The following is a 57,671-nucleotide window of genomic DNA, read 5'->3' as shown; positions in this document are numbered from 1 at the left end:
ACACCGTCGTTGCCGGCGGTGCTGAGTCTATGAGCCGTGCGCCTTATCACATCCCAACAGCACGTTTTGGTCAGCGTATGGGCGACGCGGCAATGATCGATCCGATGGTTGCTGCGCTGCACTGCCCGTTCAATCACATCCATATGGGCATCACTGCTGAGAACGTGGCTGAAAAGTACGGCATTTCCCGTGAACAGCAGGATGAGTTGGCGGCCCTGAGTCATAACCGTGCGCAGAATGCGATCGAAAACGGTTACTTCAAAGACCAGATCGTACCGGTCGAGCTGAAAAGCCGTAAGGGCGTGACCCTGTTTGATACTGACGAGCATGTTCGTTACGACTGCAAAGCCTCTGATATGGCGGCACTGAAACCGGTCTTCAAAAAAGACGGCACGGTTACGGCGGGTAATGCTTCCGGACTGAATGATGCAGCGGCTGCACTGGTGATGATGGACCGTGAGGTGGCCGAGACACAGGGGGTAGAGGCGCTGGCTAAACTAGTGGACTACGCCGTGGTGGGAGTCGATCCGGAAATCATGGGTATCGGCCCGGTACCGGCGATTCAGCAAATACTGGAACGTAACAATCTCAGCGTGACCGATATCGATCTGTATGAGGTTAATGAAGCGTTTGCGGCACAGGCACTGGCAGTCGCCCAGCAGCTGGATCTGCCAACTGAGCGCGTCAATCCCAACGGCAGTGGTATCTCCCTGGGTCATCCTATCGGTGCAACCGGTGCTGTTATCACCGTAAAAGCATTGCATGAACTGAACCGAATCAATGGCCGCTACGCAATGGTCAGCCTCTGTATCGGCGGTGGTCAGGGTATTGCCGCACTGTTTGAACGTGTTTAACCCATCTGCTTAATCTGAGGGTTAAGCCCCGTCAGGGCCGTCGTTATCTGCGACGCTTCACCGGGCCATGGATGGCGGCTTAATCCTTCGCTCCCCTAAACAGTAAGATTATTGCCTGTTTGTATGCTGCCGGGACCCGTTTGGCTGCTTGTTGTCCAGTCACGCCCCTGCCTGTACAGACGGCATTGTGTGAGGAACAGGACATGTACAACGGTCAGGCGGTAAGCCTTAATACCCTGGAACCCGGTTTGGTCGAGCTGGTGTTTGATCTTCAGGGCGAGTCTGTAAACAAGCTCAATAATCAGACGCTGAAAGAGCTGACAGAAGCTGTCGGGCAACTGGCGGCAGCGACCGATATAAAGGGTTTGCTGATCAGTAGTGCAAAACCGGCGTTTATTGTCGGTGCAGACATTACCGGGTTTCAGGAAAACTTCGCATTAAGCAGCGAAGAGCTGAAAGCGTGGATTAACGAGACACATGCTGTTTTTGCAACACTGGAAAGCCTGCCTTTCCCCACGGTTGCTGCAATCAACGGTATGGCACTGGGTGGTGGTTTTGAGCTGGCGCTGAGTGCTGACTACCGAGTGCTGTCAGCGGACGCACGTGTTGGCCTGCCAGAAGTAAACCTTGGTATCTGTCCGGGCTGGGGGGGCACTGTTCGCCTGAGTCGTCTGATTGGCGCCGAGGCTGCACTGCAATGGATGATGACCGGAAAGGCGCAGAAGGCATCAGTCGCGCTGAAGCAGGGGGCAGCGGATAGCGTAGCGCCGCCCGCCGAGCTACGTGATGTGGCGATGGCTATGTTAAATTCAGCAGTAGCAGGCGATATCGAATTCGCCACTGCCCGTGAACGCAAGCAACAACCCCTGCCGGACTCGCCGGCGACCCGCACTGAATTGGCCGCAACGTGCCAAACGTATGCGAAAAAGCTGGATCCAGACTATCCGGCGCCGGTTGCAATCCTGAATGCGGTCTGTGCCCATGCGACTCTGCCGTTAGCCGAAGCGCTGGCTGTTGAGGTCGATGCGTTTGTTACGCTGGCGCAATCCGATTCAGCCAAGAGTCTGGTTGGCCTGTTTATGAACGACCAGCAGCTTAAGAAAAAGTCCAAAGCCTGGAGTCAGCAGGCTGATAGCGTTAAAAAGAGTGCCGTGCTGGGGGCAGGCATTATGGGGGGCGGTGTGGCATTCCAGTCTGCATCGACCGGTACGCCGATCGTGATGAAGGATATCCGCGAAGAGGCACTGTCTCTGGGCCTGAAGACCGCATCCGGGCTGTTGGATCGCATGATCGATAAGGGCCGGATGGATGCCGCGGCTAAGGCAGTAGTGATGGACGCCATTACGCCGGCGCTGGATTACAGCGAGTTCGGCTGTGTTGACCTGGTGGTTGAAGCAGTGGTTGAAAATCCGGCCGTTAAAGCTGCAGTGCTGGCTGATGTTGAAAGTGCTGTGCCGGAGACTGCGGTACTGGCATCCAATACTTCCACCATCTCAATCGATACCCTGGCAGAAAATCTGGCACGTCCGGAACAGCTCTGTGGCATGCACTTCTTTAATCCGGTACACCTGATGCCTCTGGTCGAGGTGATTCGTGGTAGCAAAACCAGCGATCAGACTGTTGCCCGTACCGTGGCCTATGCCACTGCGATGGGCAAGACCCCCATCGTGGTAAACGACTGCCCGGGCTTTCTGGTCAACCGCATTCTGTTCCCTTACTTCAACGCTTTTAACCGCCTGTTGATAGACGGCGTTGATTTCCAGCGTATCGATCGCGTGATGGAAGCGTTTGGCTGGCCAATGGGGCCGGCCTATCTGGCGGATGTAGTCGGTATCGATACTCTGGTGCATGCCGACCATGTGATGCAACAAGGCTTCCCGCAGAGGATGGGGCATGACACCGATGTGATCGCCGAGGCATTGCTGGCTGCAGACTGTCTGGGCCAGAAAAATGGCAAGGGTTTCTATGAGTACGGTGCTGATGAAAACGGCCGCCGTTTTAAGGAACCCGCGGGCCTCGTGCGTGAACTGATTTCAGAGCGCTCTAAACGGTGCATAGATATCAGCGATCAGGAGATCATCGACCGCATGATGATACCGCTGTGCCTGGAGTCTGTACGTTGCCTGGAAGATGGCATCGTTGAATCAGCCGCTGAAGTGGATATGGGACTGATTCTGGGGTTGGGCTTCCCTCGCTTCCGAGGGGGGGCGCTGCGCTACATCGACACAGTCGGTCTGCGGGCATTTGCCGATAAAGCCGAGGCTAATACTGAGCACGGACCTCTTTATGAATCGACCGATGGCTTCAAGGCTCGCCTGAACGATAACTGCACTTTTTACTGATTCATCCGATCAGCCGGCACCCTGCGGCATAAAATAAAAGCCTGCTGCTAATCTTCGGCGTGGCGGCAGGCTCAGAAAGCGACAGCAATTCGTAAAAAAGCATACAGTTGTTTCTGGCTCCGGCCGGGCCTTGCGAATACAGGTTGGTATGGGTTTCAGGGAAAGCTCGGGTCTGACCGGTCTACCACAATGCCCTGAGCATCTATAACCGCCGGGCCGGCAGTCGGGTCTGGGCGGTTGGACCTGATACGCTGATAGGCGAGGTGAGACGCTTGTTAAACTCGAAGCTAACAGCCAGGCAGATGGGAAAGTAAGTCGGAAGCTAATAAGACAGGGTAGGATATCTAGCTGGTGCCTTGCGCTCAGCTTTATTGTCAGTAACCCGGACGGCCCAGTCCTACGAGCCAGGCGAAAAGAAACAGGGGACTAACCTGAAGAAAAAGCCGCCGCGCCAAGGTCCAGATGGCGAGCAGTTCGCGTTCATTAACCGCTACATGCGTTAGCTGCACGTTTTGAACCTTGGATTGGGCCGCTTTTACCGCTTGCTCTATTTTCATCCCGAAGTAGAGCACCATCATATGACAGACTGAAGCCGCGATCAGGCAGAATAATAGAAACCATCCGGCGGGCGCAGTAAAGTTATCGTAATAGAATTCATACATGTTACGACCTATGTGAATGATTATTGAATATCTTCGAGTCGCACTTACACTAAGTATGACATAGATAAGGCGTGAATCGCCGTCAGGTCGTGCTGCGCGAGCTATGCCATGTTCGGCGCGGTTGGCCTCTCGGCTCACAGAAGACAGATCATCGGTATCCCGAATACCCAGAATCCGATGTTTCAGTTAGCGAAATCTGCCGCCTGGCCGGTCGCTGATCGAGAGCCGGATAAGCACAGTGATTTCATGCCGAACTGAATGATTTGGGAAACCGGTGTTTTCAGCCTGAATATCGAAAACTCAAAGGCCAGAGCTGTTGAAGCCTATTACGCCCAGAGAACTAGTGCAGAAAAAAATGACAGGCCTCAGGTCCTGATCAGCGATTCTTTACTAAGGTCTATATATCGGTTTGGTTTTTTAAGCTAATGTGCTTTTGTTAGAAGGAATTATCAGGGAAAGAGTTATGGAAATCGAAATTCAGGAGCAAGTAGCGGTAAATATCCTGTGGGACAATATTCTTTTTGTTGCCTTGCAGGGGACTCTGGATTCACGGCGTACGCAGGTAATGCTGGAACGGGTGCTCAATAAAATTCACGAAACCGGTGCGTCAGTCATCATACTGGATATATTGGGCGTCAGTGTTGTCGACAGCGCAGTTGCGAATCACCTTATCAAGTTAGGACAAGCTACTAAATTAATGGGTTGTGAGACAGTGATATCGGGCATATCGCCTGAGATTGCTCAGACAATCGTGCAATTGGGCGTTCATCTGGGAGATACCACTACAACATCCACTATCAGAGATGCGTTGAGAGTGGCCCTCAAGAGTACTGGTCAGGAGATCACACCGCTATCCTAAGCGCGAACAGGAGAGATGACGAAACTGAGGTTTCGATAGTCATCCTCAATCTTTGGGGAATACTTGCCAACGCAATTTTATTGGCTATGTATGAGGAACCATTTTAGGTAATTGCATGAAACCTGCGATATACGGGGCACTAAAAGTAGTTCAGAAGTGTTTGATAGTGTCCATTGCTACTGACTGGGATGACGAGCTGGTGCTGGCTCTGCAAAAAGAAGCATTAAGGCAACTGAATAGACAGAATGTCAGTCGTTTGGTGATTGATATAACGGCGGTGGACAGTGTCGATTCGCTTTTCACCCGTTACATCTGCGATACCGCCAGGATGGCATCGATGCTGGATGTCGATGTGATCGTTGCCGGCATGAACCCGGGTGTGGCGGCATCTATCGTTGGGCTCAATCTTGATTTCGAGGGCGTAACCTGTGTCGGAAGGATTGATGATGCGCTGTTAGGGGTAGCCGAAAGTGGTGCGTATTAAGCGGGCACCATTCGGAGATCAGTTTTCCTGAATATAGAAGTGATTAACCATGAGCGCAGTGTCTGCAAGCCAGGTAATAAAGGTTCAGGAAGAGACGGCGGTTGAAGTGACGAAAAGTTCGGATAATGCGGTAGCTGCAAATGTGGCACGGGTTCTTTCGAAGGTGATCGGTTTAGCAAAGACGGCAACCCAGATGTTGATGACAGCGATCTATGAGCTTGGGACCAACATTATAAGCTATGCCGGTAAAGGGATCATCCGACTCCAGATCGTTGAAAAAAACAGTTGTCGGGGAATCCGTGTCATTGCCGAGGATGGAGGGCCTGGAATAGAGGATGTCCAACAGGCAATGGTGGATGGCTTTTCTACACAGCAGCAATTTCGCAGCCTGGGACTGGGGTTGGGAGGGGTTTCCAGATTGATGGATGAAATGTCAATTTGTAGCCAGCCTGGCCGGGGGACTCGAATTTCCGCTTGCAAGTGGATGAATTGAAACGATAAAGGGTGACGGTTAGCTGGGCTACATAGCTGGGCTACATAGTTGCGCTACATAGTTGCGCTACATAGTTGCGCCCGATGATTCGAAACCTGGGGCGCAACACTTACCTGGTTGTTGCAATATGGACTAATCTGTTTTTCAGATTCGCGAGTCAGAATGCTTTATGTAAGCAAGCATCAGGTAATCGTTAATTGATTTAGACATCAGCAAAGGGATTGAGAAGGGGCGGTACGGTAGGTGATATCAGATACATGAGTTGTCTTTCTGAGCTTATATCACTGCCAATACGGTCGCCTCAGGGGGAGCAAACATGTTTAAGCTTCGGAATGGACAGAGCCTGTGATTTCTATTGAGAAGAGGGTATCTGATCTCGGTAATCTGTCTGTCACGGACAGAGGGGCTGTACTGAAATGTCGCAACAACCTACGAGCGCTCGTTGAATACCTGCAATTTAGTCCCGTTGAGGTGAGCAAGCTACTGTCCACTTTCTCCGAGCTTACTTGCGAGCTTTTGAAAGGCGGCCAGGAGATTGTATTTGACGTTAAGTTAGTTGAATACGACTCGGAGAGTGGACTAAGTCTGGAGTTCTGTACTCCGACGGGGGGCTTCTCTTATCCTGAGCAAGCACTTAAAACTGCTTTTAATCGTGTCATTGTCCGTCCGGCGGATAACCTTTTTCATGTTCAATTAGTGAGCTGCTTTCCGAAGCCTGTAAGAGAACTCTCTATCGAGAAAGCTTGCGCAATACTGAACAGGCTCACTGAAAAAGAGTATTTACATGAGCTTACACTTGCCGGCGATGCTGCTAATGCAGCCACCAAAGCCAAGTCTGAATTTCTGGCGGCAATGAGTCATGAGATTCGTACTCCGATGAATGGCGTGATTGGCATGGCTGAGGTGCTGGCAAAAAGTAACCTTGATGAGTCTCAGGTCCAGTCGGTCAGAATAATCCAGGACTCCGCATTTTCTCTGCTGCGGATTATCGATGAAATATTAGACTTTTCGAAGATGGATGCCGGGCGATTGGAGTTGGAGCGAACGCAGATCTCTATCCGCGAACTTCTCGAAGGCACCTGTGCTTCGTTAAGCCTGTATGGCCTGGAAAAATATGTAGATATATCGCTGTTCATTCATCCTCAGGTCCCTGATCAGATTTGGTCAGATCCGACCCGGTTACGTCAGGTTCTCAATAATCTCATCGGAAATGCCATCAAGTTCTGTGACGGCTCGCAACAAAGCCGGGGTCAGGTCGGGGTGCGGCTCGATATTTCTGCAGACTCAGAGTCCCAGCTGACTTTCAGTGTCATTGACAACGGCATCGGGATTGCTCCGGATATCTTAGGTACGCTTTTTACTTCATTTCAGCAAGCCGAGCAGTCTACGACACGGCGTTTTGGCGGCACAGGGTTGGGACTGGCGATCAGTAAGGGGCTGGTCGAGCTGATGCAGGGAGATATTGCTGTAGAAAGTTCGGTCGGTGAAGGATCCACGTTCACCTTTACCTTACCTCTTGAGCGTGTGGTCGCCGGAAACGAGTGCCCGGATGTGGACCTTTCTGGACTGACGTGCATTGTTCTGGAAAGCGATAGCGGCAACATTGATGATCATTGTGCGTATCTTGAATATGCAGGGGCTAGCGTTCGTCGGGTGACAGACCTTGGTTCAGCCCTCGCCCTGGCGGAAAATGAGTCGCCCCGCAGGGCGGTGATTATTAACTCCAGCGAGGAGCAAGCGCTTCAGCTTACGATTGAACAATGGATAAAGCGCCGGCTGAATGACATTGGTTACGTAGTATTGAGCCGTTCAGTGCAACCGAAAATCTGTCAGCAAGCCCCGGCCGTGGTCAGTCTGGGATACTGCGTCCTTCGTTACCGTGACTTACTGCGTGCTGTCGCGGTAGCGGCCGGGCTTACCAGTGCTGACGTCTTCTACCAGGGTATCAGCGAAGAGGGGCAAGGCGAGAATATAGTGCCCCCTACGACTGATGACGCGCTGGCACAGGGGCGGCTAATTCTGGTCGCTGAAGATGACAGAATAAACCAGAGTGTCATTTTGCGACAACTGGGACTGTTAGGATATGCCGCCGAGGTGGCCGGTGACGGTAGGGAAGCATTGAGTAAGTGGCGTAATCGGGATTACGCGTTATTGCTTACCGATCTGCACATGCCGGAGATGGATGGTTACCAACTGGCAGAGGCTGTTCGCAGTGAAGAGAAAAGCTTAAGGCATAAACCTATTGTCGCCCTGACGGCAAACGCACTCCGCGGAGAGAAATGTCGCACCGAAGCGGCGGGTATGGACGACTACCTGACCAAGCCTATCCAACTTCAACAACTCAGTGAGACGTTGGAGAAGTGGCTGGCTCCTGCAGACAAGCCGGAGGAAACGTCAGCATCTGGGATAGATAAACAATCTGCAGCAGAAGCGGTATTTGACGTCGAGGTGTTAAAAAGTCTGGTAGGTGATGAGCCTGCAGTGGTGTTTGATCTCCTCACCGATTATCTCGATTCTGTGCATCTACAACTCGACGAGTTACGAAGTGCCTGTGCCCAGGAAGATGTTCAAACGGCAAGAGGCATAGCCCATAAGCTTAAGTCCACTTCACGCACTATGGGAGCCTTGATGGTTGGGGAGCGCTGTGCCGAGCTGGAAGATACCTGTGAGAATGGGCAGATCGCTTGTATTGCGAAAACGATGCAGATGCTGGAGTCCTCTTTTTCAGCGGCTGAAGCTCAGATCGTCAAATTACTGCATAGCTCGCAGGCCTGAGTAGGGAGAGATCGGCCAGTAGGAGGCTGGCACCCCGGCAACACCCGTGGCGCTCTCAGCTTGAACGGCCGGCCAGATTTGCACTACTGGCGGTTGTTATCAGCTCTGTCGGACTGAGTTTGCTGCGTCCTTCGCTCTCTGAGGGTATAGATCCAGAGCCAGCCAATACCCGTCAGGCCTGCCAGAAGCGAACCACTGAGAATACCTGCTTTTGCCTGCACCAACAGGGCCTGATTATCAGAGAAGGCCAGTGAACCGATAAAGATCGACATGGTAAATCCCATCCCGGCAATCAGGCTCATTCCTACAATATGGCCTGGAGTCACGCCGGTCGGGAACTTTCCGATACCAAACTTTACAGCGAGCAGACAAGAGCCGGTGATGCCGATGCATTTGCCGAATATCAGCGCCAGGACGATACCCAGAGTGATCGGAGTGGTCAGGATGGACGTGGGGTCGGCATCGGGAAATGGAATACCGGCATTAGCAAGCGCAAAAATGGGTAATACAAACAGTCCGACAGGCGTTTCCAGTGTGCGCTCCCAGCGCCGCAACGGGGTTGTGGCATGCAGGGCGGTCCAATGGACTTTCTCCACTAGTCTGTGGCTCTCCGGGTCACCGAGTATAGGGAGTGGAGGATGGCGGGTGTGCTCAAACTGGTGTAATAACTTCTGAATCCGCCGTATAAACTGGTAGGGGCCGTGTTTCGGCCTGGCGGGCACTGTCAGGGCAACCAGAATGCCCGCAACAGTGGTATGAACACCGGAGTAGAGAAAGAACGCCCAGACAACAGTGCCGACGATGAAGTAGGGCCAGGCCTGGCGCACTCCGGTCATATTGAAACCGACCAAAAAGCCCAGCGCGATAGCGGCATAGCCAAGTGCCCACCAATAAACGGTATCGGTATAGAACAGCGCGATCACCAGCACCGCACCCATATCATCAACGATGGCGATCGCAACCAGCAGGGTAATCAATCCCTGAGGGATGCGTTTGCCAAAGATAATCAGTGCCCCCAGCGCAAATGCCGTGTCGGTGGCCATGGGAATCCCCCAGCCCTGGATACTGAGCGGATCATTGTTAATCAACAGATAGATCAGCGCCGGCATTGCCATGCCACCGAGTGCACTGTAGATCACTAACAGGCTGGCGCGCAGGTCGGTAAACTCACCCGCTAAAAATTCGCGCTTTATCTCCAGCCCGAGAACGAAGAAAAACAACGGCATCAGGCCATCGTTAATCCAGTGACTCAGGCTCATCTCAAAGCTGTAGTCACCAAAAGAGAGCCCGGCCGGGGTATGGAAGAAGTGGCTGTAGGCGTCAGCCAGCGTAGAGTTGGCCATCCATAGTGCCAGCACAGTCGACGCAAACAGCAAGATACTCGAAGTGCCCTGATCATGGAGGAAGGTTGCAAAGGGCTTACGAATGCTCTCTATAGCCTGTTCAAGCGGGGTATCGTAGTCATCAGGGCTGATCGGTGTATCGTCATCTTGTGATGGTTGCACGAGAACCTCCGGTGCATTTTCCTGGCGCAGCGCGGCTTTAACTTCTTCTAAGTGTATGCCTTCTCTGTCAATTGAGCGGCGATTTGTCGTTAACCATCAGTAGAAAGCACCTTGTAAAAAGAAACATCTGTGTAAAGTAATTTGTGTACGAAATAAAAATAGTACATAATGCGCAACAAATTTATTACCAATCCAGCGAAATGATGGCAAGTTTGTTTCTTTAAATGCACTAAAAATACAAAATCCTCAATTTATTCGATACACCTGACCGCTATCTGTACAGGCCCGGTGATGGGAGAGTTGTTACGTGTTCAAAGAAAAAATATCGGGTTGGTAATTCCCACTGTGCGGTTTTCATATTTTCTGTCAGTAATATGTAAGGCTCAGCCTGGCTCGAAGCCCGGACTGCAGGTACTGGCGCAGATATGACTCAGGGGATTCAGATGAAAATATCGAAAATAAGTGAACAGAGTTGGATATGAATATAGAAGGTATGGCGTCGCTGAAAAACTGGGGACAGCCACCTGGTTCCATGGCCGGGGATCTGCGTAAGCAGGCCGTGGTTGATTGTGGTTGGGGGAGACTTATTTTCGGCCAGACATTTCACTCCAGCAGTCGTGTTGCGGAGGAGTTGTGCAACGAAACGCCGGGGCGACGTGATGTATCGCTCTATATTCGTGATCCGCAGGTCGTTGTCGCTAAGGCGCCGCAAGAGCTGTTTATTGACCCTTCTCTCACATTCCGGATTGACTTGGCGGCTGCGGAATTGCCAGCTTCAGAAAACAGAAGCGTCAGGATTCGGCCTATGCAGAGCAGGCAAGACGAGCGGGCTGTCAACCGCATCTATCAGTCGCACAGTATGGTGCCGCTGTCCGATGGCTTCTATCATCGCCTGGGACGTCGGAATGAGATTCAGGTTCTGCTGGCAGTCGATCCCCGGACTGACAAAGTAGTTGGTTGTGTTACAGGGGTTGATCACCGACTGGCATTCTCAGATCCCGATAACGGTGCCAGCCTCTGGGCTTTGGCGTCCGATGATCAGAGTTCGCTGAGCGGTATTGAAGAAGCGCTGGTGGGGGCGATGACCGAGCGTTTCCAACAGGCAGGCAGGGCATTTATGGATCTGTCGATCATGCATGATAACGAACAGGCGATTGCGCTCTATTCCAGGCTGGGTTTTTACCAGGTACCGGTGTACGGCATCAAAACCCGAAATGCTGTTAATACCCAGCTCTACATCGGAGCACCGCCAGAAGAAGAGCTTAACAACGGTGCCCGGATCATCGTTGACGAAGCAGCTCGCCGGGGTATTTCAGTAGATGTAGTGGATGCGGCAGGCGGATACTTCGATCTCAGCCTGGGAAGTCGAACAATCAGTTGCCGTGAGTCGTTGACGGACCTGACCAGCGCAGTGGCGTTAAGCCGTTGCGATGATAAATCCATCACGCTTAAATTCCTCAGGCACGCGGGCCTTAACGTACCAGAGCAGGCGTTGCTAAAGCATCCTGAAGATGCTCAGGAATTTCTCCATCGTCACCGCCGCATAGTGATTAAACCGGTGCGTGGTGAAAACGGACAGGGTGTGTTTGTTGATCTGAAGGAGCCGGCAGAAGTTGAAGAGGCGTTTATTGCCGCTGCGGCTGGTGGCGAGAAGGTAATTGGCGAACGCTTTGTGCGCGGTCAGGATCTACGAATTCTGGTGATCAATAATGAAGTTGTCGCTGCGGCCCTACGCAGTCCCGCCAGTGTCATGGGCGATGGTATGCAGAAGATATCCAGCCTGATCAGTAAGCAGAGTCGCAGGCGGAAAACCGCCACTCAGGGTGAAAGCAATATCCCACTGGATGCTGAGACAGAACGTTGCGTGGCGGCGGCCGGGTTTTCTCTGGATGATATTCTTCCCTATGGTCAGGAAATTCAGGCTCGCAAGACCGCCAATCTGCATACCGGTGGAACCCTGCGCGATATCACATCCCAACTTCATCCGACGCTGATCGATGCAGCCCTCAGGGGCGCTGCAGCGCTGGATATGCCGCTTGTCGGCCTGGATTTTATTGTGAATGCCGTCGATCAGCCGGAGTACGTTATTCTTGAAGCTAACGAACGCCCCGGCCTGGCAAACCATGAACCCCAGCCAACAGCCGAAAAGATGATCGACATGCTGTTTCCGCACACCGCCAGTAGTTGCAGCTGAGATTCGCCTGGCAGAAACCGGACTCTGATTTAGCGGACCGGGTATCATCGCCAGTCTGGCGACGTAACGGGAAGACCGGTCTGATGTTGTCGGCATGGCGGTTGATTCCGCTATCCGGCTGGCTATATTTTGGGCATTAAGCTGAGTACTTTCAGTACCCTGGTGTTAATTAGCCTGGTGCTGACCCCGTTTCAGTACAGTGAGTGGCCTCTGGAACAGAGGTCGATATTTTGCCCATTCCGGAATTACAGATTGGATGGTGTATATGGATAGCTCAGCCCTCGAATTAATGGAACGGGTCGTTGCGGATTTAGAAGGTGACCGGATGCAGCCGGTTGCGATCGCCATCGCATCATCCAGCGCTTCGGAGCTGGCCCGCTTGTTGGAAGCCTTATCGGTAAAAAACCGTCGACAGCTTTGGCAACAGATTCCCGTTGATGAAAAAGGGGAAGTGTTGCTGGCCCTGCACGGTGAGATCCGGCAGGGGCTGATCGCCTGTACCGAAGAGGACGATCTTATCCGATCGCTGGCAAAGGTGCAGATGGACGAGTTGGCCGATCTGGACGACGAGTTGCCAATGCCGGTTGTGATCGCCATGGTGCAGGCCATGGATGATCAGCGTCGCCAGCGTTACCAGAGCATCAAGGACTATCCGGATGATACCGCGGGAGGCTTGATGGATGCCGATGCAACCGCCGTCCGGGCCGATGTTACGCTGAAAGCCGTGTTTCGTTTCATGCGCCGGATTCGGTTACGTGATGGTAATCTGCCGGAACACTTGGATAGCCTGATGGTGGTGGATCGCTCAAACGTACTACAAGGCGTACTGCCACTTAGCGAACTGGTTTCCCGTGACCTTGAAGCCAGTGTAGCGGATGTGATGCTGAGCGCCGACCAGGCCTTCACCCCGCTGACCCCGGCGGCAGATGTAGCCCGGGTATTTGAAGACCAGGATATGCTCTCAGCACCGGTTATCGACGATAATCGTCATCTGCTCGGTCGTATTACGGTGGACGACGTGATCGACGTGTTACGCAGCGAAGCCGATAAAGAGGTCTTCGGGCGTGCCGGTCTGGACCAGCATCCCGATATGTTTGCACCAGTCATGCGTAGTTCGGTTAAGCGTGCCGTCTGGTTAGGAATAAACCTGCTTACAGCATTTCTTGCCGCCTGGGTAATCGGGTTGTTTGAAAAATCTATCGAGCAAGTGGTCGCACTGGCGGTACTGATGCCCGTGGTGGCCAGTATGGGAGGCGTTGCAGGAAGCCAGACACTGACATTGGTTACGCGAGGTCTGGCGCTGAATCAGGTGGGTCGCAGCAACCTCTGGCGGCTGATGGGGCAGGAACTGTCGATAGGCGCCATTAACGGCCTGTTCTGGGCCCTGGTGGTCGCCTCAGTCGCGTCGCTATGGTTCAGCGACTGGTATCTCGGGACGGTATTTGGTCTGGCCTTAGTTATTGTATTACTGGCCGGGGCTCTGGCCGGGACCGTTATCCCGCTTACGCTTAAAAAGCTTGGCATCGATCCGGCACTGGCCGGAGGCGTTGTGCTGACGACCATCACAGACGTGATTGGATTCTTTACCTTCCTGGGACTGGCCACCTGGATAGTTCTGTAAGCTGACTTACCGTGATTTCATATATGGAGAGGCCCGCTCGTGGCCTTTCCGTTTCAATTCGGGCTGGCCGCCTGTCATCTCTGAGTTTTAATTAACTTACTATCAAAAACTGTAGTCCGGGACATTAACTGACTTTAGTGTTGCGGGTAATAGTATTGCTTTCGAATCTGCAGAAAAATTTTAAGCCTTTCTAAATCTGTTGGTTAGCTGATATTTGCCACACTACGCCTTCTGTTCTGCACCTACTAACAGGGCTGCCAGAGAGATGCTTATTATTTAATGAGCGTTCTTTTGATCTGGGTCAAAAAAATATGAAAAATTCGGGAACTATTACTAGACTGATTTTCTGAGTACGCCGGGAAGTCTGGACATTCCGTTTGGGAATAAACTGCGGCAGATATGTTGATCCGGTAGATCAGATAGGAATAGGGATTTTCTAATGCACATCCATTCTTTTGGCAGCAAGATAGGCGCGGGTTATCTGCTTATCACCGTTATATTTTCACTGGCGTTTCTGTTTACGGTGTTGAAGGTTGAAGAGATTCGCGAACGTGCCGAGCTGACAACGCAACAAGAAGTACCCACCGCGCTCGAAAGTATCAATATCAAAGTACATCTGTACCGCTCTCTTTCGGCGCTGACCGCCTGGAGCGCCCTCGGCAGTGAACGTCATCTTGAAGAACTACGCAATTCATGGAAGGAACTGGATCGCGCGGTGATCTCTCTCGATACACTTAAGGACAATACAGGTGATCAGTTGCTGGCAAAGGACCTCGATAAACTCAAGGGAGATATCAATCAGCTGATCGGTTACCAGAAAGAGGTACAGCAGATTGCCCGCACCCCCGATAACCATCCCGGACTCAAATTGCTACTCGACAGAGTCATACCGCTAAACCAGAAACTCACCGGACAAATTACTTCAATTATCGAACTTGAAGTCAAAGAACCCGCGAATCTGCAACGCCGTACCTTGCTCAAAAGCATGGCGGATTACCGTGGCGCAACGTCCTCCGCGATTGCCAGCGCCCGGGCCTATCTGCTGTCATCGGATGAAAGCCTGAAACAGGATTTCATCCGGAAATGGAGTCAGGCGTCAAAAAACTATGAGTACCTGCAGGACAATGCCGATCTGCTGACCAAACAGCAAACTAAGAACCTCGAACGGATTCGCAATACCAGTGCGGAACTACAGGCCTTCGGTCAGAAAGTTTTCGATCTGCGTGGATCGATTGAATGGGATATTTCCAAGTCGATACTGAATTCTAAGATAGCTCCGCTTGAAGTCAGCATTAAGCGCCAGGTGGACCGGATTGTCGACCGCGAGCAGCGAGTGATGTCTGAAGGATTCATTGCGTTGAATAAGGAGTTCGAAGCACTTTGGATCATCGTATTGGCTGCCCTGATCGGTGGGGCGGTGCTCAGCACGGTACTGGGCATAATGATTACCCGTATGGTGGTCAGCCCGATCGATCGGGTAGTAAGCATCGCACGCGCTATCAGCGAAGGTGATTTCAACATAGACGCCAGATTTCGCGGGGCGATTGAGATTGAGAAGTTATCTGATGCTCTTCGCGCCATGATCGAAATGCTGCGTAAGGTCGAGCGCTATGCAGATGGGGTTGCCCGAGGTGAGTATTCGACCCAGTTCGAACCCAAAAGCCAGAAAGATCAGTTGGGTAATGCTCTTAAAACCATGTCCACCAATCTTATGCAAGCGACCGCCCGCAATGAGGCTCAAAGCTGGATCAAATCCGGCCAAACCGGCCTGAGCTCCATTCTCAGCAAGCTGGGAAGCGATCAATCGATTTCGCAATCACTGCTCAACTATATCTGTGATTACTTCAATGTGGCGACCGGTGCGGTCTATGTCCTGAATAATAGTCAATATCACTTTGCTGCCGGATACGCCTATACCGAGCGCAGCAGCCGCAAGAGCTTCAAGCCGGGTGAAGGCCTCATCGGCCAGGTCGTGGTTGAACGCAAGATAAAAGTGTTCAGCGATATAGCGGAAGAAGATGACTCCCTGCTTTATACCGACTCCGGGCTTCACGAAGGCTATACACGACATCTTTTGTTGGCACCGGTGATGAGTGGCCAGTCCAAAGCAAACAATGTGGTGGGGGCGATTGCCCTGGGCAGTCATAGGCCCTTCGGCCAGGAACAGATAGAGCTTATCCGGATACTGGCTGAGATGGGGGCTATCTCCCTGGAATCTGAAGCCTCTACAGAGAAACTGGAAAGTCTGCTGGCGGCAACGCAGGCACAGGCCGAAGAACTGCACTGCCAGAAGGAGGAACTGAAACTGGCGAACGAAGAGCTCGAAACCCAGGCCAGAGCCCTGAAACAGTCTGAGGAGGAGTTAAGAACCCAGAGCAGTAACCTACTGGCAGTGAACCGGGACCTGGAAGAGAAATCAGCCCAGCTGCAGCGCCAGAAAGCCAGTGTCGAACTGAAAAACAAAGAGATCGAAATGGCGCGCAGCGAACTGGAATTCAAAGCCAGCGAACTGGAGCTGGCGAGCCGTTATAAATCAGAATTTCTCGCCAATATGTCCCATGAACTGAGAACTCCCCTTAACTCGCTCATGATCCTGTCGCAATCACTCGCATCTAACAGTGACGGAAACCTGAATGAAGAACAGGTCGAAGATCTTGGCATCATCTATAGCGGTGGGAAGACGCTGCTGAGTCTGATTAATGACATTCTGGATCTATCGAAGGTTGAGGCGGGCAAACTTGAAATCTCTGTTGAAACCGTCTGCACTCAGAACTTAGTGGAGCAGATGCGCCGTGAATTTATGACCCTGGCGGCCAGTAAGGGGATAACGTTCACCCTGGAGTGCGCGGCTGAGGTACCTGAATTTGTCCAGGCCGATCAGATGCGAACCTGTCAGATACTCAGAAACCTGCTGGGGAATGCATTCAAGTTCACCAATGCCGGGGAAGTTCGACTCAGCGTATATCTGGAAGAAGAGTCTCAGCCTGGAAATCCTCCTCAGCTTGCCTTTGCCGTCAAGGATACAGGGCCCGGTATTCCAGCCGAGCGTCAACGTGACATCTTCGAGGCATTCAAACAGCTGGACGGATCGACAAACAGGAAATTTGGCGGTACAGGCCTGGGGCTCACAATCTCCCGCGAACTCGCAAAACTGCTTAATGGCGATATTCAGCTGCAGAGTATCGAAGGGCAGGGGGCTGAATTCACCCTGAGAATCCCGACCCTGAATTACATCGACAGCGAACGGGCTGAAGAACCACACCTTCTTGAAACGGCTGCTGAAATGGCAACGCAAGAAAGAACAACGCAGGAAAGCAAGACGCAAGAAAGAACCGAAGTGATCTCCGGCTCGCCGGACAGCCTATCCGGGTGCCAGGGAGGCACTATTTTTGTTGTTGATGACGATGCCGTCTTCAGCCGCTTTGTCGAGCGTCATGCTGTAAATCGCGGCTTCAATGTCCGCATTATGGCGGATGGGCAGACATTGCTTGATGCTATCCGCGAGGAGAAACCTGATGGAATCATTCTCGATATCGGCTTGCCGGATATGGATGGACGCGATCTGCTGGAAACCCTGAAGTCTTCGGCCGATACCGCCTCTATACCAGTGCACCTTATTTCTGCGTGGGATGAGGCTGCTATAGGCGATAAATCTCAGGCAATCGGATATTTCACCAAATCTGATTCGCCAGAAGAGATGAACGACGTGCTGGACCGGCTTGAATCGGGTATCAAATCCGAAATCAGAAAAGTGCTGATCATTGAAGATGAAGAAAGCTGTATTCATGCAATCAAGCGCACGCTGAAGGGACGCCACGTCGAACTGATTTTCGCAGATAGCGGGCGCGAGGCATTGAAGATACTGGAAACAGTCACTATCGATTGTATGGTGCTCGATCTGAAACTACCGGATATGAGCGGTGAGCAGTTGTTACAGAAAGCCGAAGAGATGGTCGGTGTGCTGCCCCCGATTGTCGTGCATACTGCCAGCGAACTGAGCGAACAGGATTATCGCAATCTATTGGCGTACACCAATCGCATGGTTATCAAGGGCGTGGATGCACCCAAGCGGCTCTATGACGAAGTTATGGTTTTCTTAAGCGGAATAGATAAAAAGAGTGCCGGAGAAATTCAGCCGCACACAGTCAGCACTAATAAACTCAGGGAACGAAATGTACTGCTGGTCGATGATGATCTGAGAAATACCTATGCCTTGTCGAAGGTACTTAAGAAAAGTGGGCTTAATGTCTTTATAGCGGATAACGGTGAAATGGCGCTTTCCAAGCTGAGTAAGACCCGCGATATAGACCTGATTCTGATGGATGTAATGATGCCAGTGATGGACGGCTATGAAACTTCCAAGCAAATTAAGCAACTGTATGGTGACCAGTATCCGATTATTGCACTGACAGCTAAAGCGATGCCCGGTGATGAGGATAAATGCCTGGAATCGGGTATGAACGGATATATTACTAAACCCGTGGACGTCAATCATCTCCTTGGTGAAATGGAAGCCTATTGCTGATGTTAACAGATGAAGAGATCGAACTGTCGGTGCTTTTAAAAGCAGTTTATCTGAAATATGGTTATGACTTCAGGGAGTACAGTTATGACTCTTTGCTGAGAAGGGTACGGCTGCGCTGTAAAAGATGGCAGTGTGAAAGTATCTCTTCACTGATACCTTTAGTTATCTATAGCGAAGATAAGTTCAGGCAACTGCTACATGATCTGACGATTCCGGTTACGTCAATGTTCCGTGACCCTGAATACTTTAAGGCGCTCGTTGATAACGTTTTTCCGGTATTGAAAACTTATCCGAAAATAAATATCTGGCATGCAGGCTGTGCTTCAGGTGAAGAGGTCTATTCACTTGTATTTCTTCTCAATGATTATGGGCTCTACGATAGAGCCAGTATTTACGCTACTGATATAAACCAGCAGCAATTGGACCAGGCCCGCCGTGGCAGGCTGGACGTATCTGCCGAAGACGCTAAACAGGCTTATCATCGGGCAGGTGGTATAAGTACACTGGAGCGCTATGTACAGGTGATTGACCGGGGGGTAGAGGTGCTTCAGCCCTTCACTGAAAATATATACTTCTGTAAGCATGACCTGACAACGGATAACCATTTTGGTCAGATGGAGCTGATTATTTGCAGGAATGTCCTTATATACTTTGACCAGGAATTGAAAAAAAACGTAATCAATCTTTTCTCAAATGCTCTGTATGAAGGTGGTTTTCTATTCCTGGGAAAAGATGACGCACTAGTGATGCCTGAGTTTGAAAATAATTTCAGCTCATTTGATGGAAAATTCAGGATATATAAACGATCCTTTTAAGAAGTAAGGTGCTGTAATTAATATCTATGCATATGGAACTTGTTTTAGGATAACTTCACCATGGTTGATCTGAGTAATAATCTGCTTGCGGCGCCGGAGCAGGATCCTCTTAAAGTACTTGTTGTTGATGATAGAGAAGAAAATCATCGTGTTATAAAGCGAATTTTAAAAAATATCAACGCCGAAATTTACTCAGCACTAAGCGGAAAGGAAGCGCTTTCCCTGACACTCAGACATCAGTTTGCTGTGGTATTGCTTGATGTAATGATGCCAGAGATGGATGGGTTTGAAACTGCAGAGATGATTAAGCTGAATGAAGATACGAAAAATCTTCCCATTATTTTCATTACTGCAGCTGACCGGACTGAAGCCTTTGAGTTGCGGGGCTACGAGAGTGGAGCTGTCGACTACCTTTTTAAGCCAATAAAGCCTCATGCACTGGAAAGTAAAGTCCGGATTTTTCTTGAGCTGGAAGAGCAGCGCTATCGTCTGGAGCAATCTACAGAAGATCTGAAGCGTACGGAGAATCGGATAAAGTTGCTGCTGGATTCGATAGGTGAGGGCATCATTGGGCTTGATATTGCCGGAAAGGTTATATTCTGTAATCCCGCTTCCCTGGAAATACTCGGCCTTGAAGAAAGTGATCTACTCGGTAACTGTTTTACGTCTTTTAGCCAGCTACCTGCAGAGACTAACCCGGAAGAGGTCGAATGTTGGGAAAACACACAGGCATTTCTTGAGTGTAGTCAGGGCAATCATTACAAATGTGTCTCCGCTGTATTTTATTCATCTGATGGTGTGCCGATATCAATTGAATATAACGCTACACCTGTACAAAATGAGGGGGATTTCTTTGGCGTAGTGGTCGCTTTTCAGGATGTAACCGAGCGCAAGAAAGCGGAGGAACAACTGCGTCGACTGGCTCAATATGACAGCCTGACCGGATTATATAATCGCCATGTATTTAACCGCATACTTCATCAGGCACTTTCCCGCGCCAACCGCAGCAAGTTACCGCTCGCATTATTATTTATTGATCTGAACAAGTTCAAACAGGTTAACGATAACCTGGGTCACGAGGTGGGTGACTGCCTGCTGCAGGAGGTCGCGCAGCGCTTATCTGCCTGTGTTCGGGACGGTGATATCATTAGTCGCCTGGGCGGAGATGAATTCACCATAATACTGGAAAATTTCATTAATAAGGTAACCAAAAATGCGGCATCGGTAGCTGATAAAATTTTAAACCAGCTTTCGGAGCCGTTTAATATTAAAGACAACGTGATTTACATTGGGGCTTCGATCGGTATAGCGATCTATCCCGACTCAGGATCATCCGCACCTATTCTGCTGCAAGCAGCCGATATGGCGATGTACAAGGCCAAGGCTCGGGGCGGGAACTGTTACCAGTTCTTTACGGATGAAATGCAACGGGAGGCGCTCGAAGCTGTCGCGTTAGACCGTGAACTGCTAAAAGCGGTTGAGTGTGGGCACTTTGAGCTGCAGTTCCAGCCTCAGGTTTCAATTATGACCGGGAGGATTGTCGGCGTTGAAGCACTGCTGAGATGGAAAAACAGTAAAGGCGACTATGTCAGTCCGGAGATTTTTATTCCACGACTGGAAGAGATGGGCGCGATTGAGAAGGTGGGATACTGGGTGATAGAGGAAGCATTTTCACATGCAGCCAGGTGGTCCGACTACGGAATGCAGCATAATTTTACGATTGCCGTGAACCTTTCGATTCGCCAGCTTAGCGATAATGCACTGGTCTCGGTTATATCGCGCCAGTTAAAGCGGCAAAGTTTACAAGGCTGTAAGATTGAGGTTGAAGTCACTGAAAGCATGATGATGAGTGATCCTGCGAAGACGGTAGCAACCCTCTCTGAGCTGGCTGATATGGGGCTGCTGGTGGCAGTAGATGACTTCGGAACCGGCTACTCCTCACTGAGTTATCTCAATAACCTGCCATTGTCGGTACTTAAGATTGATAAATCCTTTGTGCAGGAAATTGGCTGCGGCTCGAATACAGAGGAGATCATTAAAACGATCATCGCACTGGGAAAAGCCCTCAAGCTGAACGTCATTGCAGAAGGTGTCGAAGAGTCCTTCCAGGTTGATTTCCTTCGCGAACATGAATGTGATGTGATTCAGGGCTTCTTTTATTCAAAGCCAATGATCTCTACAGAAGTTGAAAAACTCTTTGATAAGCGATTTTGCCAGGTTAGCGATAATCAGTGGCAGTGGTGTGAGCATATAGTAGAGGCCTGAGTGACTAACCCGGTGGCGATATATTGGCAATAGAGGCCTGGATCACCTAGATGAGGCCTGAATAATATTTCCAGTCTGATTAGCTGCCGGAATAGCGTTTTCAATGCCTGCTGTCCGGCTTTAAATATATACTCAGCATGTCAGCGAACAGAAACCCTCTGCGCGTCGCCCAACCGCATATCAGTCCACGAGCACCACATCGGCTGATAACGTCCTGATTTCAGCATTTTCCTCGCAATGGCTTGTTATATCTTTATTCCCTTTTTTGGCTTATCTCGCTGTCAATACGAAATAGCTGCCTATACTAATTAGCAATTCGGATGCATTTTCGGCAGATCCGACAACGCGAATAACAGAGGATGCGGCAGTATGGCGGGCACAGGATCAGAACAGGAGAGACAGGCTTCGTTACCGGTACTGGGTTGGCGCGAGTGGTGTTCGTTACCGGATATTGGCATCGATCACATCAAAGTTAAGGTTGATACCGGAGCCCGTACTTCAGCATTACATGCCTATTACGTCGAACGTTTTAATCGGGACGGCCAGGACTGGGTGCGTTTCGGACTACATCTCGAAAGCGATCATGTCTGTGAAGCGCAGTTATTGGATCAGCGCCAGGTGACGGACTCCGGGGGACACCGGGAAGTACGCAACGTCATCCTGACACGAATACAGCTAGGAAAGGAGATCTGGCCGATCGAAATCACGTTAACAGATCGTGACAGCATGCGTTTTCGTATGCTGCTTGGACGCACGGCGATAACTGAGCGTTTCCTCGTCGATGCCAGTAAGTCCTATTTGATTGGTAAAAAACCGGCGTTACTGCACACAGAGGTAAAGCGATGAAAATTGGTATTCTTTCAAGGAACGCGAAGCTCTACTCAACCAGGAGGTTGGTCGAAGCAGCTGAGGCAGCAGGCCACGAGGCCCATGTTATCGATCACCTGCGTTGTTATATGAACATCAACTCACGCACCCCCAGCATTCACTTTCGAGGTGAGGCGCTGGAAGGATTTGATGCGGTGATTCCACGGATCGGGGCTTCAGTGACCTTCTACGGTACCGCAGTGCTCAGGCAGTTTGAAATGATGGGGGTCTATCCTCTGAATGAATCTGTTGCCATCTCCCGCTCTCGGGACAAGCTACGCTCGATGCAGCTGCTTGCCCGCAAAGGAATTGATCTGCCAATCACCGGCTTCGCGAACAAGCCGGGCGATATCCCCGATATGCTGGATATGAACGCCGGACCGCCTATGGTACTCAAACTCCTGGAGGGGACTCAGGGAATAGGCGTGGTACTGGCTGAAACCCGCAAAGCAGCTGAAAGTGTTATGCAGGCCTTTATGGGATTGAAGGCTAACATCATGGTGCAGGAGTTCATTAAGGAGTCAGGCGGGGCGGACATCCGTTGCTTTGTGATCGGTGATCGCGTCTGGGCGGCGATGAAGCGTCAGGGCGCCGAAGGCGAGTTCCGGTCTAACCTTCACCGTGGCGGTTCAGCATCACTGGTGCGTATTACTCCCGACGAAAGGGCGATTGCGGTAAAAGCCGCTAAAACCATGGGGCTGAACGTAGCGGGTGTGGATATCCTGCGATCCGATCGTGGACCGCTGGTACTGGAGGTAAATTCCAGTCCCGGGCTGGAAGGGATCGAAAAGGCCACCAAAAAAGATGTCGCAGGCGGCATTATCACTTTTATCGAGAAGAATGCCCGTAACAATCGCACCAAAACGCGCGGTAAGGGATAGCGAGCTGGACCGGGCTGGTCGCACTACTAGCCGGAATTCGATCAGCCCATGATTGTGCCATCAGCTGCAATGGAGGCTTTGGATGCAAACACAGTCTGCGTTCACACCCTGGTGGGGGGATTTCTCGTTAGATATCGGCGATACCATGCACTGGCATTTCGGTGCGCTGGAACTGTCACTGCAACGCCTCAGGAGCGAATGGCAGGTTCGCTCACGGACGATAGCGGGACTTCCGGAAGAGGGCCGGCAGGTATCGATGAACCCGGAGGCCTCGCCGCTTAGTCACTACAGTCGTTTAGAGCGCTGCATCTGCCATAGCAGCAGCCGGCACTTCCGGTTGCTACCGGTGTTGGCAGACCGGGCAGTGGTCACAAGACCTTCGACCCCGGTTCACCTACCACGAGGTGAAAAGGTAACTTTGTATGTAAGTTCTCCTTTGTGGATTCGGGCGGTGGTCTGTGCTACGGCAGAATGGTCGTTGGAAATGCCGGTTATTGTACCGTCCGATACCTGGTTTGGCGCTTCCACCTATGATGGTGAGCTGTGTTACGCAGCCAGAACCGGCGCCCGTCTGTATCTGGACGATATCGCGCCGCGTGCCCATCGTGCATTAACCCAGGTGTCGATTCATAACAAAGGCGACGATACATTGTTACTGGAGCGGCTCAAGCTGCCTGTACCCTTTCTGTCCCTGTATGCCACAGAGAACGGTGTACTCTGGACAGAGAGTCTGAGCATTGTCAGGGAACAGGATATGAGTACGGCGACGCTTCAGATCCAGCGTTCACCACCTGATACTGTTGGTGCGGTGATGTTGATTAGTCCGGCGCGTGTCCATATGGAAAAGGGCATTTTTGTAAGGGCTTTGAATGCGATGTTCGGGTAGACGGAGATAGCCGTTGATGGATACGTTTTGGCCGCAGGTATCAGAGTGGTTATTTGGCGAGCGGGCATTTGCAGTGCTGCGGGCGTTATTGCTGGTACTGGCCGGTTTTGTGCTGGCTAAATTTGTCAGTTCTTCGGCACTAAGGCTGTTTGGCCGTCAGATGAGTCAGCATCATCTGATTCTTCTGAAACGGTTACTGTTCTATACCACGCTGGGGCTGTTTCTGGTCTCCGCACTGCGTGAGCTGGGCTTTAAGCTCAGTGTATTGCTGGGGGCTGCGGGCATTCTGACAGTCGCTGTTGGTTTTGCGTCACAAACTTCGGCATCAAATATTATCAGTGGTCTCTTCCTGTTAGGGGAGCGGCCATTTTCGGTCGGGGATGTGGTGAAAATCGACAATACGATGGGCGAGGTTCTGTCGATCGATCTGTTATCGGTCAAGCTGAAGACCTACGACAATCTGTTCGTGCGTATTCCAAATGAAACCTTAATCAAGTCAGAGGTGACGACCCTGACCCGCTTTCCGATCCGCCGTTTCGATCTTCAGATTGGCGTCGCCTATAAGGAAGATATTCCCCATGTTAATGAAGTGCTGTTGCAGGTGGCAGACAGCAACCCGCTGTGTCTGGAAGAGCCAGCTCCGGCCATTATCATTCAGGGTTTTGGCGAGTCGTCTATCAATATCCAGCTATCGGTATGGGCGGCCAGGAGTAACTTTCTGGCGCTGAAAAACAGCATCTATATTGATACCAAAGCAGCATTCGATCAGGCTGGCATTGAGATTCCCTATCCTCATCGCACGATTTACGCAGGAAGCCAGAGCGATCCGATCGCGGTACGGGTGACGCGAGGCGCGTCGCCGGAACAGGAGGCCGATCTTAGCTAATTAGCTAATGTTTCGGGGCGGGAGCGAAGCCGATTTTTATCCCTGCGGGCAAGTGAATGTCACGGATTGAGGGTGTGAACTGATCGGCAATCAGGACAGGGGAGTCAGCTATCGCCAGCGCTTTTAGTTGCTTTGCGTTTACCCTTTTCCCTATGCCACAAGGTCATGAAATCCCGGGTGATCTTCTGCTCGATCTCCAGTGCCTGATCGCTGGGGCAGAATATAGTGATCGTGGCCCTGTCGCGCCCGATGTCCGATGTCGATATAAAGATCGTCGGGGCCGGGCCTGAGATCGTGACATCCAGGCGTTTTTCAATCAGCGAGTTGTAGCGGTCGGCCACGTCGTAGAAGTCCTGACAGTGTGCTGTCGCACGCTCCAGCAGCTCAGCTTCTATAGAGAACAGATTTACGCTCTGGTCACGGGTGATCGAGAATGTGTGGGTCGCGTATCTCTTCAGGAAGTTGAGATTTTTAATCGTGCTGAATAGCAACGTGTTATTGGGTAAGAACAGCGTTTTTCCGGTATGGCTGTAGGACTCAATATCGACTTCCAGCAACGTCAGTTTGATCCAGTCCGTTTCGGTAACCTCACCGGAATGGTTGCCCACCTGAATCCAGTCACCCACCTGAAAGGGGCGGCTGGAAACAATATAGATAAAGCCAATTATGCACTGGATAAACTCCCGCGTTGCGATAACAAATGCCACCACAAATGCAGCGACCGACAGGGCAAACTCCTGTAGTTCAGATGACCAGTAGATGATCAGACACACTGCCAGCGATAGGTTTATCAGATTCTTGATGATATTGATCAGGTGCCGGGTGTCGTTGCCGCGCGCTTTGCCCCAGCGCTTCAGCAGACGGGTTGTTTTCATCTTAATCAGGTAAGTGAAGGCAATTAGCGATAGCGAGGCGATAAGCTTGTGGTCGCTGATGAATGCTACGAAATCGGTTTCAAACATGTTTAATGTCTGCCTGGCATCAGTACTTTCCGGCGATTCGGCTGGCCTGAACGTTGTTCTGTTTGTCCGGTAAGTATGGCATTCGATTGCAGGGCTGTGGGAACCCGCTGGTATTCCGGTCCTGCCTATGGACGCCGCGCATTTCGTCTGCAGACGGGACGCGGACAGCGGGTTCCGAGGGGGAGTACACAGAGTGTGAGTGCCCAGGAATGGAATTCCGCCAAACATTCGCGCACTTTTCGGGTCTAATCCGGTGCAAGCAGCAATGCTTCCTCAGGCTGAAGTTCGCTTGCCTGGAAAGGATGACTTTTCCTAACCCCAGAAAGGAGGACGCTATGGAACGTCAAGAACTGGCGCTGACTGCGCTGGATGCTGCCTATCAGGAAAAGGTAGAGCAGCTGTATGATACATTGCTTAATGCAATGACAGTGTCGCCGGATAATATAGAAGCCCAGCTTGATGCCTGTGATCGATTTGTCGATGGCCTTAAGGTCGCGACCTCAACGCATAAGCACGCGGTTGAGTTGGTGCAGGCGCACCTCTGATGTTTTGGCCCTGCCTGATGCAGGGCCTCCTTTTCTGATCTGATTTCCCCTGTGCCGGCCATCTGGTTAGAATGCCGCTTTTCTCTCGTCGAGCGGGCATTGCTTAATGAAACAAGTGCTAATAATTGGTTACGTCTGGCCGGAACCGGATTCATCGGCTGCTGGCCGCAGGATGATGGAACTGATCGAGCTGTTTCAGCAGCAGGACTGGCAAGTGGAGTTTGCCAGCCCTGCGGCGCTGAGTGACCATATGCCCGATCTTGCGGCAGCAGGAATCCGAACCCGCAGCATTGCCCTGAACTGTTCCAGTTTTGATCAGTATGTAGCGGAGCTGCAGCCGGATATCGTGATGTTTGATCGCTTTATGATGGAAGAACAGTTTGGCTGGCGGGTGGAGAAACAGTGTCCGGACGCCCTGCGTATCCTGGATACCGAAGACCTGCACTGTTTGCGTAATGCCCGGCATCAGGCGCTGAAACAGGGGCGCGAGGTCAGCCCGCAGGATCTTATGGGCGATATGGCCGTACGGGAAGTGGCTGCAATCCTGCGCTGTGACCTGACGCTGATGATCTCCAGTACTGAGATTGAGCTGCTAACCCGGCAATTCAAGGTCGACCCGGCTCTGCTGCACCATCTTACATTTATGCTGCCGGCGTTAGATGAAGATCAGCGCAACCAGTGGCCGGCATTTTCAGAACGCAAACACTTTGTCACCATTGGCAATTTCCGCCATGCCCCGAACTGGGATTCGGTGCTCTACCTGAAGCAAACTATCTGGCCTTTGATCCGCAAGCGCCTGCCCGAGGCACAGATGCATATCTACGGTGCTTATCCGCCCAAGAAAGCGACTCAGCTGGATAACCCGCGTGAACGTTTTCGGGTGCTGGGCTGGGCTGAAGATGCCGAAGCGGTAATGCGCAATGCGCGTCTCTGCCTGGCGCCACTGCGATTTGGTGCAGGCATTAAAGGTAAGCTGGTGGAGGCGATGCTCTGCGGTACGCCGAGCGTAACCACCTCTGTCGGTGCTGAAGCGATGCATGGCACATTGCCCTGGAACGGCGTAGTGGCAGATGAACCGCAGCAGATCGCCGATGCCGCAGTCGCTCTCTATCAGGATCAGGCGTTGTGGCAGCAAAGTCAGGCCTATGCCGATGCAATCCTGCAGCAATTCTATGACGGTGAATCTCAGGGCAGGGCATTGCTGGCGCGTATCGACCTGCTTCTTAACAATCTGCAGCAACACCGCCTGAATAATTTTACCGGTCAGATGCTGCGTCACCACAGTATGAAAAGTACCCAGTACATGTCCCAGTGGATCGAAGCGAAGAATCGCTAGCCGAGCCGCGACCGCTATTTTCTACTGGTTGTCTGACCGCGACTTTATTCCCCTGGCAGCGGGTCGCATGCAGACAGGCTGTCGTTGTCAGGTTTTCAGGCGGCGATTTTGAGCATTCTTGTTGCCGGGGAAAGGCGATAGCATGGCTTAACGCTTTCGACGAAAGTATGTACCAGAAGCTATTTCTACAGGGCTTTGGGTATGTCCACATACCAGACGCGATGGCACAGGTTAGCTGCATAACTGGGGAGTTTAATGTAGATAACCATGGCATTGCCGGTCTTGGCCGGCATGTTGTCTTCTTGCACTAATCCGTGTTTTCCCCTCTCAGGGTTGCACGATATGCCTCATCCAGGCATTCAATCACGGCTCTTGGACCGATCCCTTTGGGGGTCGGTTTTTTTTTGCTTTTTATTCGGGGCTTGTCGTTGCCAGTGGTATAGACGCCGACTTTACGATGTTGGCGATCTGATGGCCGGGTAGTATGACGCAGTGCCCGTTACTGGCATAACGTGGCCACACCAAACCCCCCGTTCCTGGATTCTGTAAACAGCAGAGTACGTCCAGAGAACTGCAAGCTTTAGCCCGATCTGCCCGGATCGGGCTTTTTTTATTTGAATTCAAAGGGATATAGGTTTAACCCTAAGTTCAACTTCCGTATAGTCGGCGGCCTCGGGCAGGGATGTCCTTTATCGATTGGTAAATAACATTAGAATCCTAAACGTTAATTTCTCAGGTGAATCATCTTTCGCTATATGAAGTTTTTGTCGTTTACGGGTAAGGCTGTCGTATATTCGTTGCTTTTGGCAATGCCTATGTCGCTTGCAGCAAATAGGGATGTCTTGAAGGCCGTACCATGGATCAGGTTGCTGTCGGTTAATTGGTGAGCTGTGGTACAAGCTGTACACAGGTGCCGGTTAAACTGCCGTCGATAATAAAAAAAAGAGACCTAGGAGTAGTTGGATGAATGATATGAACCAACACGTTGCCAGTGATCCGTACGATACGGATTATCAGGCGGGCCAGGACAATATTCAGGTAATGGGCATGAACATTTATGCCCCGGTATTTGCGGTTAGCACAATTGCCATCCTGGTATTTGTTATCGCCACCCTGATGTTTCCTGCTCAGGCGAAAGAAATGCTGGTAGGAGCCCGTGGCTGGTCAATCGAGAATTTTGATTGGCTGTTCATGATCGGTGGCAATATCTTTGTCATCTTCTGTATCTCGCTGATTCTATTGCCTGTCGGTAAGATCCGCCTTGGCGGTGCAAACGCAAAGCCTGAGTATTCCCGGGCTTCCTGGTTTGCCATGTTGTTTGCAGCCGGTATGGGCATCGGCCTGATGTTCTGGAGTGTGGCCGAGCCTGTGGCTTACTACACCAACTGGTACGGTACGCCTCTTGGCGCTGAGCCTAACACCCCTGAAGGTGCGGCTATGGCAATGGGCGCGACCATGTTCCACTGGGGCCTGCACCCATGGGCGATCTACGGTGTTGTTGCACTGGCACTGGCTTTCTTCACCTATAACAAAGGTCTGCCACTGACCATCCGTTCTGCGTTCTACCCGCTATTTGGCGAGCGTGTATGGGGGCCGCTGGGGCATGTAATCGATATCGTTGCTGTACTGGCAACTATCTTCGGTCTGGCGACTTCTCTGGGCTTCGGTGCTCAGCAGGCGACCAGTGGCCTGAGCCACCTGTTCGGCGCTGACAACGGTATCGGCACTCAGATCGCAGTTATCATCGCGGTAACTTGTGTTGCGCTGTTCTCTGTAGCGCGCGGCCTGGATGGCGGTGTTAAGCTGCTGAGTAACATCAACATGCTGATCGCTGCGGCTCTGTGCCTGTTTATCATCGTGTTCGGTGCAACCGGTGCTATCTTCGGTAGCTTCGGTACGCTGGTGGGTAGCTACGTAGAAAATATCATCCCGCTGAGTAACTGGATCGGTCGTGAAGACCAGACCTGGTACAAAGGCTGGACTGTGTTCTACTGGGCCTGGTGGGTATCCTGGTCTCCATTCGTAGGTATGTTCATTGCGCGCGTATCTAAAGGCCGTACCGTACGTGAGTTCATGACAGCTGTACTGGTTATCCCAACCATCGTATCTGCTGTATGGATGGCTGCGTTTGGTGGTTCCGCTCTGGATCAGATCCAGAACGGAGTTGGCGAGCTGACTAACGGTGTGGGCGACGTATCTCTGGCTATGTTCCACATGCTGGCTAACCTGCCAATGGCTGAGATTACCTCTGTCCTGGGTATCGTACTGGTACTGGTATTCTTCATCACCTCTTCTGACTCCGGTTCTCTGGTAATCGACTCTATCACTGCAGGCGGTCGTACTGACTCTCCTGTTGCACAGCGCATCTTCTGGGCTGTGATGGTGGGTCTGATCGCTGGCGTACTGCTGTATGGTGGTGGTGCTGACGCTCTGACTGCACTGCAGGCAGGTGCGATCACAGTAGGTCTGCCATTCACCGTCGTACTGCTGCTGATGTGTGTCAGCCTGATGCGCGGCCTGAAGGGTGAAAGCAAGTAAGCGATAAGCTAACTTGCCGGTAAAAGACGGAGGCTTCGGCCTCCGTTTTTTATTGCCTGCCAGAAATTGCGGTTGGCGGTCCTTGACCGGGAGCGGCATAAGACTGTTCTCTTAGCGACAACAGCATTGCCCCGGTCACGACACGCCGAGTAAAGTGGCGCCAGATTTCAGAGATACCGAGTCCCCTTATCGGGCAGGTATCTGATTAGTGCGGAGTATAAGAATATGATGATTGCTGACCTGATTGATCAGGACGACTTTCGCGACCGTTTGATCGCGCTGGGGATTGAATTGGGGCAGGACGACAGCCCGGAGCAGTGCGCTGAAAAAGCCGCAGCCTGGTTTGCAACCGCAGACAGTGACTCACAGCAGGCGCTGATCGCCCTGGTGAATGAACTGGTCGCTGACAAGGGCGTGGTTCTGCCTGATGTTTACGAAGCAATTAAGTTGCACCTCAGCTCACTCTCATAATCGTGCTGGCTGAATGCCGGGATCAATGCCGGTGTTCAGCCCATCTCTTATCCAGCCTGCATGACGACCGTTCGCAGGCTTGCCCGGTTCCTGTTTTGCACAACGTTGCTGACTGTTTTGTTATAAAAGCGGCTGTTACCTTAGCCGGGGGAATATGCCGTAGCCAGGTTTCCTGACGTCGGGAGCCAAAATGCACACTTCTGCGCCTGTGATAAGCTGTCTAATTAACAGGATTGTCGGTGATCAGGAGTAAGGCAGTCATGGAAACAGCTAATTTCTCGGCCTGGAATCCCGGCATTGAAACCGAGATTCCCGCGGCCTATCTCGGTTATAAAACCATTGCCTGCTCAGCAAACGTTGAGAGCGATATCGCCGATATTGAAGAGCTGAAACAGCTCACGGGTCTCAACTATGAGGAGTTGGTCGCGTTTAAGCCGCAGCGGCTGGTGCTGCACGAACTGATTGTCCGGGTGACTGCCGATCTGGTGGTACTGGAAGGTGAACTTGAGGAAGATCTGGGTAAGAACTTCCGGCGAATGACACTTCAGATCTTACAGCAGTATATCCAGCCGGAGATGGCCGAGATCGAACAGGCCTATGCACAGCTGAGGCAACAGTTACGGCAACAGATCGGCCGGATTCTCGATCAGACCCTGTTTCATACTGAAAGAACTCCCGCGCCTGAAAGGGGGTTTTGGCAGCGCCTGTTTTCATCCCGTCACACAATACCAGCTGTTCCAGCCGAGTCGTCCAGCGAAAAAGTCTTCCGTGTGATCAGCGAGTATCGGGAAAAAGGCATTGCAGCGACAGATCCACTGGAAAGCGCAATCTATCACAGTCTTTACCGGGTGCTGGGCAGTACCAGTAGCCGCAGTGGCTATCTGGGAAATGACAGAGACTTTCTGGTCAGGCTGGTGAGCCAGCACACGCTGAACGGCTATGGCAGCCGTGAAATTGGCCGGTTGATTCAGCCGATGATCGACTGCGCTGCAGAGGCACAAGGCTATGGCCTGATCCGCAACGTCGCCAGCCCGGCTCTGTTCAGCCTGAAAGGCGCATCGGCAGCGGGTAAAAGTTCGTTGCGCCCGATGCTGGACCGCATGATGCAGGAGCGTGGCGTGGCCACAGACTGCTACGCCACCATCAGCCCCGATATCTGGCGCCGCCTGTTACTGGATTACGAAGCCCTGGGCGAGGCCTATAAATATGCCGGGCCTTTTAGTAGTGATGAAGTGGTGATTATTGACGCCAAGCTGGATCGCTACATTCGAGATAAGGCGCAGCGCTACCAGTCGATTCCGCACCTTCTGGTGGACCGCTTTCGTTTTGACAGTTTCTCTACTGAGCGTATCTCGCGCGTGCTGCATGGCACTTACGCCGAGTATGTCGAAACCCTCTTTATGTATTTTGTGGTGACACCGCCGGAGGCCACGGTGGAGCGTGGCTGGGAGCGGGGACTGATTAAGGGGCGCTATAAGGCGGTAGAGGATTTTCTCGGACACAGCGTCGAAGCCTACGAAGGGATGCCGAAGATCCTCTTCAAGTGGCTGGCCCATGAGCGACCGGACTTTCGCTATGAATTCCTCGATAACAGTGTTCCCAAGGGTACGTTCCCGGAAACCATCGCGCGTGGTAATCAGAAACAGATCTCGATCTACAAGCCGATGCTGTTGGTGAATATGGAGCGCTATCGCAAAATCAATATCCGCGCCCGATCGCCGCAGGAGGTGTACCCGGACGCAGAAAAGATGGCGGTGTCGGCTAACCTTGGTTTTATCCGGCGTTGTATCCGGGAAATACCCGAAGTGCATTTCTGCGATCCGATCAGCCATGAATGCTACCTTAGCTTTCGCGATGGGGCGCCTAACGAACAAGAACCTGCTTTATTGCGCAAGCAACTGGCCAATCCTGAGATGGCAGACCTGCTTGGATTGCTCAGTCCGGCGCTGGTGTCGGAGCTATTGTGAGCCAAGAGCGGCATCCCCAGCGCTGTCTAACTGCGCCTTCATAATTTGAATTAGCGCACTTCAGGCTTCTGCGAAAACGCACCATTGCGTCGGTCAGGTCTACAGTTAAAGGGGTCTTCCCTCTGTATCTCTTGGTTTGAGGATACGATCTGTAAGCAAGGGGCCAATGAAATGAAGCGTGAAATCGTCTCGATACTAAAACAGTACGCGTCAGATCGTACCCGTCTGATCGATATGCTCTGGCAGGTTCAGCGACGGCATGGCTATATACCGGACAAGGCGGTCACGGAACTGGCCAGGGGGCTGAATATGTCGCGCGGCGATATCCGTGAGACCAGTTCCTTCTATCACTTCTTCCATGACCAGCCTTGCGGAAAGTACCGCATCTACCTCAGTGATACGGTTATTTCGCGCATCAACGGATATCAGCAGGTGCGTGAGGCCCTCGAACAGGCAGCAGGAACACGCATGGGCACGGTGGACTCCAGCCAGACCTTTGGCCTGTTTGATACGGCCTGTATCGGCCTGAGCGATCAGGGACCTGCGATGCTGGTAGATGATGTGGTCTTTACCCGACTGACGCCGGAAAAGGTGAGTAAGATCATCCGCCGTCTTAAGCAGGGGGAGACACCGCAGCAGATCGTTAACCCCAAACAGCTGCCAAGGGGCGATATCAGCTACGTCGACAATATGGTGGCGAGCAATATCCGCCAGTCCGGCCCGGTATTTTTTCAGAACAACATCGACCTGGAAGCTCTGCTCAGGCGTTGCCTATCGTCTGATCCCGAAGAGGTGATCGCAGCCGTAACCGCTTCGAAGCTGCGCGGGCGCGGCGGAGCCGGATTCTCTACGGGATTGAAGTGGCGCCTTTGCCGTGAGGCAGCGGGCGATACCAAATATGTGATCTGCAACGCCGATGAGGGCGAGCCGGGTACGTTCAAGGACCGGGTACTGCTGACCCGCTCACCGAAAGAGGTTGTGGCTGGGATGATTATCGCCGCCCGGGCGATCGGTGCACGGCAAGGGATTATCTACCTGCGCTGTGAATACAGCTATCTCAAAGCCTACCTCGAAGCGCAGCTGCAACAGTTGCGTGACCAGGGACTGCTGGGCCAGGCCATCGCCGGTCGACGGGGTTTTGACTTTGATATCCGTATTCAGATGGGGGCAGGTGCCTATATCTGCGGCGATGAATCGGCGCTGATCGAATCCTGCGAGGGCAAGCGCGGCACGCCCCGGCTGAAGCCGCCATTTCCGGTACAGCAGGGTTATCTCGGTATGCCGACCGTCGTCAATAACGTTGAGACCTTCGCCTCCGTTACGCGGCTGCTGGATATGGGCGCGGACTGGTATGCAGCACTCGGCACTGAGGACTCCAGCGGTACCCGTCTGCTCAGCGTATCCGGTGATTGTAAGCGCCCGGGTATCTACGAGATCGAGTGGGGTGTCAGCCTCGGTAAAGTGCTGGCCCTGGTAGGAGCGGTCAATCCCTGGGCGGTGCAGGTCAGTGGTCCTTCCGGTGAATGCGTCAATGCCGAACACGAACGCGAGCGAGTATTCGCCTATAGCGATCTATCCTGTAATGGCTCGCTGATGCTGTTTAACCGCAAACGTGACCTGCTGCGGATCGTACGTCACTTTATGCAGTTTTTCGTCGATGAATCCTGTGGTATCTGCACACCCTGTCGCGCCGGCAATATAGAGCTACAGCACAAGATAGAGCGACTGATCGACGGGCGGGCCTGCCAGCAGGATCTGGATGAAGTAGTCAGCTGGGGCAAGCTGATAAGCAATACCAGCCGTTGCGGTCTGGGTGCAACGTCACCCAATCCGATTCTTTCTACGCTGGCGAAATTCCCGGAGGTCTACCGCGACAAGCTGATGGAACAAAAAGGATCGCTGCTGCCCTCATTTGATCTGGACGCAGCACTGTCCGGTTACGGCAAGGCACGGATCGAACTAATCGGGGAGAAGGCGAAATGAGCATCGAGATAACCATCGACGGTCAGGCCGTCGCTTGTGAAGCGGGCACACCCCTGATCGACGTGGCCGCCGATAACGGTGTCTATATTCCCAGTCTCTGTTATGTCCGTGGCAAGCGCTGTCTGGGCACCTGCCGTATCTGTTCAGTCAGGGTTGATGGCAATGTTATGGCAGCCTGCAGCGTGCCGGCCTGTGAGGGGATGCAGGTTGAGGTCAGTGCGCCGCAGATCGCCGATCTGCGCAAGGCGCTGGTGGAAATCCTCTTCGTCGAAGGCAATCACAACTGTCCGAGCTGTGAAAAGAGCGGTCGCTGCGACCTACAGGCGGTGGGCTATGAGATAGGCATGATGGTCTCGCGCTTTCCCTATCGGTTTTCGAAACACCCGCGTGAGGTGAGGGCAAAAAATATTTGGCTGGAACGGGACCGCTGTATCTTCTGCCAGCGCTGCGTTGAATTTGTCCGTGACCGGGAAGGCGGGCAGAAGATCTTCAGCATCAGCCAGCGTGGCGATAGGGCACAGATCGAACTGGATATCGGACTGGCTGACGCAATGCCGCCGGATCAGGTACGTGAGGCGGTCGAACTCTGTCCCGTCGGTTGCATACTTGAGAAGGGGGTTGGCTATGACAACCCGATTGGCCAGCGCAGGTACGAGACCAGAACACTGCGGCAACGGACCCTGGAGGTGAAGCAGAAATGAAGAACTCAGGGCGTAGCGAGATATTTGCCCATGACCTGCCCGCCACCAGACTCGATCCGGCGCTGCAGGCAAAACGGGACCAGAAAATCAAAGTCGCGATGATCGGCCTCTGTGGTTGCTGGGGCTGTACACTCTCCTTTCTCGATATGGACGAGGCGCTACTGGGGCTGCTGGATAAGGTTACCATCCTGCGTTCCTCCATCACCGATATCAAACGCATCAGCGAGCGCTGCCGCATCGGCTTTATCGAGGGCGGTGTTGCCAATGAGGAGAATATCGAGACCCTGCAACATTTCCGCGAAAACTGCGACATCCTGATTTCCGTGGGCGCTTGCGCTATCTGGGGTGGGGTACCCGCCATGCGTAACGATGTTGAACTCTCCGAGTGTCTCGACGAAGCCTATGTTCACTCGCCGACCCGGGTTGAAAATGCCATCCCGGTGGTGCCCTGGAGTGAAGACCTCCCGAAGATCACCACTAAGGTCTATCCCTGCCATGAAGTTGTGAAGATGGACTACTTCATCCCCGGCTGTCCGCCGGATGGCGCAGCGATCCTCAAGGTACTGGATGATCTGGTGAACGGGCGCGAAGTCGATCTGCCGTCTTCGATTAATCGCTACGACTAAAAAGGAGGCCGCGATGAGCAGAAAGCTGGTGATAGATCCCGTTACCCGAATTGAGGGCCACGGAAAAGTGACAGTCCATCTGGATGACGATAACAGGGTGACCGCCGCCAGACTGCATGTCGTCGAATTCCGTGGTTTTGAGCGTTTTGTGCAGGGCCATCCCTATTGGGAGGCACCGATGCTGCTGCAACGAATCTGTGGTATCTGTTTTGTCAGCCATCACCTCTGCGGTGCCAAGGCACTGGATGATATCGTCGGTGTTGGCCTGAGTACCGGTATTGAAATGTTGCCAACGCCGGAAAAAATTCGCCGTTTGGGGCACTATGCCCAGCAGCTTCAATCCCATGTCACGGCTTATTTTTACCTGGTTGTACCCGAGATGCTGTTCGGTATGAATGCTCCGCCGGAGCAGCGCAATCTGCTCGGCCTGGTGGAGCAGAATCCGGCACTGGTTAAGCGGGTGGTGGCACTGCGTAAATGGGGACAGGAACTGATCAAGGCGGTGCTGGGCAAGCGAATGCACGGTATCAGTTCGGTGCCGGGTGGGGTGAACAGCAATCTCAGTATTGAACAGCGCGACCGCTTCCTGAACGGCGAGGCGGGACTACTGTCGATCGATGAGGTGATCGATTACGCCCAGGACGGCCTCCAGCTGTTCTATGACTTTCATAACAAGCACCGTGCCGAGGTGGACCGCTTTGCCGAGGTTCCGGCGCTGAATATGTGTCTGGTGGATGATGAGGGTAACGTCGATTACTACCACGGCAAGATGCGGATTATGGATCGGGATAAGAAAATCGTCCGCGAACTGGACTACCATGACTACCTTGAGCATTTTGCCGAAGCGACCGAGGAGTGGAGCTATATGAAGTTTCCCTACCTGAAGGAGCTGGGACGGGATAAAGGTTCACTGCGGGTCGGCCCGCTGGCCCGCGTGAATATCACTCAGTCTTATTCGACGCCGCTGGCCCAGGCGGCACTTGAACGTTTCCATGCTTATACCCACGGCAAGGCCAACGACAAGACCCTGCATACTAACTGGGCACGGGCGATCGAGATCATCCACGCTGCCGAACTGATCAAACAGTTGCTGAACGATCCGGACCTGCAGCAAGAGTCATTGCTGCTGACACCGGCCGACAACGCCTGGACCGGCGAAGGGATCGGGGTGGTGGAAGCACCACGCGGGACCCTGCTACACCATTACCGCGCCGATAGAGAGGGGCGGATTACCTTTGCCAACCTGGTCGTCTCCACCACCCAGAACAATACAGTGATAAACCGTACCGTCCGTTCCGTGGCCGAGGCTTATGTCGGCGGCAATGCCGAGATCACCGAAGGAATGATGAACGCCATTGAGGTGGGTATCCGCGCCTATGACCCCTGCCTCAGCTGTGCCACCCACGCCCTTGGTGAGATGCCGTTACAGGTGTCACTCTATGACTCTGCGGGGGAGCTGATCGATGAGAAATTCAGATAGTGCAGTTGCCATAACACTGGAGGCGTTTAACCGCCCGGACTGTCTGATCTACGGTATCGGCAATGCAGGCCGTCAGGATGACGGTTTAGGCTGGGCCTTTATCGACTGGCTGGAGCGGGAGCCGATCTGTCCAAAAGCGGAGTTACTGCGCAACTACCAGTTGTTTCTCGAAGATGCCGACCTGATCAGCCAAAAACGCCGAGTGCTTTTTGTCGATGCCAGTAAGTCGTTGACACTGCAAAGCTTCAGCCTGAGCCGGGAGGCCGCGTTGATGGATTTCAGTTTCACCTCCCATGCCCTTTCAATCCCAACGCTTATGGCCACCTGTCAGACCTGCTTTGATTACCTGCCCGAGGTCTGGGTATTGGCGATCCGTGGTTACGAGTGGGAGCTGAAACAGGGGCTGACGGGCAGGGCCGAAATCAACCTCGATCATGCGATTGCCGCGCTAACAGACTGATTGGCCAGCAACAATTTCCCCTGAGCGTCTATATTTCAACAGGGGCCGGAACTAATCCTGCGGTTTTACGGAGCGCTTTCGGCCGATTAAGGATCTAACCCAACAGGCGGGGCCCGGATCGTCCTCGCCGGCGAAATATAACAACAATCAGGGGAAAATCATGCTGATAGGAATTCCCGCGGAAAGTCTTGAGGGCGAAACACGCGTCGCGGCGACACCCGACAGCGTGGCCGGTCTGATCCGGCTCGGTTTCAGCGTTACCGTAGAGAAGGGGGCCGGTATTCACGCCGGACTTAGTGATAACGACTATCGTCATGTTGGCGCGATGGTTTGCGAAGACAGTGCCACGGCATTCGCCGCTGATCTGGTACTGAAGGTCAATGCTCCGAGCTGGGATGAGGCGGGCGACGGTGAGATCGGGCTGTTTAAGCCTGGTGCCACTCTGATCAGCTTTATCTGGCCAGCCCAAAATGAAGCGCTGTTAAAAACTCTGGCGGAGAAAAAGATCAATGTCTTGGCGATGGATTCGATTCCGCGCCTGTCGCGCTCCCAGTCGATGGATGCGCTCAGTTCGATGGCTAATATTGCCGGTTATCGCGCCGTGGTGGAGGCCGCCAACCATTTCGGGCGTTTCTTTACCGGCCAGATAACCGCTGCCGGCAAGGTGCCTGCCGCCAAAGTGTTGGTGATCGGCGCGGGTGTCGCCGGACTGTCTGCGCTCGGTACCGCCGCCAGTCTCGGCGCTATAGTGCGTGCGTTTGATACCCGCCCCGAGGTAAAAGAGCAGATCACCAGTATGGGAGCCGAATTCCTTGAGGTTGAAATCGAGGAAGAGGGCGGCAGCGGTGATGGCTATGCCAAGGTGATGAGTAAGGCCTTTATCGAAGCAGAGATGGCGTTGTTTGCCGAACAGGCACAGGAGGTGGATATCATTATCACCACTGCGCTGATTCCGGGTAAACCCGCCCCCCGGCTGATTACCGCCGAGATGGTGGCTTCGATGAAACGTGGTAGCGTGATCGTCGACCTGGCAGCACCGAATGGCGGTAACTGTGAGCTTTGCGTCAGTGGCGAAGTCAGTGTCACCGACAACGGTGTCACCATTATCGGCTATAACGACCTGCCGGGCCGCTTACCGGCGCAGTCCTCCCAGCTTTACGCGACTAATCTGGTAAACCTGCTGAAGCTGCTGACTCCGCATAAAGATGGCGATATCGAGATCGACTTCGAGGATCAGGTGATCCGTGGCGCCACGGTGGTAAAAGATGGCGAAGTAACCTGGCCGGCTCCGCCAATTCAGGTCAGTGCCCAGCCGGCACAGCAGAAGCCGGCCATAGCGGCGGAACCGGAGTTGCCAGCTCCCAAATCGATCTCGCCGGTAGTTAAGTACAGCCTGCTGGGGGCTGCGGCACTGGTGACCGGCCTGGTGGCCAATTACGCTCCGGCGGAGTTCCTGTCCCACTTTATGATCTTCGTACTGGCCTGCTTTATCGGTTACTACGTGGTCTGGAATGTGACTCACTCACTGCATACCCCTTTGATGAGTGTGACTAACGCCATCTCAGGCATCATTGTGGTGGGAGCACTGTTGCAGATGGGAGAACAGTTCAACCTCGTCTCACTGCTGGCGATTGTGGCGGTGTTTATCGCCACTATTAATATCGTCGGCGGCTTCTCGGTGACGCGCAGGATGCTGAAAATGTTCCAGAAAGAGGGGGATTAAGTTATGTCAGAAGGATTACTTGCAACCGCTTATATCATTGCCTCAGCTCTGTTCATTCTCAGTCTCGCCGGCTTGTCCAAACAGGAAACTTCCCAGCGCGGACTCTGGTGCGGTGTCAGCGGCATGGCCATCGCCCTGATTGCGACCCTGTCAGATCCATCGGTAGAGGGACTGGCCTGGATTATCGCGGCCATGGCCGCAGGCGCGGTGATTGGCCTGCGCCTGGCGGGCCGTGTGGCGATGACTGAAATGCCGGAAATGGTGGCGATACTGCATAGTTTCGTTGGCCTGGCGGCGGTGCTGGTCGGTTATAACAGCTACTTCGATCATGGCGAGATGAGTCAGGTGATGCAGAACATCCACCTTTCAGAGGTGTTTCTCGGCGTCTTTATCGGTGCTGTGACCTTTACCGGTTCGGTGATCGCATTCGGCAAGTTGCGTGGCATCGTCTCATCCAAGGCGCTGATGTTACCGCACCGCCATAAGCTGAACCTGGCGGCGATTCTGGTCTCATTCTGGCTGATGGTTGAGTTTGTCGGTGCCGGTGGCAATACCGTTGCTCTGGTGGTAATGACCCTGATTGCACTGCTGTTCGGCTGGCATCTGGTGGCGTCCATCGGCGGTGCCGACATGCCGGTCGTGGTATCGATGCTCAACTCCTACTCGGGTTGGGCGGCGGTAGCTGCCGGTTTTATGCTCTCCAACGACCTGCTGATAGTGACCGGCGCGCTGGTGGGTTCATCCGGTGCCATCCTCAGTTACATCATGTGTAAAGGTATGAATCGCTCCTTTATCTCGGTGATTGCCGGTGGCTTCGGTAACGACACTACGGCATCGTCGGGTGAGGGCCTGCAGGGTGAGCATACTGCGACGACTCCGGAAGAGGTGGCTGAGCTGCTGCGCGGCTCTTCAAGTGTGGTGATCACACCGGGCTACGGCATGGCGGTGGCGCAGGCACAGTATCCGGTATCGGAGATCTGCCATAAGCTGCGTGAAATGGGCATCAAGGTCCACTTCGGTATTCATCCGGTGGCCGGGCGCCTGCCGGGCCATATGAATGTCTTGCTGGCCGAAGCGCGGGTGCCTTACGACATCGTCCATGACCTGGAAGAGATCAATGAGGAGCTGGACTCCACCGATACGGTGCTGGTGATCGGCGCCAACGATACCGTCAATCCTGCGGCGCGTGAACCGGGTAGCCCTATCGCCGGTATGCCGGTGCTGGAGGTCTGGAACGCCCGCAATGTAGTGGTGTTTAAGCGTGGTATGGCATCGGGGTATGCCGGGGTGGAGAATCCGCTGTTCTTCAATGAGAACACCCGGATGTTGTTTGGTGATGCCAGAGAGAGTGTCGAAAACGTTCTCAGGGCGATCTGAGTAAAAGACGGATAGCTGAAGGCAAAAAAGAGAGCCGCTGCCGTAGCAGGGGCTCTCTTTTTCTGTTCAGGTCAGTCGCTTATTTATTCAGGTTTTTCTGAACAGTTTCGCTGTACCAATCCATGAAGTTCACCACGCCGAACTCGAAAGTCTCGGAGTAAGGGCCTGGCTGGTAAGCCATGGAGTTGATGCCCAGCTGGTTCTGCTCGCCCAGAACACGGTCCTGGTCGTTGGTTGCGTCCCAAACCTGACGCAGGCGGGCAGGATCGTAATCGATGCCTTCAACAGCGTCCTTGTGTACGAACCACTTGGTTGTAACCAGAGACTCCTGCGCGGAGATAGGCAGTACGCGGAACACGATGAAGTGGTCGCTCTGCATGTGGTTCCAGGAGTTAGGCAGATGCAGGATACGCATAGAACCCAGTTCGCGGTTCTTAATGCGACCCATCGTCTTGGCACAACCCTGGGAACCGTCGATGGTCATAACCTCGGCGCCTTCTTTCAGAGGCATACGTACGATACGGTTACGGCCGCCGTCGAACCATTTGTGCTCGTGCGGGATACCTTCAGCTTCCCACTCGGCAGACTGACGTGCGTATTGAGCCAGGAACTCTTCGGAAGCACGTGGATCGTTCGTGTCATCCCACTCCTGCAGCGTGTTCAGCAACTCAGGATGGCTGCCTGCGCAGTGGTAGCACTCCCGGTTGTTCTCAATAACCAACTTCCAGTTAGCTTTCTCGTACATGTTGGATTCCACCGCCAGCTTGGTGTTATCAACATCGTACGGTTCCATGTATTCGTCCAGCGTCGCCAGGAATTCATCGAACTCTTTCGCTTCAGGTTCTTGCTTGCCCAGAGCTACGAAGATAAAGCCACCACCGGTTTTGCAGTGTGCTTTTTTCAGTCCGTGAGCTTTCATGTCGAACTCATCACCCATTTCGGTACCGGCAAACAGCAGGTTACCTTTCAGGTCATAAGTCCACTGGTGGTATGGGCATACCAGATTCGCAACTTTGCCACGATGTTCGAGGCAGATACGTGAACCACGGTGACGGCAGGTGTTGTGGAAGGCGTTAACTTCGCCATCCGGACCACGTACGATCAGTACCGGGTTCTGGCCTACTTCCATAGTGAAGTAATCACCACGGTTAGGAATCTCACTTGTCATGCCGGCAAACAGCCACTCTTTCTGGAAGATCTCTTCCATATCAGCGCGGAACATGTGCGGATCGTTGTACAGCGGACGATCCAGAGAGTAGTTACGTTTGCGTTCTTTCAGCAGGCGATCCATCTCCTCACGAGCGCTTTCGTAGCTGCCATAAGTGATGTTCAGCAGGTCATTCTGGTTCATTTATTGTTATCCTCATCGACGCCGACGTACGGCTATCTTCTCACCTGTACCCTTACATTCTGTAAGGTCATTTAAGTCGACGACGCCCCAGTTCTCTAGCGGAATGCTAAAGCGTGTTTGGGGTTGGTGCGTCTGAGGTGCATCTTGCGCCAACTTCCGAAATCAGGGTTATCCGTTTACGACAAAAACAGGTGTGTTTTTCGACGTCACTCCCCCCTCAATCCCCCTAGTGGTGGTGTTTAGATAACTTTTTGTCGTTTTTGGAGAAACGTTCAGAGGCGACGAGGAACAGAATGGCCCCATACAAGGCGGTGACGTTTCGCCATGAGACGTTCTATGTGCATATATTAATGAGATAACAACAATGACAACAGCCACTGTTAACCCGGTAAACAATGACGGCCTGAATCCAGTTACTACACAAACCTGGACTAATGGCCGACATATGGTTCGTTGTGTAAAAGTAATTCAGGAAACCTGGGACGTTCGTACGTTCTGCTTTATGGCTGAACAGCCTGTTATGTTCTTCTTCAAGCCAGGTCAGTTTGTGACACTGGAACTTGAGATCGAAGGCGTACAGGTTATGCGTTCCTACACCATCTCCAGTTCTCCATCCGTTCCATACAGCTTCTCTGTAACGATCAAGCGTGTACCGGGCGGTCAGGTATCCAACTGGATGCATGACAATATCGAAGAGGGGATGATGATCCCGGTACACGGCCCGGTCGGCGTGTTCAACTGCATGGATTTCCCGTCGGATAAGGTCCTGCTGCTCTCCGGTGGCGTAGGTATCACGCCGGTCATGTCTATGGCGCGCTGGTTCTTCGACACCAACGCCGAAGTGGATATGGTCTTCGCCCACAGTGCCCGTACTCCGAAGGATATTATCTTCCGTGGAGAGCTGGAACATATGTGTTCCCGTATTTCTAACTTCGAGCTGGCCCTGATCTGTGAGAAATACGACATTGGTGAGAGCTGGTCCGGCTACCGTGGCTACCTCAATCACACCATGCTGGAGATGATTGCGCCTGACTTTATGGACCGCGAAGTCTTCTGCTGTGGCCCGACTCCCTATATGCGCGCGGTCAAACGCCTGCTGGAGGAAGCCGGCTTCGATATGACCCGCTACCACGAAGAGTCCTTTGGTGAGACTCCGGCAGAAGATGTTGAAAACGCAGTAGAATCTGCTGAACAGGCGCAGGAAGACCTGGAAGCACTGGATAACTCTGACCTGATCACCGTCGAGTTCACTCAGACCGGTAAGGCCACTAAGATCGCACCGGGAGAAACCGTTCACGCGGCCGCGGCCAAACTTGGCCTGCATATTCCGAAAGCCTGCGGTATGGGCATCTGCGGTACCTGTAAGCTGCCGAAAACCTCCGGTGATGTGGAGATGACCCACAACGGTGGTATTACCGATGAAGATGTAGCAGAAGGCTTCATCCTGACCTGCTGCAGTGTGCCTCAGAGCGATGTAACCATCGATTTCTAATCGAATTCTGTGAAAAAGCCGGCATATCTCAGGATATGCCGGCTTTTTTGTGTCTGGAGCCCAGGCTGGAGGAACATTTCAGATCCATGGGTAGGGGTAATCCTGTATAAAGTGCTCGCCTTTAGTTACGTAAAAAGGTATAAGTTGACGTTAACGTAAAGCTATAACTCGACAACTTATGCAAGGGGATAAGAGATGCAGATTAAAGACAATGTCTTCGTTATCACCGGTGGTGGCCGTGGTCTGGGACGGGCAATGGCAGAAAGTCTGGCCGCACAAGGCGCGAAACTGGCGCTGATAGACCTGAATCAGGATGACCTGGATGTGGCAGCTGGCGCCTGCGCCGAACAGGGCGGCGAAGCCCGTGGTTATATCTGCAATATCACTGAGGAAGCGGCTGTCGAGGCGACATTTGCGCAGATCAAGCAGGATTTTGGCAAAATCAATGGACTGGTGAACAATGCCGGCCTGATGCGCGATGGTATGCTGATCAAGGTCAAAGAGGGCGAGCTGCTGGCGAAAATGTCGCTGGATCAGTTCAACTCTGTGGTCAATGTCAATATGACCGGTACTTTCCTCTGTGGCCGTGAAGCTGCGGCTATTATGGCGCAACAGGGAGAGGGGGGTGTGATTGTGAATGTATCCTCTGTTTCCCGTGCGGGTAATATGGGTCAGACCAACTACTCCGCCACAAAAGCAGCCGTTGCCACTATGGTCGTCAGCTGGGGTAAAGAGCTGGCGCGCCACGGTATCCGTACCGGCGGTATCGCACCGGGTGTGATCGCCACTGAGATGACCGCGCAGATGAAACCGGAAGCGATCGACCGTATGGTTGCAGCGGTACCCCTGAAACGTCTCGGCCAGGTTGAAGAGATGGCGCATACCCTGCGTTATATTATCGAAAATGACTTCTTCACCGGCCGTATCATCGAGATGGACGGCGGCCTGCGCATCTGATGTACAAGGCGGGCTGCGGCAAACCTGTCGCAGCCGGTCAGAGCCATTTTCCAGGCTCCGATATTTCGCTCCGGATAGGTTTAAGCAGCGCTTTTAGCTACAATACAGCTGAGCCTGACTGGACACCAGGTCATGTTGTGTCCCACTTCACCGGAGGGCAATCCGATGTCGCAAGCTAATAAAGCTCACCCTAAGTTTATTGAAGCCATGGAAAAACTGTCTGCTATGTCAGAAGAGGAACGGCTCTCAGAAGAGAACAAGGATCTGTTTGAGCAGGCGATGAATTACGCTCCGTTGGAAATTCAGCCGCAGCTGATCGAAATTCGTCGTAAATACGACGCGCTTCACTAACTGAGCAACACAGTAGCACCACGGTGGCTCGGGACACCGATATGCTTCCACAAAAAACCGCGTCCTTAGGGACGCGGTTTTTTATGCGTCTGGTGCGGTGACCAGGCTTTGATTCTCACCCCGTGCTAGCTGATATCGCTATGTAGCGCGCTGTTGAGTGATGTGAAGACGCGGTAAGCCGGATCAGCGCAGGAAGTTCTTGCTGATATGTCTGAACTGTTCGGTGCCGGAGCGCTGCATCCACTCGAAGGCGACCATTTCACGGGTCACAATATAGATACCGCACTGACGCATGCGTTCCAGCGCCATCGCCTTATCTTCCGGGTTACGTGAAGAGACGGCATCAGCGACAACATAGACCTCGCGTGCCTGCTGTTTCAGCTGCATGGCTGTCTGCATTACACAGACGTGGGCTTCCATCCCGGTAATAATTACCTGATTGGGGCGCAGGGCATTGATCTTCTCGTTGCAGCTGGCTTCAGACATACAGGAGAAAAAGGTCTTTTCCATCACATTCTCAGCAGGGAGTACATCCTGAAGTTCAGGAATGGTATGCCCCAGGCCCTGAGGATACTGCTCGGATGTGAGAACCGGTACTTCCATAATCTTGGCAATCTCCGCCAGCCAGCGGGTGTTTTTAATCATGGTGTCCGGGTCGTGGATAGCCGGAACCAGTTTGTCCTGAATATCAATGACCAGCAGGCAGGATTTGTTTGGATGGATCAGCATCATTTCACTCCGTTTGAATAGTGAACTAAGGATAAACCCTGATACTATGCGAGAACAAGCTATGTATTAGTCGTGTGTTGAGGTTTATTTTCGGGAGGTTATGGAATGAAAGTGTACGCCATTGATGGTGTGGTGCCGGTGGTTGATCCGACGGCTTATGTGCATCCCACAGCGGTACTGATTGGTGATGTGGTGGTCGGGCCTGATTGCTATATCGGGCCTGCCGCCTGCTTGCGTGGCGATTTCGGGCGTCTGGTTATTAAGCGCGGTGCCAATGTGCAGGATACCTGCGTCATGCATGGTTTCCCTAATTCGGAGACGGTGATCGAAGAGGATGGTCATATTGGTCACGGCGCAGTGCTGCACGGTTGTAACGTGGGCAAGAATGCGCTGGTTGGTATGAATGCAGTCATTATGGATGGCGCAAGCATCGGTGAGTCCTCAATTGTCGGGGCTATGTCCTTTGTTAAAGCGGGCATGGAGATTCCGCCGCGTTCTCTGGTGGCAGGCTCACCGGCGAAGGTTATCCGTGAAGTCACAGAAAAAGAGGTCGGCTGGAAATCTGCCGGTACCCGGACTTACCAGGCACTGGCGCAGCGCAGTCAGGCAACGATGGAGTTGGTGGAAGCACTGACCGAAGAGGAGCCGGATCGTCCCCGCATTATGCTGGAAGAAGCCGACCTGGTGCCGCTGTATCAGATGAAAAAGTCGCAGGCGCCAGCAGACTAAAGGGGCGTTCCGTCTGGCTCAGTCACCATTGTAGGCGTCAGGCCAGTATTGCTGAATGACCGGTCCGCGCTCATCATAAGTATGACACCCGTTGATCATAGGCGGTGGCTGGTCTCCTTCCGACCAGCCGTGTAGCCGGTCCCGCTCCTGATGCGTTGCCTGATAGGCCGTCGTCGCCAGCGGGCCAAGCAGTTCCAGCAGATGAGTACAGCCTTTTGTGCCTGAGAACATGGCCCGCACTTTTGCGGTAAATCCCGGTGCAATCTGCACACCGATCAGGTGTTTGTATGCGCTACTGATCTCCGGGCAGATACGGTAGGGCGTCGCATCCATACTGACGTCTGCATTCAGAATATTCAGCTCCAGATCGACCGTAATCCGTATCGACAGATCGTGCAGCGGCTCGTCCGCGGGAAGCAGGCCTGCCTTGTGCTCCCTGAGCGCCAGCGGGGTATCCTTAATATCCACCAGATGGGCTTCGATATCCCATAGCCCGTCTTCACGCTGGAATCCCTGACAGGTAACGTGCCGGCTATGCTGGCGGGTGCGGGCAACCGGAGTAGGTAATGGCATGGGCTGAGCTCTGTCTGTGGAGGATTCAGGCGGCACTTTAAGGCCAGGCTGAGCGATCTTCAAGGGGCGGAAGCTATTCTTTCGTCCCGGGCCGCTTAATCGGTATGAAAGCGGTCATCAAAATAGCCCCGGAGCCGTTTAAGAACGGCCTTTATCTTTTAGTCGAACAGCCCCCCATTAATCGGTAATTGGGACTAAACTCCATCCGGATACGTAGTACACTACGCCGATCGCGTAGTGAAATTTTGTTTAAATTTCAATCACTAACAGTATCTGGGGTGCCTTGCTGTCATTAGTGTTCTGCAGTCAGGATACGACCGCGACAGGTTCGGTTATGTTTAAATTATCGTTGTTTCGAAATACTGGCTGGGCGCTGTGTCTGCTGTTTGCAGCTAATGTTTTTGCCGCGCCCGAAAAGCCTCGGCCAATTAAGATCGGCACATTCCTGTCAGAGAGTGGCGCCTACGCCTGGCACGGTTTACCGGCGATTGAATCAATTCGCCTCTATGTCCAGCGCATCAATCAGCAGGGCGGGATTCATGGCCGTCCCATTGAGTTGATTCACTTTAATACCCGCAGCAGTGTTCGACTGGCGCGCGAGAGCGTACGGCGCCTGATCAATGATCATAACGTCGATATCCTGTTGGGGGGCAGTAACTCAGGGGCAGCCGTCAGTGTCATTCCCCTGGCTGAAAAAGCCCGCATACCCTATATAGCACTGGCTGGTTCCAGTGCTATTGTCGACCCGGTAAAGCGCTGGGTGTTCAAGACGCCTCACACCGATCAGATGGTGGTGGATAAGATATTCAGTGATATGAAACAGCGCGGTATCAGGCGTATCGGGCTGATCTCCAGCAGTGCTGACTTTGGCCGTTCGGGCCGTAAGCAAGCCATAACAATGGCGGCAGGATTCGGTATTGAGATCGCCGTTGATGAACATTACGCGCCACGGGTCCTGAGTGTTTCCGAACAGGTCGGGAAGATCGCGCGGACACCGGACCTGCAGGCGCTGCTGGTCTTTTCCTCGGGAGCCGGTGCCGCGATGGTGACGCGCGAAGTCCGCCAGGCTGGGATAGAGCTTCCCCTTTACGAGTCTCAGGGGGTTGCCTCCGACATCTTCCTTAAACTGGCGGGCGATGCCGCTGAAGGGATCAGGTTTCCAGCCCCGGCACTGCTACTCTCCGGCAAGATGCGTTTTCCCGTTGCCCAGCAGAGGGTGATAGATGACTACACGAAGCATTTCGAGGCGGCTTATGACAAGCCTGTTTCCGTATTTGGTGGTCACGCCTATGACGGCCTGATGCTGGCCCTGAACGCGATTAGGCGCGCAGGAACCACCGAGTCGGAAGCGGTGCGTCAGGCACTGGAAAGTACCCGGGGATTCATTTCTACCTCCGGGCCGGTCAATATGTCTTCACTTGATCACCTGGGAATAGGGTTGTCGATGTTTCCAATGATAGAAATCCGCAACGGCCGCTTCAGCGCGCTGGAAAGGCCTTCGACTGCATGGTTGCATTAACGCGGGCCTGAGTAACAGGCCCGGAGAGTGATCGAGGCACTGAAGCGTCCAGCCTGAAAAGGCTGGCGTGTAATTAAGATCAGTCGGCAATCGCCATCATCGCTTCCTGCGCCCAGGCGAGGCCGGCACGGTAGCTGTTCTCGTACAGCGTTGCATCAAAACTGGCCGGAAGCTTATCCCAGTCGCCGTTCTCGTAGTTTATGGTGTTCTGCAAAACCTGGCCGATGTCGCCTTCAAAACCTAAGATGGCCTGACGGATATCATCAGCTATCGGTACTTCCTGCAACATGGCTGTTTGCTCGATATCCAGTATGGCATGCAAACCCGACATCATTCCGGCCATAAAATAGCCGCCGGGGTTAGGGCGCTTCTGTGCCGTCGCGATCTCTTCACACATACGACCACGAATCAGCAGTGAGCGGCTCAGTTCCTCTGGCTTGTCTTTATTCTGTGTCATGGTAATCAGGCTGGCCCAGCGGCGGATCTGTTCCATCCCTAACAACACGACCGCTTCAGACACTGACTCAACTTTTCGCACCAGCGAATAGGCCGCAGAGTTGATAATACGCAGCAGCTTATAAGTGAGCACCGGATCACGCACGATCAGTTGTTCCAGTTCTTCAGGCTTAGTCGACGGATTCTGCAACGCCTGCATCAGCTGCAGCAATGTCACGCTATTACCGCTGACCTGGCGTCCAGTGACAATCTTAGGCTTACTGAGAAAATGCCCCTGGAACAGCTTGAAGCCAATCCGGTGGCACTGGTCTAGCATCTCGTGGGTTTCGATATGGGTGGCAATCGCGACAACCTTGAATTCAGCCAGCTGTCTGATATCCGCAGCCAGCCGTTCCATATTCTGCTCGGTTACATTGATCTTAACCATATGGGCCAGTTTCAGCAGCGGAGCCCAGCGCGCATCATGGCCGTAGTTATCCAGCGCAACCCGGTAGCCTTCCTGTACCAGCGCCTGTACGGCCTTCGCAGTTTCCAGAGTGGGTTCGAGGTCTGCAGGCAGTTCCAGCACGACTTGCTTCTTTGGTAGCTCAGGAAAGCTCCGTTCAAGCAGGAGTTCGGTCGTCAGGTTGATAAATGCCGGCAGGCGCTTTACTGCGCCGCCATCACTGATACTGGTGTAGGTATTGAGGATGACCTGAACGGTCGCCGCGGAATCGCGAAATATCGCCTGATCCCTGGACTCTTCGCTGCGATACAGCAGCTCATAAGCGATAACCTGTTGGCGGGCATCAAATATTGGCTGACGGGCCAGCAGGACCTGGCTGGAAGATATTGATTCCATGCGTTTTTTACCACTTAACTCCATCGACTTAGAACTAAGTGTATACCCAAAACCGAGCTATCAGAAATATAGCTGATGCAAAATATAAAGAATCGGCCGATCGCAAACGGCTGCCTGATACTGGGCGCATATTTAAGGTATACTGTGCGGTCTCTAAGAATTTGGACTCTCAGGCAATACATGAGCAGCATAAACTGGTTTCCGGGGCATATGCATAAAGCCCGGAAAGAGATCGCCAAGGTGATGGACGAAATCGACGTCATCATCGAAGTACTGGACGCGCGCCTGCCACAATCCAGCGAAAATCCGCTGGTCGAGCAGCTGCGTAAAGGGAAGCCGGTGATCAAGCTCCTGAACAAGAGTGATCTGGCTGATCCTCAGCGTACACAGGAGTGGCTGGATTACTTCAACAGCCAGGAAGGAATTACCGCGATTTCGATCGACATTGAGCAGAAAAAGCTGATCAATCGTATTCCTGACCTCTGTAAGAAGATGGCACCGACACGCGTCAATTCAGACCGTCCGGTGCGGGCGATGATTATGGGTATTCCCAATGTGGGCAAGTCCACCATGATCAACGCCTTGCTGGGTAAACGCATCGCCAAGGTCGGCAATGAGCCCGCAGTGACCAAATCGCAGCAGCGTTTCACCCTGAAGAACGGCATGGCATTGTCGGATACGCCGGGAATTCTCTGGCCGAAAATCGAAGATCCCGATTCAGGCTATCGCCTGGCGGCCAGCGGTGCAATTCGTGATACCGCCATTGAATATGAAGATGTAGCGCTGTTTGCTGCCGAATTCATCGCCCGCGACTACCCTCAGCGGGTGTGTGAACGCTATAAACTGAAACAACTGCCCGACTCACCGGATGCTCTGCTGGATGCCATCGGCAGAAAGCGTGGTGGTCTGAAGCCCGGTGGCATAGTGGATATGCATAAAGCGTCTGAAGTGCTGTTGCATGAGATGCGCTCCGGAAAGCTGGGGCGAATCAGCTTTGAATCGGTCGCAGAGTGGGAAGAAAAACGTCGTCTGGCCGCTGAAGAGCAGGCCAGGCTGGAAGCTGAAGCCGCCGCCGAACAGGCCGCTGCTGAACAGAACAAGCAGGAACGAAAATGAGCCGCACCAAGAAAAAGCGTAGTGACGCTAACGTCATCATCTTTGAAAACGCACCACGTCGCAGCGAAAAACTGGCTGATCCTGACAGTTACGAGAGCCGCAAAAAGCGCGCGCTTGAGAAGAAAAAGAAAAACAAATCTGTCTATGCCAAGACGCTGGAAGAAAACAAAAAGGCTGAAAACAAGGGCGCTCAGGCTAATCGTGGCCCGCTGGCTGACAAGATCCGTAAGCTGAATGCCGCTAAGGCCAAGTCAGAAAACGCGGACGGTTAATCGCTCTCTCAGCAGGGGCCGGATCGCTGAATGCCGGCCCTGCTTACTCCTCTCCGTTTCAATCGTTCGACCGGTTTATCTCCTGCCGATTTGATCTCCTCTAAACCCTCTTCTAGTTTTAGGGTACTAGTCACCCGCAGCATTGCTCCGCCCGGGCGCTTAATCCCGGCGCTTCGTACCTAACCATTGTGCAGGTGATCGGTTAATCTCGACGGAGGCTGATCATGTCCAAATCACCAGTCCATCGCGCGGCGGACGCCCCAATGAAGGTTCACCTGAATAAAGGCGAGACTTATGTTTGGTGCGCCTGTGGCCGGTCTTCAACTCAACCGTTCTGTGATGGTTCCCACCAGGGTACAGGGATTGATCCGCTTGTCTTCGAAGCAGAGAAGGAGGGCGATGTCTGGCTGTGCATGTGCAAGCATAGTGGTACCCCGCCTTTATGTGATGGCACCCACAAAGAGATCTGCGCCATCGATAAGAAGCTTGCTGACGCGGAGTAAACCGCTGCGGTAATTTCACGGTGCTGTGAAGTTCAGGTGAAAGACGATGAGCCGGGAGTATTGGCTAAGGCTACCAGTCCGCGAAGGGCCAGGCACCGATACATATAAGTGCTTTTGATGGAGTGCTCCGGAAGGCCGAAACCCTCGCAGGTAACGGCGCTCCGAAAGAGGAAAGCTAGCGAGTGTTAGGATCGGTATTCTGCGTCCTGTCCCGGTGCTGGAGTAGCGCCAAAGCCGCCCTTAGCGACGATAGCATCTCGACCACCATTCTCGTCCACCAGCTTTTTCTGATCACGCTTGGCGCGGGCATCCACTTCCTCGGGATCACAAATAGTGCGAAGTTCCTGCTCAAACTGCTGCAGAAGCGCCTCGTTTTCTGTAAGCCCTGCTATATCTGTCAGTTCTTCTGGATCGGCGATCACATCAAATAGCTGCGGTTCAAAGCCTACATAGTAGATATATTTATAGCGTCCTTTGCGCAGCATAAATGCCCCGCTGATAGCGCCAGCCGCATGGTATTCAGCAAATACAACTCGCTCCGGATCGTATGGCTCCGAAGCCAGTTTATTCAATGAAGTGCCCGGCCAGCTGTCAGGCGTATCTCCGCCCATCTCTGTACTGATCGTAGTGGCTACGTCGACCAGCGATACTGGCGTCTTACACACTGTCCCAGGCTTAATGTCGGGGCCTTTGGCGATCATTGGAATGCCGGCAGCTTCCTCGAAGAAGGTGGATTTACCCCAGAGTCCGCGAGCGCCCATATTGTCACCGTGATCTGAGGTATAGACTACCTGGGTCTCATCCGCGACGCCGCTCGCTTGCAGCGCATTCAGTATCTTGCCGATATTGTCGTCGAGGAAGGAGACGAGGCCATAGTAGCTTTTCAGTGCCACGATGACTTTTTCGTCATCGAAGAACTCATCGTGTATCCAGCATTTGCGCCACTGATTCAGCCAGCCATGGTCGGGACGCTTCGCAATGTCGTAGGCCTTCGGCATTGGGATATCCAGATCTTTGTACAAGTTATAGAAAGCTTCGGGTGCTATCAGCGGGAAGTGAGGCGCGACCAAGCCAATGTATAGGACAAAGGGGCCTTCATTGGCATTTTCATCCAGCCATTTGCAAGACAGGTCGGTAATATTGCGATCGTACTGGGTGTAAGAGCTCTCACCTGGGCCAATTTGATCGGACATGGATTTACACTTCATTCGGCGTGGTAGGTCATCGCGCACCGACCCCAGAATATCGCCTTGCTGGCCGACTACATGCATCGGCAGAATCTGCTCGTCGAAGCCCACATCATCGGTTTCGTTACGGTAGTGCAGCTTGCCGATTGAAACCGACTTCACCCCTTTGCGTTGAATTAGGTGGCCCCAGCTATCAATAGCACCCTCATAAGGATGGGCATTATCCCAGTACCCGGTCTCGTTGACATAGCGGCCGGTAGCAAAGGCTGCACGTCCGGGTAGGCAGATCGGGGAGTTGGTGTAAGCTGAGGTAAAGCGACATCCCTCTGCGGCCAGGCGGTCCATATTGGGAGTTTTAATGAAAAGGTGGCCGTGGCTACCAATAATCTTGTTGGCGTGTTCGTCAGACATGATGACGATCATGTTCTTGGTTTTCATTGAACGTACCTTGGGCTTTTTGTCTGGCAGGGTGAGCCACTCTATACGGGAAAGCGTCGGAGTGAGGGATCTCAGCAGGGCCAGAAGTTAATAATTTAGAAAGGAAATTGGCAGGCTTCTACCGACATTATCAGGAAGAAGCCTGCAGGTTTAGCCACAGGGTCTTATGCAGAGTCGAGCATTTCCGCTGGAGTTTTCTGACTGCGCAAGCGTGAATAAAGGCGCAGTGAAATAGCGAAGACGGGGATGGCGAAGAAAGCCAATGCCACTGGGCGATCCAAGAAGATTGCAAAGCCTTCATCGCTTAACAGCAGGGACTGACGCAGAGCCTGCTCAGCGCCGGGTGCCAGTACAAATGCGATGACTGCCGCAGCGGTACTCAGGTTCGTGACCCGCATCAGATAGCCAATCACACCGAATATACAGGCCAGTCCCACATCAAACAGGCTTGAGCGCGCTGTATAGGCCGACACACAAGCTACAGCCAGGATAGAAGGGTAGATCATGATGGCAGGGATCTTATCAATCTGGCGACCGATAAAGGCACTCCCAAACCAACCGATCAGGAAGTAAAGCAAGATTCCGATCAGGCCAGCGGCGAACAGGCCGTATACGATATCACCGGAAGTTTCGAAGATCTGCGGACCGACCTGAATACCGTGGATCATAAACACGCCGAGCAGCATCGCAGCGATGGTGCTGCCCGGCACACCTAGTGCGAGAAGTGGGATCATGCTTGGCCCAGACACGGCATTGTTCGCAGCTTCTGGCGCGGCTACACCTTCGATAACACCTGTACCCCATTTGTCGCCGTTTTTCGCTTTGCGGCGACCTTCACCATAGGCGACGAAACAGGCAACGGCGGAACCGACACCGGGTAGCAGGCCGACGATGGAGCCGATGGCAGATCCTTTCCCAATAAATGGCAGACAGCGTTTCGCCTCACTCCAGGACAGCTGGCTATCCTCCGGGTTGTTGGCCTTAACAGTGTCGTGATGACCATCATTGGCGTGATTATGGGTTGCCTGGGTGAATACCTCGGAAATCACGAACAGACCGATCAATAAAGGCACCAGCGAGAGGCCGTTGTACAGCTCAATCATGCCGAAATCGAATCGTGGCTCTGAGGTAATCGGATCGAGGCCGATCATCGCCAGCGAGGCACCAAACAGTGTCGAGATGATGCCTTTCAGTACTGAGCTGGATATGACGCTGCCGATAATCAGGAAGGCACAGACATAGATGGCAAAGTACTCTGGCGGTCCCAGCTGTTTGGTAAAGGTAGCAATGGTGAGCGCGCCACAGATCAGCAGGATCTCACCGGTGAAATCGCCAATCGCCGACGCCAGGGAGGCCGTCTTCAGCGCTTTACCTGCCTGGCCTTTCTGGGTCAGCGGGTGACCGTCCAGGATGGTCGCAGCGGCTGCAGTGGTGCCGGGCGTATTGAATAGAATGGCGGAGATAGAGCCTCCGAAGCGACCTGCCTTACCGATCACGTACAGGAACGCCAGTGCTGACAGCGGATCGATATAATAGGTGATCGGCACCAACATCGCGATTGCTGCCGAGGCCGTCAGGCCGGGTACAGCGCCAACCACAACTCCCAGTACCGAGCCCATGACGATAAACAACATGGTCATCGGCTGAGAAAAAATCGTAATAAAACCGTTAATTAAATCCATAGTCGGTACCGTTACAAACCCTTCAGGTAAACCATCACATCAAAGATCTCTGCCGGCGGTTCAAACACGCCCATCAGGCCGAAAAACAGGTAATAGAACAGCAAAGACATGATCGGAGACAGCAGGGCCAATGCCTTGCCGCGCACGCCAAACAGGTAGCTGGCGATATAGAGCGTAATCAATGTTGCTGTGGTATAGCCGAACAGTTGAAACAACCATACATAGGCAAAGCTCAGCGCAGATAGTGGCAATACCTTGCGGACAAAAACACTGCCAGCAAAGGTTGTCTTATCGTCTGGAGCTGCTCGGCCTCGAGCGCCATTAAACGCCAGAATTGTGCCGAGTAATGCCATAAGGCCACAGATGCTCTGGGGGAAGAATCGTGAGCTTAAGCCGGGTTCTTCCGGATCCACAGGAATCGATAAAGACTCGACAAACAGAAAGATCGCCAGAGCCACGATTACCAGGCCTGTGGCCAGATCGTGGCGCGCAGTCATGCGCGCCCGGCGATCTGAGTAGTTCAGGTCGCGTGTACTCATTGCTTATTTACCTACCAGAGACTTCCAGCCGACCTTAACGTTTCTAACCAGGTCTTCTGTGTCTGCCCAATTAAGGTTGGCAACAGGTAATCCTGCCTTGTCCATCACTGCGGTGTAGTCTTTGTCGCTGACCATTTCAAATACGGCATCAGACAGCTGCTGGATGGTATCGTGTTTTACCCGCTTCGGTGCCATGACGATGATTGGAGAGGATACCTTGGTAAAAGGGACACCCAACTCGTCCGCTGTACTGATATCGGGGACTGCCGGGTGACGGCGATCCGACAGCACTGCAAGCAAGCGAATATCGTCCTCAAAGCCGCGTCCCAGATGAGCGCCAATTACGCCGAAGTCAATCTGGTTGCTAATTAGAGCAGAGCGCACGGCAGAACCACCTTTGAATGGAATGTCCTTAGCTTTGATCTCATTTTTCTTCATCATGCCAACGCCCGCCACATGCCAGACATTGCCGCGACCGGTGTGACCCCAGCGCATTTTATTGCCAGAGCTTTTTATCTTCTCGATCAATTCCGGCAGGGTTTTGATCGGTGAAGAGGCCGGTACAAATACCCCTGCGGTCAGCTCACCGATAGTTGCTACCATTTTAAAGTCATTGGTGGAGACCACCTGTGGTTTGGCAAGGTTGCGTAGCACCATTGAGCCTGCAGACGCCAGATAGAGTGAATAGCCTGTTGGTGGCTGGTCGGCAACAAAGCGCCCGCCGATCAGACCGCCACCGCCTGGTTTGTTTACCACGACAATCGGCTGGCCATCGAGATGATCTGGAGCAACTTTGGCCAACGCGCGTGCATAGGTATCGACACCACCACCGGCTTTGTAGCCGACAATCAGGTTGACTGGACGTTCTGGGTAATCTGCGGCGAGTGCCGATCCGGCGAGGGCAAGGGCCAGACAGGACACGGTTTTCGTAAAGGCTTTGCGCAGCTTCATGGAGTAATCCCCTTTAGTATTATTATTTAATCCGAGAGGTTAAGGGTTAGATCTGGAGCGTGCTACGGTGGAGCCTCTCCAGCTACTGGCTCTAAACTAGCAAATGTGTTGAATGCGCAGGAAATACTATGTTGATATCCGGCGTATAGGATTTTCGTATACCTGAACTTTCTGCTGAATATCCCGAAATGTCTCGCCTACGACGCTCTTTCTGTTTCAAGTCAGGTTCTATAAATTCTGAAAAAACAGCCTTCTGCAGACGTTAGATCAACTACGTCTATTTACCTGCCCGACATAAGAAGGCTGTGTCCATAGATATATTTTGCATCATGCTTTGGCCACTGCGCGTATATAAAAATGCGATAGCGGCTATCGCTAAATCCTATTTTTTAAGCTTAGTTCTATTCGATAGCCTGATAGGGTATCTGCCCCAAACCTACCGGTGCGGTTGCTGTGACAAAAGCTAGCCGTGGCGAGTGCCGTCTGCGGAACGCTGTCGACGAGTCGATCTACCTAATTTCCCATTTCGGATGACATTAAATGAGCTTTAGTTTTTGGGGGCTGGGAGCTGAGTACTTTCTCTTCCCACTTATCAGTCTGTGTGCGGGCATAATTTCGGCATTGGTTGGCTTTGGCGGTGGGATACTTATGGTGATCCTGCTATCCGCGTTTGTGCCGATAAAAGAACTGATTGCTGTCATCGGCATGGTTCAGATGGGATCGCTATTGTCCAGGATGTACATCTATCGTCCCCATGCCGACTACCCGCTTTGTTGGAAGTATCTACTTGGAGCAATTCCAGGTACCGCAGTGGCCGCTCTGGTTTTCGACCAGATCAACGCCGCCACGCTCTCCCTGGTTCTCGGCTGCTTTTTGCTCTATTCCGCCTGGAAGCCAGACGG

47 protein-coding genes (2 of these 47 running past the window's edge) are annotated in these 57,671 nt (G+C 52.8%); 36 read left to right on the top strand and 11 right to left on the bottom strand.

What is annotated here, in order from left to right:
• Positions 1-854 carry the 3' portion of a beta-ketothiolase BktB gene (gene bktB, locus Q354_RS0104375; protein WP_027856550.1) on the top strand. It extends 331 nt beyond the left edge of the window, so the window shows 854 of its 1,185 coding nt (coding positions 332-1,185); the start codon falls outside the window, past its left edge; it ends in the stop codon at positions 852-854.
• Positions 855-1,057: 203 nt separating this feature from the next.
• Positions 1,058-3,196, top strand: a complete 2,139-nt coding sequence (fadB, locus tag Q354_RS0104370) for a fatty acid oxidation complex subunit alpha FadB (RefSeq protein ID WP_027856549.1) — start codon at positions 1,058-1,060, stop codon at positions 3,194-3,196.
• 374 nt (positions 3,197-3,570) lie between these two features.
• Here fadB and Q354_RS0104365 read toward each other — a convergent pair whose 3' ends face one another.
• Complete coding sequence (locus Q354_RS0104365) at positions 3,571-3,858, bottom strand: hypothetical protein (protein WP_027856548.1); 288 nt, start codon at positions 3,856-3,858, stop codon at positions 3,571-3,573.
• 463 nt (positions 3,859-4,321) lie between these two features.
• Between Q354_RS0104365 and Q354_RS24575 the strand changes: the two genes are divergently transcribed.
• The 4 genes from Q354_RS24575 (at position 4,322) to Q354_RS24570 (ending at position 8,469) form a co-directional block, all read left to right on the top strand.
• On the top strand, positions 4,322-4,717 hold the full coding sequence (locus Q354_RS24575; RefSeq protein ID WP_036228463.1) for an STAS domain-containing protein: 396 nt from the start codon (positions 4,322-4,324) through the stop codon (positions 4,715-4,717).
• Positions 4,718-4,832: 115 nt separating this feature from the next.
• Positions 4,833-5,201 carry an STAS domain-containing protein gene (locus Q354_RS0104350; protein WP_027856547.1) on the top strand — a complete coding sequence of 123 codons (369 nt, stop codon included), beginning with the start codon at positions 4,833-4,835 and terminating at the stop codon, positions 5,199-5,201.
• A gap of 49 nt (positions 5,202-5,250) precedes the next feature.
• Entirely contained in the window at positions 5,251-5,694 is a 444-nt protein-coding gene (locus Q354_RS0104345) for an ATP-binding protein (protein WP_036228462.1), read from the top strand.
• A gap of 345 nt (positions 5,695-6,039) precedes the next feature.
• Complete coding sequence (locus Q354_RS24570) at positions 6,040-8,469, top strand: hybrid sensor histidine kinase/response regulator (RefSeq protein WP_051559880.1); 2,430 nt, start codon at positions 6,040-6,042, stop codon at positions 8,467-8,469.
• Positions 8,470-8,552: 83 nt separating this feature from the next.
• Here Q354_RS24570 and nhaA read toward each other — a convergent pair whose 3' ends face one another.
• The gene (nhaA, locus tag Q354_RS24565; RefSeq protein WP_051559879.1) at positions 8,553-9,974 is read right to left on the bottom strand and encodes a Na+/H+ antiporter NhaA; all 1,422 of its coding nucleotides are present in this window, start codon (positions 9,972-9,974) and stop codon (positions 8,553-8,555) included.
• Positions 9,975-10,452: 478 nt separating this feature from the next.
• Between nhaA and ngg the strand changes: the two genes are divergently transcribed.
• From ngg to Q354_RS24550, 9 genes are all read left to right on the top strand, one after another.
• Positions 10,453-12,168 (top strand): N-acetylglutaminylglutamine synthetase, encoded by a 1,716-nt coding sequence (gene ngg, locus Q354_RS0104330; RefSeq protein ID WP_036228460.1) that lies wholly within the window; start codon positions 10,453-10,455, stop codon positions 12,166-12,168.
• A 265-nt stretch (positions 12,169-12,433) separates the two neighbouring features.
• Positions 12,434-13,789, top strand: coding sequence for a magnesium transporter (gene mgtE / locus Q354_RS0104325; RefSeq protein ID WP_027856544.1), 1,356 nt, complete (start codon positions 12,434-12,436; stop codon positions 13,787-13,789).
• Positions 13,790-14,228: 439 nt separating this feature from the next.
• Entirely contained in the window at positions 14,229-18,314 is a 4,086-nt protein-coding gene (locus Q354_RS24560; protein WP_051559878.1) for a response regulator, read from the top strand.
• Positions 18,314-19,129: a CheR family methyltransferase gene (locus Q354_RS0104315; RefSeq protein ID WP_036228458.1), complete on the top strand. Its 816-nt coding sequence runs from the start codon at positions 18,314-18,316 to the stop codon at positions 19,127-19,129. Before Q354_RS24560 ends, Q354_RS0104315 begins: the two co-directional genes overlap by 1 nt.
• A 60-nt stretch (positions 19,130-19,189) precedes the next feature.
• The gene (locus Q354_RS0104310) at positions 19,190-21,394 is read left to right on the top strand and encodes an EAL domain-containing protein (RefSeq protein WP_027856542.1); all 2,205 of its coding nucleotides are present in this window, start codon (positions 19,190-19,192) and stop codon (positions 21,392-21,394) included.
• A gap of 369 nt (positions 21,395-21,763) precedes the next feature.
• Positions 21,764-22,240, top strand: a complete 477-nt coding sequence (locus Q354_RS0104305) for an ATP-dependent zinc protease family protein (protein WP_027856541.1) — start codon at positions 21,764-21,766, stop codon at positions 22,238-22,240.
• Positions 22,237-23,142 (top strand): 30S ribosomal protein S6--L-glutamate ligase, encoded by a 906-nt coding sequence (gene rimK, locus Q354_RS0104300; RefSeq protein WP_027856540.1) that lies wholly within the window; start codon positions 22,237-22,239, stop codon positions 23,140-23,142. The genes Q354_RS0104305 and rimK overlap by 4 nt, the downstream gene beginning before the upstream one ends.
• 82 nt (positions 23,143-23,224) lie before the next feature.
• Positions 23,225-24,028: a hypothetical protein gene (locus Q354_RS28145; protein WP_156948188.1), complete on the top strand. Its 804-nt coding sequence runs from the start codon at positions 23,225-23,227 to the stop codon at positions 24,026-24,028.
• Between the two features lie 16 nt (positions 24,029-24,044).
• A complete protein-coding gene (locus Q354_RS24550) occupies positions 24,045-24,914 on the top strand; it encodes a mechanosensitive ion channel family protein (RefSeq protein WP_051559876.1) in 870 nt (289 codons plus the stop codon).
• Positions 24,915-25,018: 104 nt separating this feature from the next.
• Here Q354_RS24550 and Q354_RS0104285 read toward each other — a convergent pair whose 3' ends face one another.
• The gene (locus Q354_RS0104285; RefSeq protein WP_027856539.1) at positions 25,019-25,876 is read right to left on the bottom strand and encodes a mechanosensitive ion channel family protein; all 858 of its coding nucleotides are present in this window, start codon (positions 25,874-25,876) and stop codon (positions 25,019-25,021) included.
• A gap of 335 nt (positions 25,877-26,211) precedes the next feature.
• On the opposite strand from Q354_RS0104285, the gene Q354_RS0104280 reads away from it, so the two are divergent.
• The 12 genes from Q354_RS0104280 to pntB all read left to right on the top strand — a co-directional run bounded on the left by Q354_RS0104280 (position 26,212) and on the right by pntB (position 41,083).
• On the top strand, positions 26,212-26,421 hold the full coding sequence (locus Q354_RS0104280) for a hypothetical protein (protein WP_027856538.1): 210 nt from the start codon (positions 26,212-26,214) through the stop codon (positions 26,419-26,421).
• 106 nt (positions 26,422-26,527) lie between these two features.
• A complete protein-coding gene (locus Q354_RS0104275) occupies positions 26,528-27,757 on the top strand; it encodes a glycosyltransferase (RefSeq protein ID WP_027856537.1) in 1,230 nt (409 codons plus the stop codon).
• A 963-nt stretch (positions 27,758-28,720) separates the two neighbouring features.
• Positions 28,721-30,295, top strand: a complete 1,575-nt coding sequence (locus tag Q354_RS0104265; RefSeq protein WP_245600986.1) for a BCCT family transporter — start codon at positions 28,721-28,723, stop codon at positions 30,293-30,295.
• A gap of 225 nt (positions 30,296-30,520) precedes the next feature.
• A complete protein-coding gene (locus Q354_RS0104260) occupies positions 30,521-30,766 on the top strand; it encodes a hypothetical protein (RefSeq protein ID WP_027856535.1) in 246 nt (81 codons plus the stop codon).
• A gap of 260 nt (positions 30,767-31,026) precedes the next feature.
• Entirely contained in the window at positions 31,027-32,733 is a 1,707-nt protein-coding gene (locus Q354_RS24545) for a DEAD/DEAH box helicase family protein (RefSeq protein ID WP_211252204.1), read from the top strand.
• 171 nt (positions 32,734-32,904) lie between these two features.
• The gene (locus tag Q354_RS0104250) at positions 32,905-34,716 is read left to right on the top strand and encodes an NAD(P)H-dependent oxidoreductase subunit E (protein ID WP_027856534.1); all 1,812 of its coding nucleotides are present in this window, start codon (positions 32,905-32,907) and stop codon (positions 34,714-34,716) included.
• Entirely contained in the window at positions 34,713-35,417 is a 705-nt protein-coding gene (locus tag Q354_RS0104245) for a 2Fe-2S iron-sulfur cluster-binding protein (protein WP_027856533.1), read from the top strand. The genes Q354_RS0104250 and Q354_RS0104245 overlap by 4 nt, the downstream gene beginning before the upstream one ends.
• Positions 35,414-36,043 (top strand): NADH-quinone oxidoreductase subunit B family protein, encoded by a 630-nt coding sequence (locus tag Q354_RS0104240; RefSeq protein WP_027856532.1) that lies wholly within the window; start codon positions 35,414-35,416, stop codon positions 36,041-36,043. The genes Q354_RS0104245 and Q354_RS0104240 overlap by 4 nt, the downstream gene beginning before the upstream one ends.
• Before the next feature lie 13 nt (positions 36,044-36,056).
• Positions 36,057-37,523, top strand: a complete 1,467-nt coding sequence (locus Q354_RS0104235; protein WP_027856531.1) for a Ni/Fe hydrogenase subunit alpha — start codon at positions 36,057-36,059, stop codon at positions 37,521-37,523.
• The gene (locus tag Q354_RS0104230) at positions 37,507-37,983 is read left to right on the top strand and encodes a hydrogenase maturation protease (RefSeq protein WP_051559874.1); all 477 of its coding nucleotides are present in this window, start codon (positions 37,507-37,509) and stop codon (positions 37,981-37,983) included. Before Q354_RS0104235 ends, Q354_RS0104230 begins: the two co-directional genes overlap by 17 nt.
• 160 nt (positions 37,984-38,143) lie before the next feature.
• Positions 38,144-39,706 carry a Re/Si-specific NAD(P)(+) transhydrogenase subunit alpha gene (locus tag Q354_RS0104225; RefSeq protein WP_027856529.1) on the top strand — a complete coding sequence of 521 codons (1,563 nt, stop codon included), beginning with the start codon at positions 38,144-38,146 and terminating at the stop codon, positions 39,704-39,706.
• Between the two features lie 3 nt (positions 39,707-39,709).
• Positions 39,710-41,083, top strand: a complete 1,374-nt coding sequence (gene pntB / locus Q354_RS0104220; RefSeq protein ID WP_027856528.1) for a Re/Si-specific NAD(P)(+) transhydrogenase subunit beta — start codon at positions 39,710-39,712, stop codon at positions 41,081-41,083.
• A gap of 79 nt (positions 41,084-41,162) precedes the next feature.
• Here the strand turns inward: pntB and Q354_RS0104215 are convergent, their stop codons facing one another.
• Positions 41,163-42,434: an aromatic ring-hydroxylating oxygenase subunit alpha gene (locus tag Q354_RS0104215; RefSeq protein ID WP_027856527.1), complete on the bottom strand. Its 1,272-nt coding sequence runs from the start codon at positions 42,432-42,434 to the stop codon at positions 41,163-41,165.
• 364 nt (positions 42,435-42,798) lie between these two features.
• Between Q354_RS0104215 and Q354_RS0104210 the strand changes: the two genes are divergently transcribed.
• From Q354_RS0104210 to Q354_RS0104200, 3 genes are all read left to right on the top strand, one after another.
• Positions 42,799-43,926 (top strand): hybrid-cluster NAD(P)-dependent oxidoreductase, encoded by a 1,128-nt coding sequence (locus tag Q354_RS0104210; RefSeq protein WP_036228454.1) that lies wholly within the window; start codon positions 42,799-42,801, stop codon positions 43,924-43,926.
• A gap of 195 nt (positions 43,927-44,121) precedes the next feature.
• On the top strand, positions 44,122-44,883 hold the full coding sequence (locus Q354_RS0104205; RefSeq protein WP_027856525.1) for an SDR family oxidoreductase: 762 nt from the start codon (positions 44,122-44,124) through the stop codon (positions 44,881-44,883).
• 165 nt (positions 44,884-45,048) lie between these two features.
• Positions 45,049-45,234, top strand: a complete 186-nt coding sequence (locus Q354_RS0104200; protein ID WP_027856524.1) for a hypothetical protein — start codon at positions 45,049-45,051, stop codon at positions 45,232-45,234.
• 183 nt (positions 45,235-45,417) lie between these two features.
• On the opposite strand, the gene Q354_RS0104195 is transcribed toward Q354_RS0104200, so the two are convergent.
• Positions 45,418-45,966, bottom strand: a complete 549-nt coding sequence (locus Q354_RS0104195; protein WP_322786130.1) for a hydrolase — start codon at positions 45,964-45,966, stop codon at positions 45,418-45,420.
• Positions 45,967-46,068: 102 nt separating this feature from the next.
• Between Q354_RS0104195 and Q354_RS0104190 the strand changes: the two genes are divergently transcribed.
• Complete coding sequence (locus tag Q354_RS0104190) at positions 46,069-46,692, top strand: phenylacetic acid degradation protein PaaY (protein ID WP_027856522.1); 624 nt, start codon at positions 46,069-46,071, stop codon at positions 46,690-46,692.
• An 18-nt stretch (positions 46,693-46,710) separates the two neighbouring features.
• Here Q354_RS0104190 and Q354_RS0104185 read toward each other — a convergent pair whose 3' ends face one another.
• The gene (locus Q354_RS0104185) at positions 46,711-47,265 is read right to left on the bottom strand and encodes a DUF2889 domain-containing protein (RefSeq protein WP_027856521.1); all 555 of its coding nucleotides are present in this window, start codon (positions 47,263-47,265) and stop codon (positions 46,711-46,713) included.
• A gap of 334 nt (positions 47,266-47,599) precedes the next feature.
• Here Q354_RS0104185 and Q354_RS0104180 point away from each other — a divergent pair, with 334 nt between their 5' ends.
• Positions 47,600-48,784 carry an ABC transporter substrate-binding protein gene (locus Q354_RS0104180; RefSeq protein ID WP_027856520.1) on the top strand — a complete coding sequence of 395 codons (1,185 nt, stop codon included), beginning with the start codon at positions 47,600-47,602 and terminating at the stop codon, positions 48,782-48,784.
• Positions 48,785-48,863: 79 nt separating this feature from the next.
• Here Q354_RS0104180 and Q354_RS0104175 read toward each other — a convergent pair whose 3' ends face one another.
• Positions 48,864-50,081: an EAL and HDOD domain-containing protein gene (locus Q354_RS0104175; RefSeq protein ID WP_027856519.1), complete on the bottom strand. Its 1,218-nt coding sequence runs from the start codon at positions 50,079-50,081 to the stop codon at positions 48,864-48,866.
• Between the two features lie 180 nt (positions 50,082-50,261).
• Here Q354_RS0104175 and ylqF point away from each other — a divergent pair, with 180 nt between their 5' ends.
• From ylqF to Q354_RS24540, 3 genes are all read left to right on the top strand, one after another.
• Positions 50,262-51,197: a ribosome biogenesis GTPase YlqF gene (gene ylqF / locus Q354_RS0104170; protein ID WP_027856518.1), complete on the top strand. Its 936-nt coding sequence runs from the start codon at positions 50,262-50,264 to the stop codon at positions 51,195-51,197.
• Positions 51,194-51,469, top strand: a complete 276-nt coding sequence (locus tag Q354_RS0104165) for a hypothetical protein (protein ID WP_027856517.1) — start codon at positions 51,194-51,196, stop codon at positions 51,467-51,469. The genes ylqF and Q354_RS0104165 overlap by 4 nt, the downstream gene beginning before the upstream one ends.
• 224 nt (positions 51,470-51,693) lie before the next feature.
• On the top strand, positions 51,694-51,972 hold the full coding sequence (locus tag Q354_RS24540; RefSeq protein WP_051559873.1) for a CDGSH iron-sulfur domain-containing protein: 279 nt from the start codon (positions 51,694-51,696) through the stop codon (positions 51,970-51,972).
• Between the two features lie 185 nt (positions 51,973-52,157).
• Here the strand turns inward: Q354_RS24540 and Q354_RS0104155 are convergent, their stop codons facing one another.
• The 4 genes from Q354_RS0104155 to Q354_RS0104140 all read right to left on the bottom strand — a co-directional run bounded on the left by Q354_RS0104155 (position 52,158) and on the right by Q354_RS0104140 (position 56,769).
• The gene (locus Q354_RS0104155; RefSeq protein ID WP_027856516.1) at positions 52,158-53,597 is read right to left on the bottom strand and encodes a sulfatase-like hydrolase/transferase; all 1,440 of its coding nucleotides are present in this window, start codon (positions 53,595-53,597) and stop codon (positions 52,158-52,160) included.
• Between the two features lie 164 nt (positions 53,598-53,761).
• Positions 53,762-55,279, bottom strand: coding sequence for a tripartite tricarboxylate transporter permease (locus Q354_RS0104150; protein WP_027856515.1), 1,518 nt, complete (start codon positions 55,277-55,279; stop codon positions 53,762-53,764).
• A gap of 11 nt (positions 55,280-55,290) precedes the next feature.
• The gene (locus tag Q354_RS0104145; protein ID WP_027856514.1) at positions 55,291-55,818 is read right to left on the bottom strand and encodes a tripartite tricarboxylate transporter TctB family protein; all 528 of its coding nucleotides are present in this window, start codon (positions 55,816-55,818) and stop codon (positions 55,291-55,293) included.
• Positions 55,819-55,821: 3 nt separating this feature from the next.
• Positions 55,822-56,769 carry a tripartite tricarboxylate transporter substrate binding protein gene (locus Q354_RS0104140; protein WP_027856513.1) on the bottom strand — a complete coding sequence of 316 codons (948 nt, stop codon included), beginning with the start codon at positions 56,767-56,769 and terminating at the stop codon, positions 55,822-55,824.
• Positions 56,770-57,309: 540 nt separating this feature from the next.
• Here Q354_RS0104140 and Q354_RS0104135 point away from each other — a divergent pair.
• Positions 57,310-57,671 carry the beginning of a sulfite exporter TauE/SafE family protein gene (locus tag Q354_RS0104135; RefSeq protein WP_027856512.1) on the top strand. 391 nt of this gene lie beyond the right edge of the window, so 362 of the gene's 753 nt are visible here — the first part of the coding sequence; its start codon is at positions 57,310-57,312; the stop codon falls past the right edge of the window.

The sequence above is a fragment of the Marinobacterium jannaschii DSM 6295 genome, assembly GCF_000620085.1.
Lineage (GTDB): Bacteria > Pseudomonadota > Gammaproteobacteria > Pseudomonadales > Balneatricaceae > Pontibacterium > Pontibacterium jannaschii.
This window is presented reverse-complemented; position numbering and strand designations above follow the sequence as displayed.

What these genes read in the sequence shown, in the direction of transcription:
- fadB (WP_027856549.1), top strand. Translation starts at nt 1,058, where the DNA reads ATGTACAACGGTCAGGCGGTAAGCCTTAATACCCTGGAACCCGGTTTG.
- Q354_RS0104365 (WP_027856548.1), bottom strand. Translation starts at nt 3,858, where the DNA reads ATGTATGAATTCTATTACGATAACTTTACTGCGCCCGCCGGATGGTTT.
- Q354_RS24575 (WP_036228463.1), top strand. Translation starts at nt 4,322, where the DNA reads ATGGAAATCGAAATTCAGGAGCAAGTAGCGGTAAATATCCTGTGGGAC.
- Q354_RS0104350 (WP_027856547.1), top strand. Translation starts at nt 4,833, where the DNA reads ATGAAACCTGCGATATACGGGGCACTAAAAGTAGTTCAGAAGTGTTTG.
- Q354_RS0104345 (WP_036228462.1), top strand. Translation starts at nt 5,251, where the DNA reads ATGAGCGCAGTGTCTGCAAGCCAGGTAATAAAGGTTCAGGAAGAGACG.
- ngg (WP_036228460.1), top strand. Translation starts at nt 10,453, where the DNA reads ATGAATATAGAAGGTATGGCGTCGCTGAAAAACTGGGGACAGCCACCT.
- mgtE (WP_027856544.1), top strand. Translation starts at nt 12,434, where the DNA reads ATGGATAGCTCAGCCCTCGAATTAATGGAACGGGTCGTTGCGGATTTA.
- Q354_RS24560 (WP_051559878.1), top strand. Translation starts at nt 14,229, where the DNA reads ATGCACATCCATTCTTTTGGCAGCAAGATAGGCGCGGGTTATCTGCTT.
- Q354_RS0104315 (WP_036228458.1), top strand. Translation starts at nt 18,314, where the DNA reads ATGTTAACAGATGAAGAGATCGAACTGTCGGTGCTTTTAAAAGCAGTT.
- Q354_RS0104310 (WP_027856542.1), top strand. Translation starts at nt 19,190, where the DNA reads ATGGTTGATCTGAGTAATAATCTGCTTGCGGCGCCGGAGCAGGATCCT.
- Q354_RS0104305 (WP_027856541.1), top strand. Translation starts at nt 21,764, where the DNA reads ATGGCGGGCACAGGATCAGAACAGGAGAGACAGGCTTCGTTACCGGTA.
- rimK (WP_027856540.1), top strand. Translation starts at nt 22,237, where the DNA reads ATGAAAATTGGTATTCTTTCAAGGAACGCGAAGCTCTACTCAACCAGG.
- Q354_RS28145 (WP_156948188.1), top strand. Translation starts at nt 23,225, where the DNA reads ATGCAAACACAGTCTGCGTTCACACCCTGGTGGGGGGATTTCTCGTTA.
- Q354_RS24550 (WP_051559876.1), top strand. Translation starts at nt 24,045, where the DNA reads ATGGATACGTTTTGGCCGCAGGTATCAGAGTGGTTATTTGGCGAGCGG.
- Q354_RS0104285 (WP_027856539.1), bottom strand. Translation starts at nt 25,876, where the DNA reads ATGTTTGAAACCGATTTCGTAGCATTCATCAGCGACCACAAGCTTATC.
- Q354_RS0104280 (WP_027856538.1), top strand. Translation starts at nt 26,212, where the DNA reads ATGGAACGTCAAGAACTGGCGCTGACTGCGCTGGATGCTGCCTATCAG.
- Q354_RS0104275 (WP_027856537.1), top strand. Translation starts at nt 26,528, where the DNA reads ATGAAACAAGTGCTAATAATTGGTTACGTCTGGCCGGAACCGGATTCA.
- Q354_RS0104265 (WP_245600986.1), top strand. Translation starts at nt 28,721, where the DNA reads ATGAATGATATGAACCAACACGTTGCCAGTGATCCGTACGATACGGAT.
- Q354_RS0104260 (WP_027856535.1), top strand. Translation starts at nt 30,521, where the DNA reads ATGATGATTGCTGACCTGATTGATCAGGACGACTTTCGCGACCGTTTG.
- Q354_RS24545 (WP_211252204.1), top strand. Translation starts at nt 31,027, where the DNA reads ATGGAAACAGCTAATTTCTCGGCCTGGAATCCCGGCATTGAAACCGAG.
- Q354_RS0104250 (WP_027856534.1), top strand. Translation starts at nt 32,905, where the DNA reads ATGAAGCGTGAAATCGTCTCGATACTAAAACAGTACGCGTCAGATCGT.
- Q354_RS0104245 (WP_027856533.1), top strand. Translation starts at nt 34,713, where the DNA reads ATGAGCATCGAGATAACCATCGACGGTCAGGCCGTCGCTTGTGAAGCG.
- Q354_RS0104240 (WP_027856532.1), top strand. Translation starts at nt 35,414, where the DNA reads ATGAAGAACTCAGGGCGTAGCGAGATATTTGCCCATGACCTGCCCGCC.
- Q354_RS0104235 (WP_027856531.1), top strand. Translation starts at nt 36,057, where the DNA reads ATGAGCAGAAAGCTGGTGATAGATCCCGTTACCCGAATTGAGGGCCAC.
- Q354_RS0104230 (WP_051559874.1), top strand. Translation starts at nt 37,507, where the DNA reads ATGAGAAATTCAGATAGTGCAGTTGCCATAACACTGGAGGCGTTTAAC.
- Q354_RS0104225 (WP_027856529.1), top strand. Translation starts at nt 38,144, where the DNA reads ATGCTGATAGGAATTCCCGCGGAAAGTCTTGAGGGCGAAACACGCGTC.
- pntB (WP_027856528.1), top strand. Translation starts at nt 39,710, where the DNA reads ATGTCAGAAGGATTACTTGCAACCGCTTATATCATTGCCTCAGCTCTG.
- Q354_RS0104215 (WP_027856527.1), bottom strand. Translation starts at nt 42,434, where the DNA reads ATGAACCAGAATGACCTGCTGAACATCACTTATGGCAGCTACGAAAGC.
- Q354_RS0104210 (WP_036228454.1), top strand. Translation starts at nt 42,799, where the DNA reads ATGACAACAGCCACTGTTAACCCGGTAAACAATGACGGCCTGAATCCA.
- Q354_RS0104205 (WP_027856525.1), top strand. Translation starts at nt 44,122, where the DNA reads ATGCAGATTAAAGACAATGTCTTCGTTATCACCGGTGGTGGCCGTGGT.
- Q354_RS0104200 (WP_027856524.1), top strand. Translation starts at nt 45,049, where the DNA reads ATGTCGCAAGCTAATAAAGCTCACCCTAAGTTTATTGAAGCCATGGAA.
- Q354_RS0104195 (WP_322786130.1), bottom strand. Translation starts at nt 45,966, where the DNA reads ATGATGCTGATCCATCCAAACAAATCCTGCCTGCTGGTCATTGATATT.
- Q354_RS0104190 (WP_027856522.1), top strand. Translation starts at nt 46,069, where the DNA reads ATGAAAGTGTACGCCATTGATGGTGTGGTGCCGGTGGTTGATCCGACG.
- Q354_RS0104185 (WP_027856521.1), bottom strand. Translation starts at nt 47,265, where the DNA reads ATGCCATTACCTACTCCGGTTGCCCGCACCCGCCAGCATAGCCGGCAC.
- Q354_RS0104180 (WP_027856520.1), top strand. Translation starts at nt 47,600, where the DNA reads ATGTTTAAATTATCGTTGTTTCGAAATACTGGCTGGGCGCTGTGTCTG.
- Q354_RS0104175 (WP_027856519.1), bottom strand. Translation starts at nt 50,081, where the DNA reads ATGGAATCAATATCTTCCAGCCAGGTCCTGCTGGCCCGTCAGCCAATA.
- ylqF (WP_027856518.1), top strand. Translation starts at nt 50,262, where the DNA reads ATGAGCAGCATAAACTGGTTTCCGGGGCATATGCATAAAGCCCGGAAA.
- Q354_RS0104165 (WP_027856517.1), top strand. Translation starts at nt 51,194, where the DNA reads ATGAGCCGCACCAAGAAAAAGCGTAGTGACGCTAACGTCATCATCTTT.
- Q354_RS24540 (WP_051559873.1), top strand. Translation starts at nt 51,694, where the DNA reads ATGTCCAAATCACCAGTCCATCGCGCGGCGGACGCCCCAATGAAGGTT.
- Q354_RS0104155 (WP_027856516.1), bottom strand. Translation starts at nt 53,597, where the DNA reads ATGAAAACCAAGAACATGATCGTCATCATGTCTGACGAACACGCCAAC.
- Q354_RS0104150 (WP_027856515.1), bottom strand. Translation starts at nt 55,279, where the DNA reads ATGGATTTAATTAACGGTTTTATTACGATTTTTTCTCAGCCGATGACC.
- Q354_RS0104145 (WP_027856514.1), bottom strand. Translation starts at nt 55,818, where the DNA reads ATGAGTACACGCGACCTGAACTACTCAGATCGCCGGGCGCGCATGACT.
- Q354_RS0104140 (WP_027856513.1), bottom strand. Translation starts at nt 56,769, where the DNA reads ATGAAGCTGCGCAAAGCCTTTACGAAAACCGTGTCCTGTCTGGCCCTT.